The sequence below is a fragment of the Ramlibacter montanisoli genome (assembly GCF_013087525.1).
Taxonomy (GTDB): domain Bacteria; phylum Pseudomonadota; class Gammaproteobacteria; order Burkholderiales; family Burkholderiaceae_C; genus Ramlibacter; species Ramlibacter montanisoli.
Genome location: NZ_JABFCS010000002.1, coordinates 223800 through 278526, shown reverse-complemented (window position 1 = coordinate 278526; position 54727 = coordinate 223800). Strand labels below are relative to the sequence as shown.

General features: G+C 69.1%; 54 protein-coding genes and 11 pseudogenes (1 of these 65 running past the window's edge). 31 read left to right on the top strand and 34 right to left on the bottom strand.

Annotation, left to right across the window (positions count from 1 at the left end):
- Positions 1-135: 135 nt before the first annotated feature.
- Positions 136-342 carry a DUF2158 domain-containing protein gene (locus HK415_RS23615; protein ID WP_171563809.1) on the top strand — a complete coding sequence of 69 codons (207 nt, stop codon included), beginning with the start codon at positions 136-138 and terminating at the stop codon, positions 340-342.
- Between the two features lies 1 nt (position 343).
- Here HK415_RS23615 and HK415_RS25985 read toward each other — a convergent pair whose 3' ends face one another.
- Genes HK415_RS25985 through HK415_RS23605 form a run of 3 tightly spaced genes read right to left on the bottom strand, consistent with a single transcriptional unit; the run spans position 344 to position 1262 of the window.
- Positions 344-472: a hypothetical protein gene (locus HK415_RS25985; protein WP_256373132.1), complete on the bottom strand. Its 129-nt coding sequence runs from the start codon at positions 470-472 to the stop codon at positions 344-346.
- A 23-nt stretch (positions 473-495) separates the two neighbouring features.
- Positions 496-747 (bottom strand): response regulator, encoded by a 252-nt coding sequence (locus HK415_RS23610; RefSeq protein ID WP_171563808.1) that lies wholly within the window; start codon positions 745-747, stop codon positions 496-498.
- Complete coding sequence (locus HK415_RS23605; RefSeq protein WP_171563807.1) at positions 744-1262, bottom strand: hypothetical protein; 519 nt, start codon at positions 1260-1262, stop codon at positions 744-746. The genes HK415_RS23610 and HK415_RS23605 overlap by 4 nt, the downstream gene beginning before the upstream one ends.
- 65 nt (positions 1263-1327) lie before the next feature.
- Between HK415_RS23605 and HK415_RS26740 the strand changes: the two genes are divergently transcribed.
- The 4 genes and pseudogenes from HK415_RS26740 to HK415_RS25785 all read left to right on the top strand — a co-directional run bounded on the left by HK415_RS26740 (position 1328) and on the right by HK415_RS25785 (position 4209).
- A complete protein-coding gene (locus HK415_RS26740) occupies positions 1328-2329 on the top strand; it encodes a response regulator (protein ID WP_309246887.1) in 1002 nt (333 codons plus the stop codon).
- The gene (locus tag HK415_RS23595) at positions 2329-3123 is read left to right on the top strand and encodes an alpha/beta fold hydrolase (RefSeq protein ID WP_171563805.1); all 795 of its coding nucleotides are present in this window, start codon (positions 2329-2331) and stop codon (positions 3121-3123) included. The genes HK415_RS26740 and HK415_RS23595 overlap by 1 nt, the downstream gene beginning before the upstream one ends.
- Positions 3123-3443: pseudogene (locus HK415_RS27385) on the top strand (PAS domain-containing protein); the annotation flags it as partial. The gene HK415_RS23595 and the pseudogene HK415_RS27385, both read left to right, overlap by 1 nt.
- 115 nt (positions 3444-3558) lie before the next feature.
- The gene (locus HK415_RS25785) at positions 3559-4209 is read left to right on the top strand and encodes a sensor histidine kinase (protein WP_253262389.1); all 651 of its coding nucleotides are present in this window, start codon (positions 3559-3561) and stop codon (positions 4207-4209) included.
- Positions 4210-4266: 57 nt separating this feature from the next.
- On the opposite strand, the gene HK415_RS25980 is transcribed toward HK415_RS25785, so the two are convergent.
- Entirely contained in the window at positions 4267-4485 is a 219-nt protein-coding gene (locus tag HK415_RS25980; RefSeq protein ID WP_171563802.1) for a DUF2158 domain-containing protein, read from the bottom strand.
- A 189-nt stretch (positions 4486-4674) separates the two neighbouring features.
- On the opposite strand from HK415_RS25980, the gene HK415_RS23575 reads away from it, so the two are divergent.
- Positions 4675-4863, top strand: coding sequence for a hypothetical protein (locus tag HK415_RS23575; protein ID WP_171563801.1), 189 nt, complete (start codon positions 4675-4677; stop codon positions 4861-4863).
- A gap of 66 nt (positions 4864-4929) precedes the next feature.
- Here the strand turns inward: HK415_RS23575 and HK415_RS23570 are convergent, their stop codons facing one another.
- The 9 genes and pseudogenes from HK415_RS23570 to HK415_RS23525 all read right to left on the bottom strand — a co-directional run bounded on the left by HK415_RS23570 (position 4930) and on the right by HK415_RS23525 (position 9935).
- On the bottom strand, positions 4930-5136 hold the full coding sequence (locus tag HK415_RS23570; protein ID WP_171563800.1) for a hypothetical protein: 207 nt from the start codon (positions 5134-5136) through the stop codon (positions 4930-4932).
- A complete protein-coding gene (locus HK415_RS23565; protein ID WP_171563799.1) occupies positions 5123-5476 on the bottom strand; it encodes a hypothetical protein in 354 nt (117 codons plus the stop codon). Before HK415_RS23565 ends, HK415_RS23570 begins: the two co-directional genes overlap by 14 nt.
- Before the next feature lie 88 nt (positions 5477-5564).
- Positions 5565-6211, bottom strand: a pseudogene (gene ureG / locus HK415_RS23560) (urease accessory protein UreG).
- A pseudogene (locus tag HK415_RS24145) lies at positions 6208-6919 on the bottom strand (urease accessory protein UreF). The pseudogenes ureG and HK415_RS24145 overlap by 4 nt, the downstream one beginning before the upstream one ends.
- A pseudogene (gene ureE, locus HK415_RS23545) lies at positions 6903-7412 on the bottom strand (urease accessory protein UreE); the annotation flags it as partial. The pseudogenes HK415_RS24145 and ureE, both read right to left, overlap by 17 nt.
- Before the next feature lie 7 nt (positions 7413-7419).
- Positions 7420-9139: pseudogene (ureC, locus tag HK415_RS23540) on the bottom strand (urease subunit alpha).
- On the bottom strand, positions 9139-9444 hold the full coding sequence (locus HK415_RS23535; protein WP_171563797.1) for an urease subunit beta: 306 nt from the start codon (positions 9442-9444) through the stop codon (positions 9139-9141). Before HK415_RS23535 ends, ureC begins: the two are co-directional and overlap by 1 nt.
- 2 nt (positions 9445-9446) lie before the next feature.
- Complete coding sequence (locus HK415_RS23530; RefSeq protein ID WP_171563796.1) at positions 9447-9623, bottom strand: hypothetical protein; 177 nt, start codon at positions 9621-9623, stop codon at positions 9447-9449.
- A 9-nt stretch (positions 9624-9632) separates the two neighbouring features.
- Positions 9633-9935 carry an urease subunit gamma gene (locus tag HK415_RS23525; RefSeq protein WP_171563795.1) on the bottom strand — a complete coding sequence of 101 codons (303 nt, stop codon included), beginning with the start codon at positions 9933-9935 and terminating at the stop codon, positions 9633-9635.
- A gap of 90 nt (positions 9936-10025) precedes the next feature.
- Between HK415_RS23525 and HK415_RS23520 the strand changes: the two are divergent.
- Positions 10026-13478 (top strand): annotated as a pseudogene (locus HK415_RS23520) (hybrid sensor histidine kinase/response regulator).
- Positions 13475-14422, top strand: a complete 948-nt coding sequence (locus HK415_RS23515; RefSeq protein ID WP_171563794.1) for a response regulator transcription factor — start codon at positions 13475-13477, stop codon at positions 14420-14422. The pseudogene HK415_RS23520 and the gene HK415_RS23515 overlap by 4 nt, the downstream one beginning before the upstream one ends.
- Before the next feature lie 29 nt (positions 14423-14451).
- Here HK415_RS23515 and HK415_RS23510 read toward each other — a convergent pair whose 3' ends face one another.
- The 4 genes from HK415_RS23510 to HK415_RS23500 form a co-directional block, all read right to left on the bottom strand.
- A complete protein-coding gene (locus HK415_RS23510) occupies positions 14452-14931 on the bottom strand; it encodes a hypothetical protein (RefSeq protein WP_171563793.1) in 480 nt (159 codons plus the stop codon).
- A 170-nt stretch (positions 14932-15101) separates the two neighbouring features.
- A complete protein-coding gene (locus HK415_RS25780; RefSeq protein ID WP_253262388.1) occupies positions 15102-15716 on the bottom strand; it encodes a 4-hydroxythreonine-4-phosphate dehydrogenase PdxA in 615 nt (204 codons plus the stop codon).
- 17 nt (positions 15717-15733) lie between these two features.
- Positions 15734-16114 (bottom strand): 4-hydroxythreonine-4-phosphate dehydrogenase PdxA, encoded by a 381-nt coding sequence (locus tag HK415_RS25775; RefSeq protein ID WP_253262387.1) that lies wholly within the window; start codon positions 16112-16114, stop codon positions 15734-15736.
- Positions 16111-17097, bottom strand: a complete 987-nt coding sequence (locus tag HK415_RS23500) for a Bug family tripartite tricarboxylate transporter substrate binding protein (RefSeq protein ID WP_171563792.1) — start codon at positions 17095-17097, stop codon at positions 16111-16113. The genes HK415_RS25775 and HK415_RS23500 overlap by 4 nt, the downstream gene beginning before the upstream one ends.
- A gap of 115 nt (positions 17098-17212) precedes the next feature.
- On the opposite strand from HK415_RS23500, the gene HK415_RS23495 reads away from it, so the two are divergent.
- The gene (locus HK415_RS23495) at positions 17213-18142 is read left to right on the top strand and encodes a LysR family transcriptional regulator (protein WP_171563791.1); all 930 of its coding nucleotides are present in this window, start codon (positions 17213-17215) and stop codon (positions 18140-18142) included.
- Between the two features lie 109 nt (positions 18143-18251).
- On the opposite strand, the gene HK415_RS23490 is transcribed toward HK415_RS23495, so the two are convergent.
- Entirely contained in the window at positions 18252-19625 is a 1374-nt protein-coding gene (locus HK415_RS23490) for a dicarboxylate/amino acid:cation symporter (protein ID WP_171563790.1), read from the bottom strand.
- 98 nt (positions 19626-19723) lie between these two features.
- On the bottom strand, positions 19724-20305 hold the full coding sequence (locus HK415_RS23485) for a hemerythrin domain-containing protein (RefSeq protein ID WP_171563834.1): 582 nt from the start codon (positions 20303-20305) through the stop codon (positions 19724-19726).
- 267 nt (positions 20306-20572) lie between these two features.
- Between HK415_RS23485 and urtA the strand changes: the two are divergent.
- The 5 genes and pseudogenes from urtA to urtE all read left to right on the top strand — a co-directional run bounded on the left by urtA (position 20573) and on the right by urtE (position 26307).
- Positions 20573-21848: pseudogene (gene urtA, locus HK415_RS23480) on the top strand (urea ABC transporter substrate-binding protein).
- 111 nt (positions 21849-21959) lie between these two features.
- A complete protein-coding gene (gene urtB / locus HK415_RS23475) occupies positions 21960-23528 on the top strand; it encodes an urea ABC transporter permease subunit UrtB (RefSeq protein ID WP_171563789.1) in 1569 nt (522 codons plus the stop codon).
- 124 nt (positions 23529-23652) lie between these two features.
- Positions 23653-24741 (top strand): urea ABC transporter permease subunit UrtC, encoded by a 1089-nt coding sequence (gene urtC, locus HK415_RS23470; protein ID WP_171563788.1) that lies wholly within the window; start codon positions 23653-23655, stop codon positions 24739-24741.
- Positions 24738-25613 carry an urea ABC transporter ATP-binding protein UrtD gene (gene urtD / locus HK415_RS23465; protein ID WP_171563787.1) on the top strand — a complete coding sequence of 292 codons (876 nt, stop codon included), beginning with the start codon at positions 24738-24740 and terminating at the stop codon, positions 25611-25613. Before urtC ends, urtD begins: the two co-directional genes overlap by 4 nt.
- Before the next feature lies 1 nt (position 25614).
- Positions 25615-26307 carry an urea ABC transporter ATP-binding subunit UrtE gene (gene urtE, locus HK415_RS23460; protein WP_171563786.1) on the top strand — a complete coding sequence of 231 codons (693 nt, stop codon included), beginning with the start codon at positions 25615-25617 and terminating at the stop codon, positions 26305-26307.
- Here urtE and HK415_RS23455 read toward each other — a convergent pair.
- The 6 genes from HK415_RS23455 to HK415_RS23430 all read right to left on the bottom strand — a co-directional run bounded on the left by HK415_RS23455 (position 26304) and on the right by HK415_RS23430 (position 30660).
- Positions 26304-26531: a hypothetical protein gene (locus HK415_RS23455; protein ID WP_171563785.1), complete on the bottom strand. Its 228-nt coding sequence runs from the start codon at positions 26529-26531 to the stop codon at positions 26304-26306. The two genes, urtE and HK415_RS23455, sit on opposite strands and share 4 nt — an antisense overlap.
- Before the next feature lie 3 nt (positions 26532-26534).
- A complete protein-coding gene (locus HK415_RS23450) occupies positions 26535-27029 on the bottom strand; it encodes a hypothetical protein (RefSeq protein ID WP_171563784.1) in 495 nt (164 codons plus the stop codon).
- A 155-nt stretch (positions 27030-27184) separates the two neighbouring features.
- Positions 27185-28015: an urease accessory protein UreD gene (locus HK415_RS23445; RefSeq protein ID WP_171563783.1), complete on the bottom strand. Its 831-nt coding sequence runs from the start codon at positions 28013-28015 to the stop codon at positions 27185-27187.
- Between the two features lie 4 nt (positions 28016-28019).
- Positions 28020-28787, bottom strand: coding sequence for an ABC transporter permease (locus HK415_RS23440; RefSeq protein ID WP_171563782.1), 768 nt, complete (start codon positions 28785-28787; stop codon positions 28020-28022).
- The gene (locus HK415_RS23435) at positions 28784-29629 is read right to left on the bottom strand and encodes an ABC transporter ATP-binding protein (protein ID WP_171563781.1); all 846 of its coding nucleotides are present in this window, start codon (positions 29627-29629) and stop codon (positions 28784-28786) included. Before HK415_RS23435 ends, HK415_RS23440 begins: the two co-directional genes overlap by 4 nt.
- Complete coding sequence (locus HK415_RS23430; RefSeq protein WP_171563780.1) at positions 29626-30660, bottom strand: ABC transporter substrate-binding protein; 1035 nt, start codon at positions 30658-30660, stop codon at positions 29626-29628. Before HK415_RS23430 ends, HK415_RS23435 begins: the two co-directional genes overlap by 4 nt.
- Positions 30661-30993: 333 nt before the next feature.
- On the opposite strand from HK415_RS23430, the gene HK415_RS23425 reads away from it, so the two are divergent.
- A complete protein-coding gene (locus tag HK415_RS23425) occupies positions 30994-31260 on the top strand; it encodes a GlsB/YeaQ/YmgE family stress response membrane protein (protein WP_171563779.1) in 267 nt (88 codons plus the stop codon).
- Positions 31261-31353: 93 nt separating this feature from the next.
- Here the strand turns inward: HK415_RS23425 and HK415_RS23420 are convergent.
- The 4 genes and pseudogenes from HK415_RS23420 to gcl form a co-directional block, all read right to left on the bottom strand.
- Positions 31354-33645: pseudogene (locus tag HK415_RS23420) on the bottom strand (NADP-dependent malic enzyme).
- 97 nt (positions 33646-33742) lie between these two features.
- Positions 33743-34642 (bottom strand): 2-hydroxy-3-oxopropionate reductase, encoded by a 900-nt coding sequence (locus HK415_RS23415; protein ID WP_171563778.1) that lies wholly within the window; start codon positions 34640-34642, stop codon positions 33743-33745.
- Entirely contained in the window at positions 34639-35418 is a 780-nt protein-coding gene (gene hyi, locus HK415_RS23410) for a hydroxypyruvate isomerase (RefSeq protein ID WP_171563833.1), read from the bottom strand. The genes HK415_RS23415 and hyi overlap by 4 nt, the downstream gene beginning before the upstream one ends.
- Positions 35418-37162, bottom strand: a pseudogene (gene gcl / locus HK415_RS23405) (glyoxylate carboligase). Before gcl ends, hyi begins: the two are co-directional and overlap by 1 nt.
- 352 nt (positions 37163-37514) lie before the next feature.
- Here gcl and HK415_RS23400 point away from each other — a divergent pair.
- From HK415_RS23400 to HK415_RS23390, 3 genes are all read left to right on the top strand, one after another.
- Positions 37515-38108 carry a response regulator transcription factor gene (locus HK415_RS23400; protein ID WP_253262386.1) on the top strand — a complete coding sequence of 198 codons (594 nt, stop codon included), beginning with the start codon at positions 37515-37517 and terminating at the stop codon, positions 38106-38108.
- Positions 38109-38133: 25 nt separating this feature from the next.
- A complete protein-coding gene (locus HK415_RS23395) occupies positions 38134-39048 on the top strand; it encodes a LysR family transcriptional regulator (protein ID WP_171563777.1) in 915 nt (304 codons plus the stop codon).
- 124 nt (positions 39049-39172) lie between these two features.
- Positions 39173-39514 carry a DUF2917 domain-containing protein gene (locus HK415_RS23390; RefSeq protein WP_171563776.1) on the top strand — a complete coding sequence of 114 codons (342 nt, stop codon included), beginning with the start codon at positions 39173-39175 and terminating at the stop codon, positions 39512-39514.
- 12 nt (positions 39515-39526) lie between these two features.
- Here HK415_RS23390 and HK415_RS23385 read toward each other — a convergent pair whose 3' ends face one another.
- Both HK415_RS23385 and HK415_RS23380 read right to left on the bottom strand, forming a co-directional pair.
- Positions 39527-40483 carry a 2-hydroxyacid dehydrogenase gene (locus HK415_RS23385; protein WP_171563775.1) on the bottom strand — a complete coding sequence of 319 codons (957 nt, stop codon included), beginning with the start codon at positions 40481-40483 and terminating at the stop codon, positions 39527-39529.
- A gap of 2 nt (positions 40484-40485) precedes the next feature.
- Positions 40486-41445: a Bug family tripartite tricarboxylate transporter substrate binding protein gene (locus HK415_RS23380; protein WP_171563774.1), complete on the bottom strand. Its 960-nt coding sequence runs from the start codon at positions 41443-41445 to the stop codon at positions 40486-40488.
- Between the two features lie 89 nt (positions 41446-41534).
- Here HK415_RS23380 and HK415_RS26735 point away from each other — a divergent pair.
- Together HK415_RS26735 and HK415_RS26730 are read left to right on the top strand one after the other, a co-directional pair.
- Positions 41535-41660 (top strand): annotated as a pseudogene (locus tag HK415_RS26735) (LysR family transcriptional regulator); the annotation flags it as partial.
- A 254-nt stretch (positions 41661-41914) separates the two neighbouring features.
- Positions 41915-42442, top strand: coding sequence for a LysR substrate-binding domain-containing protein (locus HK415_RS26730; RefSeq protein ID WP_309246884.1), 528 nt, complete (start codon positions 41915-41917; stop codon positions 42440-42442).
- On the opposite strand, the gene HK415_RS23370 is transcribed toward HK415_RS26730, so the two are convergent.
- The 3 genes from HK415_RS23370 to HK415_RS23360 all read right to left on the bottom strand — a co-directional run bounded on the left by HK415_RS23370 (position 42399) and on the right by HK415_RS23360 (position 45562).
- Positions 42399-43544: a YeeE/YedE family protein gene (locus HK415_RS23370; RefSeq protein ID WP_171563773.1), complete on the bottom strand. Its 1146-nt coding sequence runs from the start codon at positions 43542-43544 to the stop codon at positions 42399-42401. The genes HK415_RS26730 and HK415_RS23370 overlap by 44 nt on opposite strands.
- A gap of 77 nt (positions 43545-43621) precedes the next feature.
- Positions 43622-44683, bottom strand: a complete 1062-nt coding sequence (locus HK415_RS23365; protein ID WP_171563772.1) for a YeeE/YedE family protein — start codon at positions 44681-44683, stop codon at positions 43622-43624.
- Positions 44684-44929: 246 nt separating this feature from the next.
- A complete protein-coding gene (locus HK415_RS23360; protein WP_216370086.1) occupies positions 44930-45562 on the bottom strand; it encodes a phosphate/phosphite/phosphonate ABC transporter substrate-binding protein in 633 nt (210 codons plus the stop codon).
- Positions 45563-45704: 142 nt separating this feature from the next.
- Here HK415_RS23360 and HK415_RS23355 point away from each other — a divergent pair, with 142 nt between their 5' ends.
- The 11 genes and pseudogenes from HK415_RS23355 to HK415_RS23305 all read left to right on the top strand — a co-directional run.
- Positions 45705-46133: a DsrE family protein gene (locus HK415_RS23355; protein WP_171563771.1), complete on the top strand. Its 429-nt coding sequence runs from the start codon at positions 45705-45707 to the stop codon at positions 46131-46133.
- A gap of 67 nt (positions 46134-46200) precedes the next feature.
- Positions 46201-46548, top strand: coding sequence for an ArsR/SmtB family transcription factor (locus tag HK415_RS23350; RefSeq protein ID WP_171563770.1), 348 nt, complete (start codon positions 46201-46203; stop codon positions 46546-46548).
- Between the two features lie 3 nt (positions 46549-46551).
- Entirely contained in the window at positions 46552-47505 is a 954-nt protein-coding gene (locus tag HK415_RS23345; protein WP_171563769.1) for an MBL fold metallo-hydrolase, read from the top strand.
- Between the two features lie 126 nt (positions 47506-47631).
- The gene (gene soxC / locus HK415_RS23340) at positions 47632-48978 is read left to right on the top strand and encodes a sulfite dehydrogenase (RefSeq protein WP_171563832.1); all 1347 of its coding nucleotides are present in this window, start codon (positions 47632-47634) and stop codon (positions 48976-48978) included.
- Positions 48962-50014 carry a c-type cytochrome gene (locus HK415_RS23335; RefSeq protein WP_171563768.1) on the top strand — a complete coding sequence of 351 codons (1053 nt, stop codon included), beginning with the start codon at positions 48962-48964 and terminating at the stop codon, positions 50012-50014. The genes soxC and HK415_RS23335 overlap by 17 nt, the downstream gene beginning before the upstream one ends.
- Before the next feature lie 68 nt (positions 50015-50082).
- The gene (gene soxY, locus HK415_RS23330; protein ID WP_171563767.1) at positions 50083-50538 is read left to right on the top strand and encodes a thiosulfate oxidation carrier protein SoxY; all 456 of its coding nucleotides are present in this window, start codon (positions 50083-50085) and stop codon (positions 50536-50538) included.
- Between the two features lie 42 nt (positions 50539-50580).
- Positions 50581-50892, top strand: coding sequence for a thiosulfate oxidation carrier complex protein SoxZ (gene soxZ / locus HK415_RS23325; protein ID WP_171563766.1), 312 nt, complete (start codon positions 50581-50583; stop codon positions 50890-50892).
- Between the two features lie 39 nt (positions 50893-50931).
- On the top strand, positions 50932-51732 hold the full coding sequence (gene soxA / locus HK415_RS23320; protein WP_171563765.1) for a sulfur oxidation c-type cytochrome SoxA: 801 nt from the start codon (positions 50932-50934) through the stop codon (positions 51730-51732).
- 13 nt (positions 51733-51745) lie between these two features.
- Positions 51746-52408: a sulfur oxidation c-type cytochrome SoxX gene (gene soxX / locus HK415_RS23315; RefSeq protein WP_171563764.1), complete on the top strand. Its 663-nt coding sequence runs from the start codon at positions 51746-51748 to the stop codon at positions 52406-52408.
- Positions 52405-54143 (top strand): annotated as a pseudogene (gene soxB, locus HK415_RS23310) (thiosulfohydrolase SoxB). The gene soxX and the pseudogene soxB overlap by 4 nt, the downstream one beginning before the upstream one ends.
- A gap of 30 nt (positions 54144-54173) precedes the next feature.
- Positions 54174-54727: the 5' portion of a YeeE/YedE family protein gene (locus tag HK415_RS23305; RefSeq protein ID WP_171563763.1), read on the top strand. The gene runs 565 nt beyond the window's last position; 554 of the gene's 1119 nt are visible here — the first part of the coding sequence; its start codon is at positions 54174-54176; the stop codon falls past the right edge of the window.

The window sequence follows — 54727 nt, the reverse complement described above, 5'->3', positions numbered from 1 at the left end:
GGCCGCCCCCAGCGCCCGAAGGTGTGCCTGCAACCCGGTGAGCCGCAGCATCTGCCGGCGAGCGACTCGCCCAAAACCAACGGAACCGCGGTAACAGCTCACTTCCGGCAACCAGCGCACATAGCATGTGCTTCGATGTGCGATCAGGACAACAAGGCACTCGGTTCAGGCATGACCGTGGTGCTCAGGAGTGGGGGTCCCCGGATGGTGATCCGGGCGGTTTCGGGCGACCAGGCCTACTGCGAATGGCTGTCGGGCGACGTTCGCCGACAGGGAACCTTTGCCTTGTCGACGCTGGTTCCCGCCGAAGCAGAGAAGAATGAAGCCGAGGGCAGGCCGTAGCTCAGGAAGCGCCGCCGGCCTGCTGCCGCTCGTTCCATTCCTTCGAATACTTGTCCAGCCAGGCAATGAACGCCTGCGTGTCGGCCTTGTCGAAGACGGCGGCGACGCCGTTGGCCCGCAGATGATTCACGATCCCCGGTGAACCATAGGCACTCAGCACGACGACAGCCCCGTCCTTGCGCCGCAGGCGCGCGCGCGCACCACACCGAGCCCGCTGCCCTCGGCCAGGATCAGGTCGACGATGAGAAGGTCCCATTTGCGCGGGAACTCGTCGATCCACAGGTTCGCCTCGGCTTCCGTGGATGAAGTTCCGACGACCTGGTAGTTGCCGATCGAGGTGAAAAGATCGACCAGCAGTTCCCTCATGGCCGGCAGGTCCTCGACCAGGAAGACGCGGATCGTCATCTCTTCGCTCCGAACCGATGAGGACCTGCGTCGTCCGTCGCTCCCGGCTCCCTCTCCTGGGTGAGCGTGATCAGCAGCGGTCGCAGATCCGACTGTGCGCCCAAGTCGTTCACGCGGTCGGTCGCGTGCAGCCATGTGCCGGCGAAATGACTGACCTCCGCAACCCAGTGCGCCTGCAGCGTGCGCCGGATCTTTCGCTCCAGCAGCGGCAGGCCAAGCAGGAGGCGAAGGCCGGGCCTGCGTTCCCACGACACGATGCGGACGGCGGCCACGTAGACTTTTCGCCCGTCCTTCCTCTCGCCCATCTGGTGCACATCGACTTCGGCGCAGCCCTCCGTCACGCCCCAGCTGCGAAGCACGTTCAAGACGACGCGCGCGTACTCGTTCGCGACGCTCTCGTCGGCGCGACTCGGGATGTCCAGGCTCCGGTAGTCCGTGCGCGGCTCGTCCAGCCAGAGTGGCACGCGGCGGCCGAACAGCCGCCGGAGAAAACTCGAAGTGGCTTGCACGATCACGCGGACATGAAATTGCGGGGCGTCACGACAGGGCCAATGGTCATACCTCAGGACCTCGGCGCGCCATGTTAATGGCATGTGCGCGACGGGTGGCCCCTCCAGGGCCGCTGGCCGGCACGGCCGATGCAGGCACGCAACGGCCGGGAAGAGGGCGAAGTGTGAGAAATGTCCGACGCGGCACCAGGACACAAGCCGACAGCCAGCTCTTGCATGGCGCCGTAGCGTGCGCGAGTGAACAGCAGCCGCAGCGATCACCAGCCACAGGAAGGGTCCCCGTCGATGGGCGAGATCGCGGGGCGTTGGACGGACGAGTCGTTGCCACTCCACGTGCGCCAAGACCTCCTTCGCAGGGACATCGAGCTGCAACGTCGCCGCCCCACCGACACTCCTGCGGAAAGCACACGCAAGGGCGAGCGTCCCGCCTGACCCGCGCAGCCGCGCCCTTCCTGAAAGTCCTTGCCTTTCTCCATGCCCTCGTGGACTGCGGAGAATGCCGCATTACAGCCACGCGGTCGCACGCAGGCTGTAGGACGCGTGCGCATGAAGCCGCAGTCGGAAAAGTCGGAGGCCTCCTACACGCAGGCCGGCCGGCATCAGACAGAATGCGCCGCTTCCTTCCTTCACTGTGGCCGACATGCCGCAGCGGTTGGTGCTCGCGGTTTCCGGAGGTCCTGATGGCAGTACGCGTATTCCTGGTCGAAGATGTGAGGTCCATGCAGGACCTCATGCGCGACGTTCTCGCATCGGTCGGCGGCTTCGAGCTGGTCGGCACGGCCGCCACCGAGACCGCGGCCACCGACTGGCTGATGCGCCACAAGGGCGAGTGGGACCTCGCGATCATGGACCTGCTGCTGGGCGAGGGCTCGGGCTTCACCCTGGTGAGCCGCTGCCACCGCGAGCCCACGGCCGGATCGGTGCTGGTGTTCAGCGACTTCGTGACGCCGGTGGTGCGCGAGCGCTGCCTGCGCCTGGGTGCGGACCGCGTGATCTCCAAGGCGGAATTCGGTGAACTGCGGGCCTACCTGCAGGCCTTCCCCGGGCGCGTGCAGGAAGCCGAGCCCGCCTGATGTCTGTCCTCGCCCGCAACAACGTGCAAGTCAGCGGCAAGGGGCCGCCGATGGTGTTCGTGCACGGCTTCGGCTGCGACCAGTCGATGTGGCGCTTCCTCGCCCCGCATTTCGCCGAGAGCCATACCTGCATCCTGATGGACCTGGTGGGCAGCGGCCGCTCGGACCTGGCCGCCTACGACCGCCAGAAGTACGCCACGCTGGATGGCTATGCCGCCGACCTGTGCGAGGTGCTGGCGGAGGTGACCCAAGCGCCGGCGATCTGCGTGGGCCACTCGGTGAGCGCGATGATCGGCATGCTGGCCAACCTGCGTTCGCCGGACCACTTCCTCGCGCAGGTGATGGTCGGGCCCTCTCCCTGCTACATCAACGACGGCGACTACGTGGGCGGCTTCGAGCGCGCCGACATCGATTCGCTGCTGGAAACGCTGGAGAGCAACTACCTGGGCTGGTCCAGCAACATGGCGCCCGCGATCATGGGCGCGCCCGGGCAGCCGGAGCTGGCGCAGGAGCTGACCAACAGCTTCTGCCGCACCGACCCCGAGATCGCCAAGCAGTTCGCCCGCGTCACCTTCCTGTCCGACCACCGCGCGGACCTGCCCAGGCTGCAGGCGCCGACCCTCGTCCTGCAATGCAGCGAGGACCTGATCGCGCCGCTGGCGGTGGGCGAGTACATGCGCAGGACGGTACCGAACTGCACCTTGCACGTGATCGAGAACGTGGGGCACTGTCCGCACCTGAGCGCGCCGAGCGCCAGCGTCGCCGCGATCGAACAGTTCCTCCACGGCCTCTAGTGGCCGCCGCCCCGCTGCCGGCGGCGGATGCGCTGTACGAAGAGGCGCCCTGCGGGCTGCTGCTGGCCGCGGCCGACGGCCGCATCCTCCAGGCCAATGCCACGCTGTGCCGCCTGCTCGGGTTCGATTGCGACGACCTGGTCGGCAAGCTGCGGCTGCACGAGCTGCTGACCATGGGCGGGCGCATCTTCTGGCAGACCCACCTGCAGCCGCTGCTGCGCCTGCAGTCCTCGGTGGCGGAAGTGAAGCTGGAGCTGCGCCGCCACGACGGCGGCACGATCCCGGTGATGGTGAACATCGCCGAGCGGCCCTGGCAGGACGCCACGCTGCTGCACATGGCCGTGTTCTTCGCCGAGGACCGCCACAAGTACGAGCGCGAGCTCCTGCTGCAGCGCCAGCGCCTGGAGCAGCTGGCCGCGGAGAACGCGCGCGCAGATGGAGCTGGACGCCGCCCGCAGCGAGGCGGAGGACCGTGCGCAGTTCGCCGAGCAGCTGGTGGGGATGGTCAGCCACGACATCCGCAACCCGCTGTCGGTGATCCACATGAGCACCATGCTGCTGGAACGCGGGGTGCCGCCGGAGCAGCAGAAGGCCGTGGTCGCGCGCGTGGGCCGCGCGGTGCAGCGCGTGCAGCACCTGATCGCCGACCTGCTCGATTTCACCCAGGCGCGCCTGGGCGCGGGCCTGAGCGTGCGCAAGGAGAGCGTGGACCTGCACCAGGCGATCGCCGACGGCGTGGCGGAACTCGCGGTGGCCTTTGGCGACCACACGCTGCGGCATGAGCGCATGGGCGACAGCAGCTGCATGGCCGACGCCAACCGCATCGTGCAGGCGATCGGCAACCTGGTCGCCAACGCCGCCACCCACGGCGCGCGCGAGCTGCCGATCACCGTGCGCAGCGAATGCGACGGCGAGCGCTTCCGCATCACCGTGCACAACGGGGGCAAGCCGATCCCGCCCGAACTGCTGCCGCGGCTGTTCGAACCGATGGTGCGGGGCAGCGAGGCGGGTGCGGTGCAGGGCGTGGGGCTGGGGCTCTACATCGTGCGCGAGATCGTGCGCGCGCACGGGGGCGGGTGGAGGTGAGCTCCAGCGCCGAGGCGGGCACGGCCTTCACGCTGGACCTGCCGGGCCGCTAGCGATTCAGCCGCAGGAGACGCCGTCGTCGGCGACGCCGGGTCTGGCGCCGCCGCCGTCCTCCACCAGCCGCAGGCTTCCCACGTCGAAGGTGCCGTAGTGGACGCGGCCGTCCCGGTTCCAGGCGCAGTAGGCAAGGTTCTGCGACCGCGCCTGCACGGACATGGTCGGCCCGCCGGTACGCAGCGAAACCAGGTCGCCGATCTTGATGCCTTGTTCTGTCACGGCGCGATTATCATCGCATGTGCGTCGCTCCCGTTGCTCAGCCATGGGCGGACACAAATTTCCGGGTGCGAAGTTTTCCCGCGGTGTCCAGGGGGACTCAGCCTGTTCTCATAGCCGATGCTGGAACCGTCCTACAGATGACTAGACCGGCCCGCCGGATCATTGCGCCAAGTATTTTGAAGGCAAGCGATGTCCCAGCAGCAAGAACAGTTGTTGCCCGAGGATGGCCAGCCGTTGAACGACGGCAGCATCCAGCAGCAGCAACCTCAGGAAGGCCACGCCGGGCAGGGCTCGGAGTCCGCCATGAAGCAGATGCGTGAGTGGGAGCAGCGCCGCGCGAGCAATTCCGGCGGCAAGCGCCGCACCGGCCCGAACTGAGCCCGTCCCCGCGCAACGCAGAAAGCGGCCCGCGGGCCGCTTTTTTCTTTCCTGCTCCTGCGCGGCTCAGCCGGCCGAGGCGCTGGGGTGCTCCTGCCCCGGTGCTTGCTGTTCGTCGTGGGCCCCGGCTTCGCTCGTGTCGTGGGCGCTGGCGGGCCTGGCCTGGAGCGACCGGCTCAGGTAGGGCAGCACGCTGCCCGCGCCGGCCCCCCAGCGGCTGCCCGGCGGCGGCAGCTCGCCCTCCTGCTCCAGCCCGGGACTAGCGTTCGGCATGTGCGGTCCCGGCCGGCCACAACTCGACGGCCGGCTTGCGGATGAAGGAGGGGTCGTCGTCCTGCACGGCGGGGTCTGCCGGGTGCGAGAACAGCATGTCGCAGCCGAACATCTCGTCGTCGCCGCCCAGCAGGTGCTCGCGCCAGCCCAGCTCGCGCAGGTGCTCGGAGAGGAAGGAGACCTGGCGGCTGCCGTCCAGCCGGCAGCGCGCGAACAGCACGCCGTCGTACACCAGGCCGATCTGCACGCCCAGCTGGTGCGTCGTTGGCAAGAGCTGCGCCATGGCGAAGGCCTTGGCGATGGCCTCGTAGCCGGGCGGCGCATCTTTCAGCAGTTCCATGGGCTGCGAAAGTACGGCGAACCGGCTGGCGCGGCTGTAGGACGGCGCCCCGTTGACGTTACATCTGCTGACTACCCCCCACACCCATTCAGGGCCGTTGCAGCATGCCCCGGGTCTCGATGAAGTCCACCACTTCCTGCAGGCCGTCCTGCGTCTTCAGGTTGGTCATGACGTAGCGCTTGTCGCGGCGCATGCGGCGGGTGTCCGCTTCCATCACGCCCAGGTCGGCGCCCACGTAGGGGCCAGGTCGGTCTTGTTGATGACGAACAGGTCGCTCTTGGTGATGCCGGGGCCGCCCTTGCGCGGGATCTTCTCGCCGGCAGCCACGTCGATCACGTAGATCGTCAGGTCCGACAGCTCCGGGCTGAAGGTGGCCGCGAGGTTGTCGCCGCCGGACTCCACGAACACCACGTCGGCATCGGGGAAGTCCTCCAGCATGCGGTCGATCGCCTCCAGGTTGATCGAGGCATCCTCGCGGATCGCGGTGTGCGGGCAGCCGCCGGTCTCCACGCCCATGATGCGTTCGGCCGGCAGCGCGCCGCTGACGGTCAGCAGCCGCTGGTCTTCCTTGGTGTAGATGTCGTTGGTGATGGCGACCAGGTCGTAGCGGTCCCGCATGGCCTTGCACAGCATCTCCAGCAGCGTCGTCTTGCCCGAACCCACGGGGCCGCCGATGCCCACGCGCAGGGGCGGCAGTTTCTTCGTTCGGCCGGGAATGTGGTGCAGGTTGCTCATGATCGGAACAGGCGGGAGTACTGGGTTTCGTGCTGCGCCGACAGGATGGCCAGCATGGGCGTGAAGGACTGGCGCGTGTCGTCGTCGAGCGCGAGCGCGTGGTCGACGGCCGCCGGAATGTCGGCGGCGAGGCGGGCGAGGATGCGCTGGCCGGAGGACTGGCCCAGCGGCACGGCCTTGATGGCGGCCTGGACCATGTTCTCGGACCAGGAGAAGGCGTAGGTGAGGGCGATTTCGCGGGGGTGGCGGTGGTCGTGGAAGCAGCGAGCGCGAAGGAGACAGGGTACGTAGGCTGGTGGTGAGCCGCCAGGCGAACCCCAGCGCTGCCGCGCAACGCGGGGTTCCTTCGTCACCCCAGCCTACGGAACGCATCCACTCGAACAGCGACCGTCCCATCTGCTCCACCTGCTGCCGCAGCTCGCTGCTCTCCCGCGTCCGCCGCACCCACTGGTCGAGCTGCTGCACGCGCTCGCCATTCCCGTCACGCTCGGCCTCCACCGCCGCCGCCACCACCGCCAGGTCCGCCCTTGCCAGGCTCGCATGCAGCTGCTGCACCAGCCAGTCGCCTGCGCTCTGCTCGTCGTGCACGAGCCGGGCCTCCACCGCCGCCTCCAGACCCTCCGAATAGGAGAAGCCGCCCACCGGCAGGGCGGGCGAAGCCAGCCACATCAGCTGCAGCAGCGCCGTGTCAGTGCCCGTGGTGCTCATGGCCGTGGTGCGCGTGGCCGTGGTGCGCGTGCGAGGCCTGCGCGCCGTAGGCACCGCCTTCGGGTTCGAAGGCTTCCTGCGCCTCGCGCACGGTCAGGTGCATGGCGCGCAGCATGTCGGCCAGCACGTGGTCGGGTTCGATCTTCAGGTGGTCGGGCTTCAGCTCGATCGCGACGTGCCGGTTGCCCAGGTGGTAGGCCGCGCGCATCAGGTCGAAGGCGCTGCCGTGCGCGCTGCAATGCGTGACCACCAGCACCGGCTGCGGCGCCGCCAGCACGCGCACCATGGAGCCGTCCTCGGCCACCAGCACGTCGCCGCCGCGCACCACGATGCCGCGCGGCAGGAACACGCCGAGCTGGCGGCCGTGCGAATCGGTGGCCTCGAAGCGGCTCTTCTGGCGCACGTCCCAGTCCAGTTCGACGGTGGCGGCGCGCTTGAGGAGGGCGGGGGCCAGCCCCTGCCCGCCCGGCAGGATCTTGGAGACGTTGAGCATCCGGGAATTAAAACAGGAAGTAGCGCTGCGCCATCGGCAGCACCGTCGCCGGGTCGCAGGTGAGGAGCTGCCCGTCCGCGCGCACGGCGTAGGTCTGCGGGTCGATCTCCATCTTCGGCAGGTAGTCGTTGTGCACCCAGGTGCTGCTTGCGGATGCGCCGGATGTCCTTCACGGCGCTCACGGTCTTCTGCAGGCCGAACTTCTCCTTCACGCCCGCGGCCATGCCCGCCTGGGAGAGGAAGGTGATGGAGCTGCGGTGCAGCGCGCCGCCGTAGCTGCCGAACATCGGCCGGTAGTGCACCGGCTGCGGGGTCGGGATCGAGGCGTTGGCGTCGCCCATGGCCGCCATGGCGATGAAGCCGCCCTTGAGGATCAGCGCCGGCTTGACGCCGAAGAAGGCGGGCTTCCACACCACCAGGTCGGCCCACTTGCCGGGGGCGATGCTGCCCACTTCGTGGCTGATGCCATGCGCGATGGCCGGATTGATGGTGAGCTTGGCGATGTAGCGCTTGGCGCGGAAGTTGTCGTGGCGCTCGCTGTCGCCGGGCAGCTTGCCCCGCTGCAGCTTCATCTTGTGGGCGGTCTGCCAGCAGCGCAGGATCACCTCGCCCACCCGGCCCATGGCCTGCGAGTCGGAGGAGAACATGCTGATCGCGCCCAGGTCGTGCAGGATGTCCTCGGCGGCGATCGTCTCCTTGCGGATGCGGCTCTCGGCGAAGGCCAGGTCCTCGGGGATGGCGGGGTCCAGGTGGTGGCACACCATCAGCATGTCGACGTGCTCGTCGAGCGTGTTGACCGTGTAGGGCATCGTCGGGTTGGTCGACGAGGGCAGGAAGTTCGCCTCGCCCACCACCCGCAGGATGTCGGGCGCATGGCCGCCGCCGGCGCCTTCGGTGTGGAACGCGCACAAGCCTCGCCCCTTGGTGGCGGCGATGGTGTTCTCGACGAAGCCCGATTCGTTGAGCGTGTCGGAGTGGATCGCCACCTGGATGTCCAGCTGGTCGGCCACGTCCAGGCAGTTGCTGATGGCCGCGGGCGTGGTGCCCCAGTCCTCGTGCAGCTTCAGCCCGATCACGCCGGCCTCGACCTGCTCGTGCAGCGCCTGCGGCAGGCTCGCGTTGCCCTTGCCCATGAAGCCCAGGTTCATCGGGAAGGCGTCGGCCGCCTGCAGCATGCGCTCGATGTTCCAGGGACCGGGCGTGCAGGTGGTGGCGAAGGTGCCCGTGGCCGGGCCGGTGCCGCCGCCGAACATGGTGGTGACGCCGGAGGCCAGCGCCTCCTCGATCTGCTGCGGGCAGATGAAGTGGATGTGCGAGTCGATGCCGCCGGCGGTGACGATCGCGCCTTCGCAGCTGATGATCTCGGTGCCTGGGCCGATGACGATGTCGACGCCGGGCTGCGTGTCGGGGTTGCCGGCCTTGCCGATCGCCTCGATGCGCCCGCCCTTCAGGCCGATGTCGGCCTTGACGATGCCCCAGTGGTCGAGGATCAGCGCGTTGGTCAGCACGGTGTCCATGGCGCCCTGCGCGTTGGTGCGCTGCGACTGCGCCATGCCGTCGCGGATGGTCTTGCCGCCGCCGAACTTCGCTTCCTCGCCGTAGCCGCCGGCGCGCAGCGTGTAGTCGTCCTCGACCTCGATCACCAGCTCGGTGTCGGCCAGGCGCACGCGGTCGCCCTTGGTGGGGCCGAACATTTCCGCGTAGGCGCGGCGGGGGATGGTGGCCATCAGACCTTTCCTTGCACGAGGCCGCGGAAGCCGAACACCTTGCGGTCGCCCGCGTAGTCCACGAGTTCGACGGTGCGCTGCTGGCCGGGCTCGAAACGCACGGCGGTGCCCGAGGCGATGTTCAGCCGCATGCCCTGCGCCGCCTTGCGGTCGAACTGCAGCGCCCCGTTGGTTTCGGCGAAGTGGTAGTGCGAGCCGACCTGGATCGGGCGATCCGCGGTGTTCTGCACCACCACGACCAGCGTGCGCCGTCCCGCGTTGAGCGCGTGGTCGCCGGGATCGGTGAGCAGTTCGCCGGGCGTCATGCTCATTCGCCGCGCGACAGCCACAAGGCCAGGCCGGCCAGCACCACGACCATCAGGAAGCCGGAGGTGTCGGTGGCATGCCAGTGCCAGTCCTGCGCGGCGCCGTGGCCGGCATGCGCATGGGCGCCGGTGGCGAACGCGGAGAGCGAGGCGGCGAGGGCGGCGGGCAGCAGGCGCATGGGGTGTCCTCAGACGATGGGCTGGTGCACGGTCACGAGCTTCGTGCCGTCGGGAAAGGTGGCTTCCACCTGGATCTCGGGGATCATCTCGGCGATGCCGTCCATGACGTCGGCCCGGGTCAACACGCCGCGGCCTTCGCTCATCAGCTGCGCGACCGACTTGCCGTCGCGCGCGCCCTCCATCACGGCGGCGGAGATCAGCGCCATCGCTTCCGGGTAATTGAGCTTCAGGCCCCGCGCCTTGCGGCGCTCCGCCAGCAGGGCGGCGGTGAACAGCAGCAGCTTGTCCTTTTCGCGGGGCGTGAGTTCCATGGTCGGGGGATCTTATTGCAACCCTCGTGCCCGGCAGCGCCCCCACCCCAGCCCTCCCCGGAGGGGGAGGGAGGAAGACGGGCACGGAAGATGCACCTACGTGCCGTGGGCCCCACCATCCCCATCCTCCCCGCGCACCAGCACGACGCACCGCAACGCGTGGTGAAGGTGCGCCGCGACTACAACAACTGGGTGGCCAGCGAGACCATGGAGGACTACGCGCTGCGCTACACGCCGCAGCGCTTCCGCAAGTGGTCCACCTGGCGGGTGGCCAACACCGCCTTCGGCGCCGCATCCTTCCTGATCCTCGAGGCGGTGGGCGCGACGCTGCTGGTGCAGTACGGCTTCCTCAATGCCTTCTGGGCGATCCTGGCCACCGGGCTGATCATCTTCCTGGCCGGCCTGCCGATCAGCATCTACGCCGCCCGCTACGGCGTGGACATGGACCTGCTCACGCGCGGCGCCGGCTTCGGCTACATCGGCTCCACGCTCACCTCGCTGATCTACGCCTCCTTCACCTTCATCTTCTTCGCGCTGGAAGCGGCGGTGATGGCCTATGCGCTGGAGCTGGCGCTGGGCATCCCCCGAGCTGGGGCTACCTGGTGTGCGCGATCGTGGTGATCCCGCTGGTCACGCACGGCGTCTCCGCCATCAGCCGGCTGCAGGTCTGGACGCAACCGATCTGGCTGGTGATGCTGGTGGTGCCCTTCGTCTACGTGCTGGTGCGCGATCCTGGTGCGTTCGCCGGGGTCACGCACTATGCCGGTGAGAAGGCGCGCGGTGCGGGCTTCGACCTGCACTTGTTTGGTGCCGCGCTGACGGTAGGCATCGCGCTGATCACGCAGATGGGCGAACAGGCCGACTACCTGCGCTTCATGCCGGCACGCACCGCGCGCAACCGGGTCGCGTGGTGGGCGGGCGTGCTCGCGGGCGGTCCGGGCTGGGTCGTTCTGGGGTGGCCAAGATGCTGGGCGGCGCCCTGCTCGCCTACCTGGCCATCCGCCACATGGTGCCGGTGGACCGCGCGGTCGACCCGAACCAGATGTACCTGGCGGCCTACGAATACGTCTTCCCGAACTACGGGTGGGCGGTGGCCGCGACCGCGCTGTTCGTGGTGATCTCGCAGCTGAAGATCAACGTCACCAATGCCTATGCGGGCTCGCTGGCCTGGTCCAACTTCTTCTCGCGCCTGACGCACAGCCACCCGGGCCGCGTGGTGTGGGTGGTGTTCAACACGCTGATCGCCTTCATGCTGATGGAGATGAACGTGTTCCAGGCCCTGGGCGAGGTGCTGGGGCTGTACTCCAACATCGCGATCGCCTGGATGATGGCGGTGGTGGCCGACCTGGTGGTGAACAAGCCGCTGGGCCTGTCGCCCAAGGGCATCGAGTTCAAGCGGGCCTATCTGTACGACATCAACCCGGTGGGCGTGGGCGCGATGGCGCTGGCCTCCGCGCTCTCGATCTCCGCCTACCTGGGTGTGTTCGGCGCCACCGCGCAGGCCTTCTCCGCGCTGATCGCGATGGGCGTGGCCTTCGTCGCCGCGCCCCTGATCGCCTGGGGCACGCGTGGCCGCTACTACATCGCCCGCGCGCCCGAAGGCAGCTACCAGCGCCTGGCCGATCGCCGCTGCGTGATCTGCGAGCGGCAGTACGAAGGCCCGGACATGGCGCATTGCCCCGCCTACCAGGGGCCGATCTGTTCCCTGTGCTGCACGCTCGATGCGCGCTGCGGCGACCTGTGCAAGCCGCACGCCAGCCTGTCGGCGCAGTGGTCCGGCGCCCTGCGCGCGCTGCTGCCGCGCAAGGTGTGGCCCTACCTCGACACCGGCCTGGGCCACTTCCTGCTGCTGATGCTGGTGATCGCGCCGCTGCTGGCCGCGCTGTTCGGGCTGCTGTACCACCAGGAACTGCAGTCGGCGCAGCACGTCGCCGTGGACGCATTGCGCGCGACCTTCCTCAAGGCTTACCTGGCGCTGCTGCTGGTGGCCGGCATCGTGTCCTGGTGGCTGGTGCTGGCGCACAAGAGCCGGCAGGTGGCGCAGGAGGAATCGAACCGGCAGTCCCACCTGCTGCTGCGCGAGATCGAGTCGCACCGCCAGACCGACGAGGCGCTGCAGCAGGCCAGGCTGGCGGCGGAGCAGGCGCGCCATGCCGCCGAACAGGCCAACCACGCCAAGAGCCGCTACATCAGCGCGATCAGCCACGAGCTGCGCACGCCCCTGAACAGCATCCTGGGCTACGCGCAGCTGATGGGGAAGACGCCTCCATCCCCGCGCACCGCAAGCACGGCGTGCACGTGATCCGGCGCGGCGGCGAGCACCTGCTGTCGCTGATCGAGGGCACGCTGGACATCGCACGCATCGAGTCGGGCAAGCTGACGCTGAACGTGAAGCCCATGGCGTTCGCCGACTTCGTGCACGAACTCGCCAGCCTGTTCGAGCTGCAGGCGGCGGCCAAGGGCCTGGCCTTCCGCTTCGAGGCGGAGGGCAACCTGCCGGAGGTGGTGCGCGCCGACGAGCAGCGGGTGCGGCAGATCCTGATCAACCTGCTGGGCAACGCGATCAAGTTCACGTCCGCCGGGCAGGTGGTATTCCGCGTGAAGCACGCCCGCGAGATGGCGGTGGTGGAGGTGGAGGACACCGGCCCCGGCATGAGCGCGCAGGAACTGGCGCAGGTGTTCGAGCCCTTCGCGCGCGGCAACAGCGCCAGCCACTCCGCCCCCGGCGCGGGCCTGGGGCTCACCATCGCCAAGATGCTGACCGACCTGATGGGCGGCGAGCTGTGCGCGCGCAGCATGCCGGGCGCGGGCTCCGTGTTCAAGGTGCGCCTGTTCCTGCCCGAGGTGAATGGGGCCCTGCTGCCGGTGCAGCCGGTGCAGAAGCTGCGCCGCGGCTACGAAGGCCCGCGCCGCCGGATCCTGGTGGTGGACAACGAGGAAGCGGACCGCGAACTGCTGGTGGCACTGCTGGAGCCGCTGGGCTTCGAGCTGCGCACCGCCGCCAGCGGCCACGACGCGCTCGACCTGCTGGCCGCCGGCCTGCAGCCGGATGCGGTGCTGGTGGACCTGGCCATGCCCGGCATCGACGGCTGGGAAACGATCCGGCGCCTGCGCCGGCTGCCCCACCTGCGCGCGAAGGTGGCGGTGGTGTCGGCCAACGCCTTCGACAAGGGGCTGGACAACGATGCAGGCGTGCGGCCCGAGGACTTCATCCTCAAGCCGGTGCGGCACGGCGAACTGCTGGACTGGCTGGAGCGGCAGCTGGGGCTGAGCTGGCTGCAGGAGCCGCGGCCGCCGGCCGCGCCGGAAAAGGTCCCGGCCGCGCAATGGAGCTGGCCCGACCCCGAGCTGCTGGCGCCGCTGCGCAGCGCGGTGCAGCTCGGTTACTACCGCGGCATCCTCAACCAGCTGGACGCGATCGACGCCGCGCAGCCGGAGTGCGGTGCCTTCACGGCCGCGATGCGCGAGCTTGCGCGGCAGTTCCAGTTCGAGGCGATCAGCCGTGCGCTCGCGGGCGCGCAGCCGGAAGGAGCGATACGATGAAGACGATGCTGGACCGAAGCGAGAGCGACGTGGTGCTGGTGGTGGACGACGTGCCGGACAACCTGTCGGTGCTGCACGACGCGCTGGACGAATCCGGCTACACCGTGCTGGTGGCCACCAGCGGCGAGGCGGCGCTGCTGCGCGCGGCGCAGGCGGTGCCCGACATCGTGCTGCTCGACGCGATGATGCCGGGGCTGGACGGCTTCGAGGTCGCCAAGCGCCTGAAGGCGGAAGCGCAGACGGCGCACATCCCGATCATCTTCATGACCGGGCTCACGGAAACCGAGCACCTGGTCGCCGCGCTCGATGCCGGCGGCGTGGACTACGTGACCAAGCCGATCAAGCCCAAGGAAGTGCTGGCGCGCATGGGCGTGCATTTGCAGGGCGCGCGCCTCGCGCGCCAGACCCGCAACGCGCTGGACGCCTTCGGCTACGCCAGCATCGCGGTGCGCGCGAGCGACGGCCGCCTGATGTGGCAGACCCCGCTGGCGCGCGAGCTGCTACACACCTATTACGGCACCAGCGCACCGGACACGCCTCCGGCCATCCTGCAGTGGCTGCGCCGGCACCTGGCGGAGGCCGAGCGGCAGATCGAGCCGCCGCGCCTGTCGGCCGAACTCGGCGCCCGGCGCCTGTCGATCCGCCTGCACCGGCAGACCGGCGACGACGACTGGCTGATCGTGATGCGCGAGGTGTCCGACGCCGCCATCATCGAGTCCATGAGCCTGGCCTTCAAGCTCACCGCGCGCGAAGCCGAGGTGCTGTACTGGGTGGTCAAGGGAAAGATCAACCGCGACATCGCCGACATCCTGGGCGCCAGCCCGGCGACGGTGAAGAAGCACCTGGAGCGCATCTTCGTGAAGCTGGGGGTGGAGACGCGCACGGCGGCCGCCGGCATGGCGATGAACCGCATCCGGCAGCTGCATCCGCAGTTCGAGGGCTAGGGCACCGACGCGCAGCAGCGACGCTGCGCTCAGCCGACGGCCTTGGGCCGCGCCTCCAGGCCGGCCAGTTCGACCAGCCCGCGCAGCACGGCTTCCGTCGCCGCGATCAGGTGCGGATGCCGGTCCGGGCCGATGGAGGTGCACTCGTGCACGATCAGGTCGCGGTAGCGCGTGGCCACCTCGAACAGTTCCCAGGCGTCGCGGTCGAAATGCTCCAGGCCGGACTTCGCGCCGCGCAGCCGCAGCACTTCCTCCACCAGTTCCACCGGCCCGCTGGTGCGGAACTGGCGGTGGCGCATCTCCGCGGTGCTGGAAGGCCGCCCCGCTGAATGGACCACCAGCGAGCGCGCCAGCGCTTCCACCGCGGACACCACGGTCACGAGGCGGGTCGATCCCGTCTCGCCGTGCGTGCCGGCCAACCGCTGCTTGATCACGCGCAGCCGCGCCGCCGGTGTCGCCACCGCATGCATGCGCTGAAGTTCGTCCGGATGCTCGAGGAGCTCATTCATGCGGGCAGTGTAGGAAGCGGAACGCCCGGCGGCTGCGCACTTCCACACACTTGGCATGTAACGGTGACGCTTTGTCGCAGGCGCGTGACAACGCGAAGGTGCGGTGTCTCTGCGCAGCGACGAAACGGGGCGTACCGGGTTCCGCCGGCGCGCGGGTTCTGGTACGCGTGCTAAGTCGCGGGACCCTGCGAAGCGATGCGCACGCACAGGTCGAAGGCATGCTGCAGGCCGTCGATGCCCGCGACTCCCCGGCCGGCGATGTCAAAGGCGCTGCCGCTGGCCGAGGTCGCCACCGGCACCGGCAGGCCGCCGTGCAGCGTCACCCCGCGCTCGAACCCCATCAGCTTCATCGCGATCTGGCCCTGGTCGTGGTACATGGACACCACGGCGTCGAAGTCGCCGCGCCGCGCCGCGATGAACACGGTGTCGGGCGACCAGGGGCCGCTGGCCTCCAGCCCGTCGCGCTTGAGGCGCTCCACCGCCGGGGCGATGATCTCGATCTCCTCGCGGCCGATCGAGCCGCCGTCGCCGGCATGCGGGTTCAGGCCCGACACCGCGATGCGCGGCCGCACGACGCCCGAGCGGCGCAGCGCGCGGTCGATGATGTGCACGGCGTCGCTCACGGCCTCCTGCGTGATCAGGCCTGCAACTTCGCGCAGCGGCACGTGCGAAGTCACCCGCGAGGTCCAGAGATTGCCGGTGATGTTGAATTCGCAGGTGAAGCCGCGCACGTCGAACAGGCCCTGCATGAAGCGCAGCTCGTCCTCCTCGGTCATGCCCGCCATGCGCAGGGAATGCTTGTTCAGGGGGCGAACACGATGCCCTGAACGGCGCCATCGCGCGCCAGCGTGGTGGCCGTGGCCAGCGCGTGCAGCGCCGCCTGGCCCGCGGCCTCGCTGCATTCGCCCAGCGGCGGCACGCCGCCGGCCGGCTCGTCCTGCACGAGATAGGTGATGCGCCCCGGCTCGAAGCGCAGCGCATCGCGCGGGCCCAGGCGCAGCACGTCCAGCTTCGCCTTGGCGATGCGCTCGCCGCTGGCCACCACCGAAGGCGGCGCGATCAGCAGCAGGTCGGCGGCCGCCGCGTTCTGCGCGCGGGCCAGCAGCTTCACGCCCATCTCGGGGCCGACGCCCGCCGGGTCGCCGAGCAGCACGGCGATGCGGGGCCTGGATCCAGCGTTCATTGGCCGTCCGCCTTGATGTTGGCGTCCTTCACCAGCTTGCGGAAGCGCTCGAACTCCTGCCGGTTCATCTCGGCGAAGCCGTCGGCGGTGAGCGTGCCCACGTCGCCGCCCATGCCCTTGATGCGCGCCTGCACGTCGGGCAGCTTGAGCACCCGCACCAGTTCCGCCGTCAGCGCGTCCACCACCGGCCTGGGCGTGCCCGCGGTCACGTAGAGGCCGTACCAGGTCTGCACGTCGATGCCCTTCACGCCCGCTTCGGACATGGTCGGCACGTCGGGGATCTCGGCGGCGCGCCTGTCGGACATCACGGCCAGCGCGCGGAACTTGCCGCCCTTGATCTGGCCCATGGCGGAGGAGGTGGAGTCGAACATCATGGTGACGTCGCCGCCGATGATGTCCACGTGCGCCTGCGAGCTCCCCTTGTAGGGAACGTGGATCGCCTTGGTGTTGGTGGCCAGGTTGAAGGCTTCGCCCGCGACGTGCTGCGTGCTGCCGATGCCCGAGGAGGCGTACTTCAGCTGGCCCGGCTTGTCGGCCATCGCGGCCATCACGTCCTTCACCGACTTGTACGGTGAAGAGGAGGACACCACCAGCACGTTGGGCATCACGGCCACCAGGCCGATCGGCTGCAGGTCCTTGAGCGGGTCGAACTTCAGCTTCAGCAGGTGCGGCGCGATCGCCTGCGCGGTGTTCGTCGCCAGCAGCAGCGTGGTGCCGTCGGCCGTGGCCTTGGCGGTCATTTCCGCGGCGATGGTGTTGGAGGCGCCGGGCCGGTTCTCCACCACCACCGACTGCTTGAGGTCGGCGGCGAACTTCTCGGCCAGCATGCGCGCCAGGATGTCGGTGCCGCCGCCGGGCGAGGCCCCGACCATGATGCGCAGCGGCTTGTCCGGCCAGGCTTGCGCGAAGGCCGGTGCGGCGGCGAAGGCGAGGCCGAGTGCGGCCAGGCTGAGCGCCAGTCGGCGCCGGGTGGGGAATGCCATGGGATGTCTCCTGGGCCGGGTCGGATTGCCCGTCTGGAACCCAGGGTACGGGCTGCAGCCATTCCTCGCCAATGAAATTCGTGGAAGGAGCCATGCCATTTTGTATATTGCTCCCATGGCCAAAGCCCTTTCCGACGCCGCCCTGCTGATGCGGCTGCGCATCCGGCAACTCCTGCTGCTGGAGGCGCTGGGCCGCGAGCGCAACCTGGGGCGGGCCGCCGCCGGCCTGGGACTGAGCCAGCCGGCCGCCACCAAGCTGCTGCAGCAGGCGGAGGAGACGCTGGGGGTGGCGCTGTTCACGCGGCTGGCGCGCGGCATGGAGCCCACGCCCACCGGCGAGGTCCTGATCCGCTACGCGCGCCAGCAGCTGGTGGACTTCGGCTTCGCGCGCGAGCAGATGGCGGCGTTGCGCTCGGGGCTGCGCGGACGGCTGCGCCTGGGCACTGTGCCGGGCGGGCTGCCGCAGCTGCTGGCACCGGCGCTCGCCGCGTACAAGCGGCAGCATCCGCGCGTGGCGGTGTCGGTGCTGGTGGAGACCAGCGACGTGATGCTGGGACTGCTGGAACGCGGCGACGTGGACCTGGTGCTGGGTCGTCCGACCGAGGGGCACTTCGAGGACGAACTGCGGATCGAGCCGCTGCTGGCGGAGCCGCAGGTGGCGGTGGTGCGCGCGGGGCATCCGCTGCTGGAGAAATCCGATCTCGCGCTGGCCGACCTGGTGCGCTGGCCCTGGATCCTGCAGCCGCCCGGCTCGCCGCAGCGCAGCCGCTTCGAGTCGGCGCTGCGCGAGGCGGGGCTGCACGGCCGGCTGGACATCACCGAGACTGCGTCGACGGTGGCCACCACGGTGCTGCTGGAGGCGAGCGACATGGCGGCGATCATGCCGGCGTCGCTGGCGGCGCACTATGCGCGGCTGGGGGTGCTCGAGGTGCTGCCGCTGGAGCTGCCGCTGCAGGTGCCCTCGCTGCACCTGATCACGCGGCGGCACCGGGAGTTGTCGCCGGCGGCAGCGGGGTTCGTGGAGGCGCTGGCGGCGCTTTCGTGATCGCGCAACGCTGGGGTTCGGCGCTGCGCGCGCTCACCGCCAGCCTACGGCGGCACGGACTTCGTAGGCTGGGGTGAGCCCGAAGGCGAACCCCAGCGATGCGCGAACTTCAGGCCGAAACCTGCGGACGCACATGCATGTGCGCATCCACCGCCTCGTGCATCTCCTCCGGTTCGTCGGTCTCTTCGCGCGTCGGGTGGTCCAGGTGCGCCTTCAGCTGCGCCGTGTCCAGGTCGCCCGTCCACTTCGCCACCACCAGCGTCGCCACGCCGTTGCCGATCAGGTTGGTCAGCGCGCGCGCTTCCGACATGAAGCGGTCGATGCCCAGGATCAGCGCCAGGCCGGCCACCGGCACTTCGCCGACGGCGGACAGCGTGGCCGCCAGCACGATGAAGCCGCTGCCGGTGATGCCGGCGGCGCCCTTGGACGTGAGCAGCAGCACGGCCAGCAGCGTGAGCTGCTGCGTCAGCGACATGGGCGTGTTGGTGGCCTGCGCGATGAACACGGCGGCCATCGTCAGGTAGATCGAGGTGCCATCGAGGTTGAAGGAGTAGCCGGTGGGGATCACCAGGCCCACGGTGCTCTTCTTGGCGCCGAGGTTCTCCATCTTCTCCATCATGCGCGGCAGCACGGTCTCGGACGAGGAGGTGCCCAGCACCACCAGCAGTTCCTCCTTGATGTACTTGATCAGCTTCCACACGGAAAAGCCGTGCACGCGGGCGATGGTGCCCAGCACCACGAAGATGAACAGCAGGCAGGTCAGGTAGAAGGACCCCATCAGCTTGCCCAGCGAGAACAGCGAGCCCAGGCCGTACTTGCCGATGGTGAAGGCCATCGCGCCGAAGGCGCCGATCGGGGCCACCTTCATGATGAAGCCCACGATCGTGAACAGCACGTGCGAGGTCTTCTCGATCATGTCGAACACCATCGTGCCGCGGCCGCCGAAGCGGTGCAGCGCGAAGCCGAAGAACACCGAGATCAGCAGCACCTGCAGGATGTCGCCCTTGGCGAAGGCGTCGATGATGGTGCCGGGGATCACGCCCATCAGGAAGTCGGTCGTGCTGCCCATCTTGCCGGGCGCCGTGTACGCGGCGATGCCCTTGGTGTCCAGCGAGGCCGGGTTCACGTTCATGCCCGCGCCGGGCTCCAGCACGTTCACCACCACCAGGCCGATCACCAGCGCCAGGGTGCTGACGACCTCGAAGTACAGGAGCGCCAGGCCGCCGGTCTTGCCGACCTTCTTCATGTCCTCCATGCCGGCGATGCCCACCACCACGGTGCAGAAGATGATCGGGGCGATCATCATCTTGATCAGCTTGATGAAGGCATCGCCCAGCGGCTTCATGTCCGCGCCGAGGGCCGGGTAGAAGTGTCCGAGCAGGACGCCCGCCATCACGGCGGCGAGGACCTGCACGTAGAGCGAGCGGTACAGGGGGCGGCGGCTGGCCTTCGTCAGGGTGCCGGGAGCGGGCGGTGCGAGCATGGTGCTTGGAGGGTCAGGGAAAACCCTGAATTGTCCAAGCCGACCCCCACCGCCGTCGTCGCGGTTATTACGTACTCACTTGCAATGTTTGACGCGGATCAGACGGCTCGTGAGAAGCGCTTGCGCGCCGCCGCCAGGCGGTCCCCGGGGCCGCGCCGCGTCAGCAGGTAGGCTCCGGCCAGCATCGCGCTGCCGATGCCCACCAGGGTGCCGCCGCTCATGGAACGGGCCATGCTGCTGGCCAGTTCGGGCGCGCGCGGGCCGGCCAGTTCCAGCCGGCGCTTGGTCATCTGCGCGCCCAGTTCGGACAGCTGGTCGGGCAGCAGGCGCTCGGCGGCCGGCAGCAGCAGGGTCTCCTCGTCGGCCACGTGGTGCATCACGTGGCGCATCAGCTCGAAGAAGGTGTCGTCGAAGGCGGGATCGGCGACCGGCATGTTGCGCAGGCGCGAGATCAGGCCGCGCATCTCGTCGTGCTCGGGCGTGCTCTTGCGCAGCATCTCGGTGTCCGCCACGACGCGCAGGGCCGGATAGAAGATCTCTTCCTCCAGCTGCGCGTGGATCTCGATGGCCAGGCAGACGTTGTCCACCAGGCCCTTGCGCAGGCGTTCCGACGAGCCCAGCTCGTACTGGTGGAAGGCCGTCAGCACGTGGGTGTGGTCCAGCCGGATCAGGTTGGTGATGCTGGGGAGAACTGGGACATCAGGGACATCGTCGCGCCTCGCTTACATGGCATGCATTGCGCCTATTGGGCCGTGCCGGCCGCACCCGGTGTGTCGGACGCGGACGGCGGGCGCTGTCGGCAGGGGGCCCGGCTGCCCCTTTGTAGCGGCCGGCGCGCGAACACCGGGCAAGCACTTGTGACGCCCCGTACGCCATGTGTCGTATGGCCCCGCGGGCAGCCCATCCCTAGCATGGCCTGGCGTTTCCCACTTCCCTCTGGAGCCCACATGCAACGTCGTTTCACCCTCCAAGCCCTCACCGCCGCCCTCGCCCTGGCGGCCACGGGCGTGGCTTTCGCCCAGTCCAAGGACCCGATCAAGGTCGGCATCCTCCACAGCCTGTCCGGCACCATGGCCATCTCCGAGACGGTCCTGAAGGACACCGCGCTGATGGCGATCGAGGAGATCAACGCCAAGGGCGGCGTCCTCGGCCGCAAGCTCGAGCCGGTGGTGGTCGATCCTGCCTCCAACTGGCCGCTGTTCGCGGAGAAGACCAAGCAACTGTTGACGCAGGACAAGGTCGCCGTGATCTTCGGCTGCTGGACCTCGGTGAGCCGCAAGTCGGTGCTGCCGGTGGTGGAGGAGCTCAACGGCCTGCTGTTCTACCCGGTGCAGTACGAGGGCGAGGAGCTTGTCCAAGAACGTGTTCTACACGGGCGCGGCGCCCAACCAGCAGGCCATCCCGGCCGTCGAATACCTCATGAGCAAGGACGGCGGCGGCGCCAAGCGCTTCGTCCTGCTGGGCACCGACTACGTGTACCCGCGCACCACCAACAAGATCCTGCGCGCCTTCCTGAAGTCCAAGGGCGTCGCCGACGCGGACATCATGGAGGAGTACACCCCCTTCGGCCACAGCGACTACCAGACCATCATCGCCAAGGTGAAGAAGTTCTCCGGCGAAGGCAAGAAGACGGCGGTGATCTCCACCATCAACGGCGACTCCAACGTGCCCTTCTACAAGGAACTGGGCAACGCCGGCCTGAAGGCCAAGGACGTGCCGGTGGTGGCGTTCTCGGTGGGCGAGGAGGAACTGCGCGGCGTGGACACCAAGCCGCTGGTGGGCCACCTGGCCGCCTGGAACTACTTCATGTCCGTGAAGAACCCGACCAACACCGAGTTCACCAAGAAGTGGGGCGGCTACGCCAAGACCAAGAACATCGCTGGCCACAAGGACAAGCCGCTGACCAACGACCCGATGGAAGCCACCTACATCGGCGTGCACATGTGGGCGCAGGCGGTGGAGAAGGCCAAGTCCACCGACACCGACAAGGTGATCGCGGCAATGGCCGGCCAGACCTTCAAGGCGCCCTCGGGCTTCACCGCCACCATGGACATGAAGAACCACCACCTGCACAAGCCGGTGTTCATCGGCGAAGTGAAGGCCGACGGCCAGTTCAACGTCGTGTGGAAGACGCCAGGCCCGGTCAAGGCCAAGCCCTGGTCGCCCTTCATCGAGGGCAACGACAAGAAGAAGGACGAGCCGGACGGCAAGTCGAAGATGTAGGACGCCCCCGAAGCGGCCTGCGGCCGCCTCCCCCACTGGGGGGCGGCGCGGCCGCTGGGGGCGGCCCGGCGCGGCGCGCCCCCGCGCACACCCGAGCACACGCAGGAACCCATGCTCCGACTATTTCTTCTTCTGCTGGCGCTCTCTTCCAATCCTGCTTCGGCCCTCACCGCCGACGAAGCCCGCGCCATCGCCCTCGGCGAAACCGACGCCCGCATCGAAGCCCTCAACAAGGCCGTGGCCGCCGCCGACGACAGGACGGCGGCCTTCATCCAGGCGCTGGCCGACGATGCGGTGAAGACTGCCGGCACGGCCGTGTTCGTCGTGCGCGACGACAAGGCGAGCGACCCCGTCACCGGCGCCGCAGCGACGCTGCCGGCCGACGCCGAGGACGTCATCAACAACAACCGCATGCGCGGCGAGCTCGACTCCGCGCTGGCGGCGCTGAAGCTCTTCTCGCCCGACGCCAAGCTGCGCGCGGCGGCGGTCGCCGAACTGCAGAAGGAGCCGAGCGAATCCAAGCTGCCGCTGATCGAGAAGGCCTATGCGGCGGAACAGGACGCTGCGATCAAGGAGCAGCTGGCGCTGGTGCGCGCCGCGGCGCTGCTTTCCAGCAGCGACAAGCAGCGGCGGCTGGAAGCCGCGCAGCTGCTGTCCGCCAGCCGCAGCTCCGCCACCCGCAGCCTGCTGCTCGCGCGGGTGAAGGAAGAGGCCGACCCGGACGTGAAGTCGGCGCTGCAGTCCTCGCTGCGCAGTATGCAGTCCTCGCTGGTGTGGGGCGAGCGCGCGGCGGCGGTCTTCTCCGGCATCAGCCTCGGCTCCATCCTGCTGCTGGTGGCGCTGGGCCTGGCCATCACCTACGGCCTGATGGGCGTCATCAACATGGCGCACGGCGAGCTGATGATGATCGGCGCCTATGCCACCTACGTGGTGCAGGGCCTGTTCCAGAAATACCTGCCCGGCGCCTTCGACTGGTACCTGCTGGCGGCGGTGCCGGTGTCCTTCCTCGCCTCCGCGCTCATGGGCGCGGTGCTGGAGCGCGGCGTGATCCGCTTCCTCTACGGCCGGCCGCTGGAGACGCTGCTGGCCACCTGGGGCATCAGCCTGATGCTGATGCAGCTGGTGCGCTCGGTGTTCGGCGCGCAGAACGTCGGCGTGGAGAACCCCAGCTGGATGAGCGGCGGCCTGGCGATCACCGCCAACCTGCAGCTGCCCTGGAACCGCATCGTGATCGTCGGCTTCGCCTTCGCGGTGCTGGCCGGCATGGCGCTGCTGATCTCGCGCACGCGCCTCGGCCTGTTCGTGCGCGGCGTGACGCAGAACCGGCCGATCGCCTCCTGCATGGGCGTGAACACGGCGCGCGTGGACACCTACGCCTTCGCGCTCGGTTCCGGCATCGCCGGCCTCGCGGGTTGTGCCTTGAGCCAGGTCGGCAACGTCGGGCCTGACCTGGGGCAGGCCTACATCGTCGATTCCTTCATGGTGGTGGTGCTCGGTGGCGTGGGCCAGCTGGCGGGCACGGTGTACGCCGCGCTGGGACTGGGCGTGCTGAACAAGTTCATCGAAGGCTGGGCCGGTGCGGTGCTGGCCAAGATCGCCGTGCTGGTGCTGATCGTGGTGTTCATCCAGAAGCGGCCGCAAGGGCTGTTCGCGGTGAAGGGAAGGAGCGCGGAGGCATGAGTGCGGTTCTTCCGGTCTTGGAACCCTCCCCCCGGGGGAGGGCAGGGTGGGGGCGCTGCGGGTGCCAACGCTGGTGCGCCGGCGAGCGCCCCCACCCCAACCCTCCCCCAGGGGGGAGGAGGACATGCTGCCCAGGCGCCAGCCGCTGCTCACGAAAACCGGCTGGACCGCCTTCCTCTTCGCCCTCGTCGCCGTCTGCGCCCTTGCGCCCATCCTCAACCTCGTCGTCCCCGCCAGCAGCCCCTTCCACCTGAGCGACTACGCCGTCGCGCTGGTCGGCAAGATCATGTGCTACGCGATCGCGGCGCTGGCCATGGACCTGATCTGGGGCTACACCGGCATCCTGTCGCTGGGACACGGCCTGTTCTTCGCGCTCGGCGGCTATGCCATGGGCATGTACCTGATGCGCCAGATCGGGCGCGACGGCAACTACAAGAGCGAGCTGCCGGACTTCATGGTGTTCCTGGACTGGAAGGAGCTGCCCTGGCACTGGGCCTTCTCGGACAGCTTCCTCGCCACGCTGGTTCTGATCGTCGCGGTGCCGGGCGTGATCGCCTTCGTGTTCGGCTACTTCGCCTTCCGCTCGCGCATCAAGGGCGTGTACTTCTCCATCATCACGCAGGCGCTGACCTTCGCGGCCATGCTGCTGTTCTTCCGCAACGAGACCGGCTTCGGCGGCAACAACGGCTTCACCGACTTCAAGCGCATCCTCGGCATGGCGATCGCCACGCCGCAGATGCGCATGACGCTGTTCGTGCTCACGGGGCTCACGCTGCTGGCCTTCTTCCTGTTCGCGCGCTTCCTGGTGGCCAGCAAGTTCGGCCGCGTGCTGCAGGCGATCCGCGACGCCGAATCGCGCGTGATGTTCTCGGGCTACAACCCGATCGGCTACAAGCTCACCATCTGGACCATCAGCGCCATCATGTGCGGCGTGGCCGGCGCGCTTTACGTGCCCCAGGTGGGCATCATCAACCCGGGCGAGATGAGCCCGGCCAACTCGATCGAGATCGCCGTGTGGGCGGCGGTCGGCGGGCGCGCCTCGCTGGTCGGCCCCATCATCGGCGCCTTCCTGGTCAACGGCGCCAAGAGCTGGCTGACGGTGAGCGCGCCGGAGTTCTGGCTGTACTTCCTGGGCGCGCTGTTCATCGCCGTCACCCTGTTCCTGCCCAACGGCGTGGTGGGCCTGGTGAAGCAGTGGAGGTCCAAGGCATGACGCCCGACCTGATGGAAGAGGGCGCGCGCCGGGTCTCGGCCTATGCGCAGCTCGCCACGCGCAACCGCACGGAGTCCGGTGGCCGCGCCGCCGGCTTCGGCCGGCCCGTCGTGCCGGGCGAAGTGGACACCGCGCACGGCCGCATCCTGTACCTGGAGGACGTCAGCGTCAGCTTCGACGGCTTCAAGGCGATCAACAAGCTCTCGCTGGACATCGCGCCGGGCGAACTGCGCTGCATCATCGGCCCCAACGGCGCCGGCAAGACCACGATGATGGACATCATCACCGGCAAGACCCGGCCCGACCACGGCACCGTCTTCTTCGGCAGCACCATCGACCTGCTGCGCTACAAGGAAGCCGAGATCGCGCAGATGGGCATAGGCCGCAAGTTCCAGAAGCCGACGGTGTTCGAGCAGCTCACGGTGTACGAGAACCTGGAGCTGGCGCTCAAGACCGACAAGGGCGTCAAGGCCTCGATGTTCTTCCGCCCCGATTCGGCCGACAGCGACCGGCTGGCCGAAGTGCTGCGCACCATCCACCTGGCCGACAGCGTGAACCGGCTCGCCGGCACGCTCAGCCACGGGCAGAAGCAGTGGCTGGAGATCGGCATGCTGCTGATGCAGGACCCCAAATTGCTGCTGCTGGACGAACCGGTGGCCGGCATGACCGACGAAGAAACCGCGCGCACGGCCGAACTGTTCCTGTCGCTCAAGGGCCAGCACTCGCTGATGGTGGTGGAGCACGACATGAGCTTCATCAGGACGATCTCCGAGAAGGTCACGGTGCTGCACGAAGGCGCGGTGCTGGCGGAAGGCACGCTGGAACAGGTGCAGGGGGACGAGCGGGTGATCGAGGTCTACCTGGGACGCTGACATGCTCGCCATCCGCAACATCAACCAGTACTACGGCGGCTCGCACATCCTGCGCGACGTCAGCGTCGAGGCCAGGCCGGGGCAGGTGACCGTGGTCCTCGGGCGCAACGGCGTCGGCAAGACCACGCTGCTCAAGTCGCTGATGGGCCTGGTCCCCATCAAGACCGGCAGCATCGAGTTCGACGGCCGTGCGATCCACCAGTCCACGCCCTACCAGCGCGCCCGCGCCGGCATCGGCTTCGTGCCGCAGGGCCGCGAGATCTTCGCGCGGCTGTCGGTGGAGGAGAACCTGCGCATGGGCCTGGCCACGCGGCCCGGCGGCACGCCGGTCCCGCAGGAGCTGTTCGAGTTGTTCCCGGTCTTGAAGCAGATGCTGCACCGGCGCGGCGGCGACCTCTCCGGCGGCCAGCAGCAGCAGTTGGCGATCGCCCGCGCGCTGGCGGCCAAGCCGAAGCTGCTGGTGCTGGACGAACCGACCGAAGGCATCCAGCCCAGCATCATCAAGGACATCGGCCGCGTGATCCGCATGCTGGCCGACCGCGGCGACATGGCGATCCTGCTGGTGGAGCAGTACTACGACTTCGCGCAGGAGCTCGCCGACAGCTACGTGGTGATGGAGCGCGGCGAGGTGGTCGCGCAAGGACCGGGCAAGGACATGGAGGCCCGGGGCGTGCGGCAGCTCGTGGCCATCTAGGGCCTGCGCTTGACTTCTTCCAGGTCCCGCAGGTTGCGGCCCGCGGTGTCCCCCGCATTGCCGCCCTCGAATTCCCCAGCGGCCGCCGGGCCCAGTTCTTCTTCCTGGTTGGTGTAGGGCTGGCGGCCCTGGCCGCCGTCCCAGCTCACTTCGCTGCGGTAGCCGTGCTGCGCCTTGCCGTCGCCCTCGGCTTCGCCCGGCCCCTTGCGTTCGTTCGAATCCATTGCTCAGCGGTTGCCCATGGTGCGGGTCTCGGGGACCAGCACGATCGGGCCCGCGTCGGTCTGCGGGTTCACGGTGATCGAGGCCTGGCCTTCGGGCATCACCACGGTCTCGACTTCACGCAGCAGGCCACCGCCGGCGACGCTGCCTTCGACATCGCCCATGCCCATCACGCGGGCGCGGCAGGCGGCGCGGTCTTCACCGGTCGTGTGCACTTCGCAGCGGGCGGCGGCGTTGGCGCTGTAGCTCTCCAGGCGGCCGCGCTGCTTCTCGGCAGCGGCGTTGCGCGCTTCCTTCAGGCAGTCGGCACGGTCCTGCTGGGTCTTGCCCGTGTTGCAGGCGTTCACTTCCGACTGGAAGCTGCCCGTGGAGTCGATGATCGCGGTGCCGGGGAAGCTGGCATCGGAGGTGGCGACCTGGGCGGTGGCGGCACCGACCGCAAGCAGGGCGGCAGCGCCGAAGGACATCATGCTCTTGAGCGACCGGTCCGTCTTTTTCATGGGGAACTCCTTCAATTCAGTCAATGGAGCCAGTGTGGGCGACGGACCGGCCGCAGGCTGCCGGAAAGGGGCTCCCATGCCGGGGGAAGCCGGCCCATGGTCGGGTAGGACGCTGCCTTGCAGGCGGCGACTGACGTTGGAAGCCGCCCAGGCTTCTAGAGGATCCAGCCGCGAGGCTCTGCGGCCGGCAGCTGCCAGAGCAGCGGGCGCCAGGCCCGCCGCACCGCCTTGAGCAGCTGCAAGGCGGGCTCCACCAGGGGCGCCAGCACGCGGACCACCACCACGCGCGGGCCGGGCGCGGTGGCGCCGGCGCTGGCCACCAGCGCATGCGGCTCGATCACGGCACGGGCCGCATCGAGCAGCATGTCGCGCCGCGGCCGGGGCAGGTCTTCGCCGGCTACGAGGAAGAGGCTGGCCAGGCAGCGGTGCCCCGCCAGGCCCAGCGGTCCGTCCATGAGGCGCGCGTCGTCGGCGGCGATGCGTCCGCGCTCCAGCCAGGCACCCTGCAGCTCCAGGTGCTGGAGCACGCTGCCACGCACGAAGGGTTGTTCGGCCTGCGGCAGGCCCAGGGCCGCGATGTCCCACCCGAGCAGTTCCGCGCCCGGCGCCAGGTCCATGCGCAGCCGGTTCTCGGCGCGGCAGCCGCTGTAATAGAGCGCCTCCAGCGGCAGCCATTCGAGGCGTGCCCCGGCGTCCATGCGGATGCGCACGTCCTGCACCGCGGCCTCGCCCTCGCTGCGGTAGAAGCGCGAGGCCCCGGGCGTGGTGACGAGGCCGTGGCTGCCCGGCGCCGCGCTCACCTCCACCTGCAGCGTGTCGCCGCCCACCAGCCCGCCGGGCGGGTGCACCAGCACGCTGTGGCAGACCGCATCGCCTTCAGGCCACATGCTCTGCAGGATGCGCAGCGGCCCGTCGTGGGCGAAGCGCGCAACGCTGCGGCTGCCCTCGCGGGCGTAGTCCAGCCGCAGCGACGCATGCCAGCTCATGGCCTCACGCGGCCTGGGAACCGCGGTGCGCCCAGGCGGTGGTGTGCTTCTCGATCGCGCTGAACAGCTCGTACATCGCCATCGCCATCACGCTGATGGTGACCAGCCCGGCGAAGGCCAGCGGCATGCGCTGCTGGCTGCCCGCGGTCTGGATCAGGTTGCCGATGCCGCTGTCGCCCGCCGTCATCTCCGCCAGCACGGTGCCCACGAAGGCCAGCGTGATCGCGATCTTCAGCGAGCCGTAGAAGTAGGGCATGGCGCGCGGCAGGCCCACCTTCACCAGCACGTCCCAGCGGCGCGCGCCCAGCACGCGCAGCACGTCCTCCAGCTCCGGCTCCAGCGTGGCCAGGCCGGTGGCGATGTTCACCATGATGGGGAAGAAGGAGATCAGGAAGGCAGTCAGGATGCCGGGACCGATGCCGATGCCGAACCACACCACCAGGATCGGCACGATCGCCGCCTTGGGCACCGCGTTGAAGCCCACCATCAGCGGATAGAGCGCGGCGTACGCCAGGCGCGAGGACCCGATCAGGAAACCGAGCATCACGCCGACCACGATGGCCAGGCCGAAGCCCACCATGGTGACCCAGAAGGTGCTCCAGGCCGCGGCCAGCAGCGGGCCCTTGAACTCCACCATCTGCCTGGTGATCTCCCAGGGCGAGGGGAACAGGTATTCGGGAATCGCGAAGCCCTGCACCACCACCTGCCAGAGGATCAGCACCGCCGCCACCAGCAGCCAGGGCGCCCATTTCTCGAAGGCGCGGTTCCTCATGGCGCCACCTCCGTGGTCTTGCGGATCGCGCCGATGTGCCCGCGCAGCTCGTGCACGATGTCGGTGAACTCCCTGGTGTAGGTGATCTCCAGGTCGCGCGGCCGCGGCAGCTCGATCTGCCGCTGCACCACGAAGCGGCCGGGGCTGCGGCTCATCACGTACACCGTGTCGGCCAGGAACACCGATTCGCGCAGGTCGTGCGTGACCAGCACCACGTTGAAGCGCTGCTCGGTCCACAGGTCGCGCAGGATGCACCAAAGCTCCTCGCGCGTGAAGGCGTCGAGCGCGCCGAAGGGCTCGTCGAGCAGCAGCATCTTGGGCTCGTGGATCAGCGCGCGGCAGATGCTCGCGCGCTGCTGCATGCCGCCCGAGAGCTGCCAGGGGAACTTGTCCTCGTAGCCGGCCAGGCCCACCTTGCGCAGCAGGGCGCGGGCGCGTTCCACGTATTCCGGCCTCTTGCGCTTGAACTGGCTGCGGTAGGGCTCCACGATCTCCAGCGGCAGCAGCACGTTGTCCACCGTGGTGCGCCAGGGGAGCAGCGACGGTGCCTGGAAGGCCATGCCGGAGATCTTCAGCGGCCCGGTCACCGGCTGGCCGTCGATCACGACCCGGCCGCGCGAGGGCGGCCGCAGGCCGGTGGCCAGCTTCATGAAGGTGGACTTGCCGCAGCCGGAAGGCCCGACGATGGCGATGAATTCGCCCTGCCGCACCTTCAGGTCGATCGCCTCCACGGCGAAGTGGCCGGCCTGCTCCAGTTCCTCGTTGTAGGCGAGCCAGACGTCCGAGAAGCGGATGAAAAAGTCGCCGCCCGCGGCGGCGACGTCCTGCGCCTGCCCCGTCACTTGCGCGCGGGCGGCAGCACGTTCAGCTCCGCCTTCGAAGGCAGGAAGGAGCCATTCCAGACGGTGTCCGCGTTGACGCGGGTCTTGGTGTTGAAGGCGTCGGACACCTGCGAGGCCATCAGCGACAGGCGCGCGGGAACGACCTGGCCGAAGCCTTCGGCGCGGGCGTCGGGGCTGGCGATCACGTCGTTGATCGCCATGCGGAAGCGGCGCTTCTCCATGTCGATGTTGGCGATGCCGTCGCGCGCCTTGATCGTCTCGGCGGCGGCGTCCGGGTTGGCCATCGCCTCCTTGGCGCCCTTGGCGAAGGCGGCCAGGAAGGCCTTGATCGCCTGCGGGTTCTCGCGGATCAGCTTGGGGCTGGCGATGATCACGTTGCCATAGAGCTTCACGCCGTACTGCGGGTAGGGCAGCGTCACCACGTCCTCCAGCTTCACGCCGCGCGCTTCCAGGTTCAGCAGCGAGGTGAAGGTGAAGCCGGTGATGGCGTCGACCTCGCCGCGCGCCAGCATGGTCTCGCGCAGCGGCGGGTCCATGGACACCCAGGTCACGTTCTGGATCGCGTTGGCCTTCTGGAAGATCGGGAAGCCGCGGCGGCCGGCGTCGAACACCGGCGCGCCCAGCTTCTTGCCGGTGAGGTCGGCCGGCGACTTGATGCCGGACTTCTTCAGCGCCATCACGGCGGCCGGCGTGTTGTTGTAGACCATCATCACGCCCACCGGCTTGTTCGGCGCGTCCGGGTTGTTGGCGTGGAACTCCATCAGGGCCGCCATGTCGGCGAAGCCCATGTCGTAGGTGCCGCTGGCCACGCGCTGGACCGCAGCGCCGGAGCCGGTGCCGGCGTCGATGGTCACGTCCAGCTTGGCATCCTTGAAGTAGCCCTTGGCGGCGGGGACCAGGAACAGCGCGGCCGGACCCTCGAAGCGCCAGTCGAGCTGGAACTTGATCGGCGTGACGGCTTGCGCCTGGACGGCCGAGGTGGTGGCGAGCGCGACGGCGCCCATGGCGTGGAGAAATACCCTCTTGTGCATGAATCGGCTCCGGAATGCCTTGATATGTGGACCCACGGGTAAAAGCAAGATCGATGCCGTCGAGCTGTACCCGCGCGGCCGTATTGTCAGGCCTGCGCTTATTCCCGCCTGACCGGGCTTACCCGTGAAAAATGGCTCGGTTACGGTACGACTAGTCCGACGTACCCACGCGCTAGCCCCGCACTCCGGGACCACTCCCCGCCTACGCCCGCGCTTTACTGGCGCAACCATAGTGAGCAGCACCGGCCCTCCCCGGGCAGGTGGACCGTGGCCCCCAAAAGGCCATGGCCCGACCATCAACAACACGCCGTTCGCGGCTAAAGGAGTGCGACTATGGGTTTTCTGATTTGGTTGATCATTGGCGGTATCGTCGGCTGGCTGGCCAGCCTCGTGATGCGCACTGACGGTCAGCAGGGCATCCTGCTGAACGTCGTGGTGGGTATCGTCGGCGCCTTCCTGGGCGGCTGGCTCATCTCCCCGCTGGTGGGCGTGGGCACCATCAACCAGGGCATCAGCATCGGCTCGGTGGTCGTGTCGCTGATCGGCGCCGTCATCCTGCTGGCGATCGTGAACCTGTTCCGCCGCGGCCGCGTCCGCTAAGCGGAAACGAATAAGAAACGAAGTACCCCACGCGGGTCTGCGCCCGCGTCATGGAGCGCCTGGCCGGGCGCTCTATTTTTTTGTGCCGCCCGATCAGGCACGGACCGCGGCCGCGGAGACCAGCGCCGTCATGTTCACCACGCGCCGCACCGTCGCCGAGGGCGTGAGCACGTGCACCGGCGCCTTGGCGCCCAGCAGGATGGGGCCCACGGTCACGCCGTGGCCGCCGGTCATCTTGAGCACGTTGAACAGGATGTTGGCCGCGTCCAGCGTGGGGCAGATCAGCAGGTTGGCCTCGCCGGACAGGGTGCTGTCCATCAGGCTGTCGCGCCGCACCTTTTCCGACAGGGCGGCGTCGCCCTGCAGTTCGCCGTCGCACTCCACGTCCGGTGCCAGCCGGGTGAACAGCTCGCGCGCCTGCCGCATCTTCATCGCCGAGCCGCGCCGCGACGAGCCGTAGTTGCTGTGCGAGAGGAAGGCCACCTTGGGCGGCAGCCCGAAGCGGCGCACCTCGGTGGCAGCCATCACGGCGATGCGGGCCAGCAACTCAGCGTCCGGCTCCTCGTTGACGTAGGTGTCGGCGATGAACAGCGTGCGTTCCGGCAGCATGAGCGCGTTGAGCGTGGCGAAGCCTTCGCCTTCACGGCAGCCGATCACGTCGCGCACGTGCTCCAGGTGGTGCTCGAAGCGGCCCACCATGCCGCACAGCATGGCGTCGGCATCGCCGAGGTACACCGACAGGGCGCCGATCAGCGTGTTGGAGCGCCGCACCGCTGCCTTGGCCGCCTCCGGCGTGATGCCGTCGCGGCCCATCAGCCGGTGGTAGGTCTCCCAGTACTGGCGAAAGCGCGTGTCGCTCTCCGGATTGACGACCGTGACGTCCTGGCCCAGCTTCAACCGCAGACCCGCCTTGGCGATGCGCGCCTCGATCACCGCCGGCCGGCCGATCAGGATCGGTTGCGCCAGCTTCTCGTCCACCGCCAGCTGCGCGGCCCGCAGCACGCGCTCGTCCTCCCCCCCCTCGGCATAGGCCACGCGCTTGGCGTTCGACTGCTTGGCCGCCACGAACACCGGCCGCATGATCATCCCGGTCTGGTAGACGAAGCGCGTGAGGCTCTGCGTGTAGGCGTCGAAGTCCGTGATCGGCCGGGTGGCCACGCCGGATTCCGCCGCGGCCCGCGCCACCGCCGGCGCAATGCGCAGGATCAGGCGCGAGTCGAAGGGCGTGGGGATGATGTAGTCGGGCCCGAAGGACAGCTCCTTGCCCGCATAGGCATTGGCCACCTCCTCGCTGATGTCGGCCTTGGCCAGCTGCGCGATCTCGCGCACGCAGGCGAGCTTCATCGACTCGGTGATCTTGGTGGCGCCGCAGTCCAGCGCGCCGCGGAAGATGTAGGGAAAGCACAGGACGTTGTTCACCTGGTTCGGGTAGTCCGAACGGCCCGTGGCGATGATGCAGTCCGGCCGCGCCTCCCGGGCCAGCTCGGGGCGGATCTCGGGTTCCGGATTGGCGAGCGCCAGGATGATCGGCTTGTCGCCCATCGTCTTGACCATCGCCGGCGTCAGCACGCCGGCGGTGGAGCAGCCCAGGAACACGTCGGCGTTCTTCACCACGTCGGCGAGCGTGCGGGCCGAAGTGTCCTGCGCGTACTTCGCCTTCGACTCGTCGTAGCCGCCCGGGCGGCCCTGGAAGATCACCCCTTGGAGTCGACCACGAAGATGTTCCGGGGCTCAGGCCCAGCCCCACCATGAGGTCCAGGCATGCGATGGCGGCCGCGCCGGCACCGAGGACACCAGCTTCACCTCGCCGATCTTCTTGCCCACCAGTTCCAGGCCGTTGAGCAGTGCCGCGCCCGAGATGATGGCGGTGCCGTGCTGGTCGTCGTGGAACACCGGGATGTTCAGGCGCTCGCGCAGCTTCTTCTCGATGTAGAAGCATTCCGGCGCCTTGATGTCCTCCAGGTTGATGCCGCCCAGCGTCGGCTCCAGCGCCGCGACGATGTCGACCAGCTTGTCCGGGTCGCGCTCGGCCAGCTCGATGTCGAACACGTCGATGCCGGCGAACTTCTTGAACAGGCAGCCCTTGCCTTCCATCACCGGCTTGCCGGCCAGCGCGCCGATGTCGCCCAGGCCCAGCACCGCGGTGCCGTTGGTGATGACGCCCACCAGGTTGCCGCGCGAGGTGTACTCGTAGGCCAGCGAGGGATCGGCCTGGATGTCCAGGCAGGGATAGGCGACGCCGGGCGAGTAGGCCAGCGACAGGTCACGCTGGTTGGACAGCGGCTTGGTCGGCGTGATGGAGATCTTGCCCTTGGTCGGCGTGCGGTGGTATTCGCGCGCCGCGTCGCGCAGCGCCAGTTCGGCCTGGGTGGTGGGTTCGTTCATGGGTGTGCCTTCTGTTCTTCTGTGCACCCCACCCTACGCCCGTTCGCCCACCCCCTTCTGAGTAGAAATACGCGGATTCAAGGCCACTTGCGCTGGCTCAAGGGTTCGCCACGGCATGCTGCGCCATCGCTTCCAGCGCCTGCACCACGGCCGAGTGGTCGGACTGCGACAGCCCCAGCGCCGCGCACGCCTGCATGAGCTGGGCCGCGATCGCAGTCTGCGGCAGCGCGAGGCCCAGCGCGCGCGCGCCCTGCAGCGCCAGGTTCAGGTCCTTCTGGTGCAGCGCGATCCGGAAGCCCGGCGCGAAGGTGCGCTTGATCATCCGTTCGCCGTGCACCTCCAGCACGCGCGAGGACGCGAAGCCGCCCAGGAGGGCCTGCCGCACCTTGGCCGGATCGGCGCCGGCCTTGGATGCGAACACCAGCGCCTCGGCCACCGCCGCGATGTTGAGGGCGACCACGATCTGGTTGGCGACCTTGCAGACCTGGCCGTCGCCGACCGCGCCGACGTGCGTGATGTTCTTCCCCATCAGCGCCAGCAGCGGCTGCGCGCGCGCGAACGCCGCTTCGCTGCCGCCGGCCATGATGCTCAGGCTGGCGGCCCTCGCGCCCACTTCGCCGCCCGACACCGGCGCATCCACGTACTCGCATCCCCGTTCGCGGATGCGCGCGGCGAATGCGCGGGTGGCGATCGGGTCGATCGAGCTGCAATCCACCACCAGCTTGCCGCGCGCCAGGCCGCCCGCGACGCCGTATTCGCCGAACAGAACCTGCTCCACGTCCGGCGTGTCCGGCAGCATGAGGAACACGATGTCCGCGCGTTCCGCGACGCCGCGGGCGTTGATGCATTGGGTGGCGCCGCTGTCGGCCAGTGCGGGCGGCACCTTGCTGCGGGTGTGCAGGTACAGCTGGTGGCCGGCGGCGACCAGGTGCCCCGCCATCGGCGTGCCCATCACGCCCAGGCCGATGAAGCCGATCTTCAATGGGTCGGAAGTCATCGCGCGATCCCCGTGATCCAGCCCAGGCCTTCCAGCGTCGTCGTGCGCGGCCGGTACTCGCAGCCCACGTGGCCGCGCCAGCCCAGCGCATCGAGGTGCCGGAACAGGAATGCGTAGTTGATCTCGCCGGTGCCGGGCTCGTTGCGGCCCGGGTTGTCGGCCACCTGGATGTGCGCGATCTGCGGCAGGTAGCGCTGCAGCGTGGCGGCGAGCTCGCCTTCCATGCGCTGCGCGTGGTACACGTCGTACTGCAGGTACAGGTTGTCGGACGCCACTTCCTCCAGGATCGCGATCGCCTGCTCGGTGCGGGTGAGGAAGAAGCCGGGGATGTCCCAGCTGTTGATCGGCTCGATCAACAGGCGGATGCCTTCGGGGCGCAGGGTCGCCGCCGCGTACTTCAGGTTGGCGACGAAGGTGGCATGCGCCTGCTCGCGCGTCACGCCGCCGGGCAGCTTGCCGGCCAGGCAATTGAGCTGGCCGCAGTCCAGCGCATGGGCGTAGAGGATCGCCCGGTCCACGCCGGCGCGGAATTCATCGACGCGGCCGGGATGGCAGGCGATGCCGCGCTCGCCCGCCGCCCAGTCGCCGGCCGGCAGGTTGTGCAGCACCTGCTTCAGCCCGTTCGCGCGCAGGCGCGCAGCGAGTTCCTCCTTGGGAAATTCGTAGGGGAACAGGTATTCGACGGCGCCGAAGCCGGCCGCGCGGGCGGCGGCGAAGCGCTCCAGGAAGGGCAGCTCGGTGAAGAGCATGCTCAGGTTGGCGGCCAGGCGGGGCATCACGCGGTCTCCTCTTCGAATTCCATGATCTTGTCGATCTCGGCGCCCATGGCGATGTTGGTCACGCGCTCGAGGATCACCTCCACCACCACCGGCACCTGGAACTCCTTCATCCAGGTTTCGGCCTGCGCGATCGCCGGGGCGAGCTGCTCGGGCCGGTGCACGCGGATCGCCTTGCAGCCCAGGCCTTCCACCACCTTCACGTGGTCCACGCCGTAGCCGTGTTCCGGCACGTCGGGCGGCAGGTTGATGTTGTCGAAGGCGAGCTGCACGCAGTAGTCCATGTCGAAGTTGCGCTGCGCCTGTCGGATGAGGCCCAGGTAGGAGTTGTTCACCACCATGTGGATGTAGGGCAGCTTGAATTGCGCGCCCACCGCCAGCTCCTCCAGCATGAACTGGAAGTCGTAGTCGCCGGACAGCGCCACGATGCGGCGCGTGGGGTCGGCCGCGCGCACCCCCAGCGCCGCGGGCACGGTCCAGCCCAGCGGCCCGGCCTGGCCGCAGTTGATCCAGTTGCGGGCCTTGTAGACATGCAGGAATTGCGCGCCCGCGATCTGCGACAGGCCGATGGTGCTGACGTAGCAGGTCTCCGGGCCGAAGGCCTCGTTCATGCCCTGGTAGACGCGCTGCGGCTTCATGGGCACGTCGTCGTAGTCGGAGCGGCGGTGCAGGGTCTGCTTGCGCTCCAGGCAATCGGCGGCCCAGGAGGTGCGGTCCTGCAGGCGGCCCGCCGCCTTGAGCTCGCGCGCGACCTCGATGAACAGGCGCAGCGCCGCGCCCGCATCGGACACGATGCCGTAGTCCGGCGAGAACACGCGGCCGATCTGCGTGGGCTCGATGTCCACGTGCACGAACTTGCGGCCCTTGGTGTAGACCTCCACCGATCCCGTGTGCCGGTTGGCCCAGCGGTTGCCGATGCCCAGCACGAAGTCGCTGGCCAGCATGGTGGCGTTGCCGTAGCGGTGGCTGGTCTGCAGGCCGCACATGCCCGCCATCAGCGGATGGTCGTCGGGGATCGCGCCCCAGGCCATGAGCGTGGGGATCACGGGCACGCCGGTCAGCTCGGCGAACTCCACCAGCAGGTCCGCCGCGTCGGCATTGATGATCCCGCCGCCGGCGACGATCAGCGGCGCTGCGCCTGCTGCAGCATGGCGATCGCCTTTTCCGCCTGGGCGCGCGTGGCGAAAGGCTTGTACACCGGCAGCGGCGAATAGGTGTCGGGGTCGAACTCGATCTCCGCCATCTGCACGTCCACCGGCAGGTCCACCAGCACCGGGCCGGGGCGGCCCGAGCGCATCAGGTGGAAGGCCTGCTGCAATGCGCGCGGCACCTGCGCCGGCTCGCGCACGGTCACCGCCCACTTGGTGACCGGCTTGGCGATGGACTCGATGTCCACGGCCTGGAAGTCCTCCTTGTACAGGCGGGCCCGCGGCGCCTGGCCGGTGATGCACAGGATGGGGATCGAGTCGGCCTGCGCCGAGTACAGGCCGGTGATCATGTCGGTGCCGGCCGGCCCCGAGGTGCCGATGCACACGCCGATGTTGCCGGCGGCCGCGCGCGTGTAGCCCTCGGCCATGTGCGAGGCGCCCTCGACGTGGCGCGCCAGGATGTGACCGATGGTCCCCTGCTTGCGCAGCGCGGCGTAGAAGGGGTTGATGGCGGCCCCCGGCACGCCGAAGGCCTGCGTCACGCCTTCCTTTTCCAGCACCCAGGCAGCGGCCTGGGCAGCGGTCATCTTGGTCATGGATCGTCTCCTGTGATGGACCGACTCTAGGCAGGGTCCCTCCGTGCCGGAAGGCGGCGGCGGGCCATAAGACCTATTCCATGGCGGCATGGGCGGCGCCGATCTGACCGGCCCGGCTTGCTTCCCATCCATGGCGGAGGCACACTCGGCGCATGCATCCGAACGACGTCTACGCACTCACGTCCCTGGGCCAGGCGCAGCTGCGCAGCAAGGCGACCACGCTGTCGGCGGCGGAACTGGACCTGCTGGTGCGCTTCGATGGCGTGCTCAAGCTGGAGGAGGTGCTCCAGAAGCGCCGCCGGAGGCCGCGGCCTCGTTCGCCACCACTTTCACCAGGCTGCGCAACGCGCACATGGTGGACGTCGTCGAAGAGGATCCGCTCACGCTCACCTGGAACGCGGACCTGCGCAGCCTGCAGCGCTCGGTCGGCAAGGCCGAGGCCGATGCGGGCCTGAACTCCCTGCAGCGCAGCGGCTTCTACGTGCAGATCGCGCGCGAGCGGCCGCCGGCGCAGCCGCCGCAGCCGGGCCAGCGCCTGACGGCGGTGGTGGTGGAGGACGAACCGACGCTCGCCAAGTTCACCACCACGCTGCTCACGCTCTCCGGCTTCGAGGTGCGGCAGGCGGGCAATCGCGCCGAGGTCGTCGAGCAGATCCGGCGCCCGCCGGTGCCCGACCTGATCCTGCTGGACGTGATGCTGCCCGACGCCGACGGCTTCGACATCCTGCAGCGCGTGCGCCAGCACCCGGTGCTCAAGGACGTGCCGGTGATCATGCTGACCGGCAAGGCCACGCGCGAGGCCGTGATCAAGGGCATCGGCCTCGGCGCGGACGGCTACATCACCAAGCCCTGCGCGCCCGAAGCGGTGCTGAGCGTGGTGCGCACGGTGCTCGGGCTGCCGCAGGACACCGACCTGCGCGCCTGGAACGAGCACACCCCGCGCTGAGCGGGCGGCCGCGAGAAGCCCACGGATGGACCGGCTGCAGGCCATGGAGATGTTCGTGCGGGTCGTCGAGACCGGCAGCTTCTCGAAAGCCGCGCGCGAGTTCGCCACCACCCAGCCCACCGTCACCAAGCAGGTGGCCGCGACCGAGGCCCGCCTGAAGGTGCGCCTGCTCAATCGCAACACGCGCGGCGTGAGCCTCACCGAGGCGGGCGCGCTGTACTACGAGAAGTGCAAGATCATCGTGCGCGAGGCCGAGGAGGCCGACAACGTCGTGCGCATGCGGCAGACGCAGGCGCAGGGGCTGCTGCGCGTGGGCAGCTCGGTGGCCTTCGGCCGCCGCGTGATCGTGCCGCTGGCGCTGGACTTCATGCGCGAGCACCCGCAGCTGCAGGTGGACCTGAGCTTCGAGGACCGCTACACCGACCTGGTGGCCCAGGGCATCGACGTGGCGATCCGCATGGGCAAGCTCGCGGATTCGGCGCTGGGCGCGCGCTTCCTCGGGACCAATCCGTGGCTGATGGCGGCGTCGCCCAAGTACCTGCGCAAGGCGGGCACGCCCAAGCGGCCGCAGGACCTGAGCGGGCACGAGACGCTGATCTACAGCAGCGTGCAGGGCAGCGACGTCTGGCGCGTGCTGCCGCCGCGCGGCGAGGCGGTGACCGTGCCGGTGACGGCGCGCCTGCGCTCCAACAACCTGTCGGCGGTGCTCGCGGCCGCGCGCTCGCACATGGGCATCGCCGCACTGCCTTGGTACGTGGCGGCGGACTCGCTGGCCTCCGGCACGATCGTCGAAGTGCTGAAGGGCCACAGCCTGCCGGAGCAGGAAATCCACGCGGTCTATCCCTCGCCCAAGCTGGTGCCGCAGAAGGTGAGCGCCTTCATTGCCTTCCTGCAGGGGCGCTTCGGCGAGCGCTGGTGGGAAGGCCTGCCGCGCGGCTGAGCCTTGCGAACGGCTCAGGAGGCTGCCCTGACCGCCGCGCAGGCAGGCGTCCGACGCCTGCTGCCGGACCCTGAGGGCGGGCATTCGCACACCCTTGCGGCACCATGCCTGCAAGGAGTGACAGATGAACAAAGAGGACTCACTGCAGTTCGTGCAGGAACGGCTGCGGCACAACCATTCCATCCTGGGACGCGAGCTGCGCATGCGTGAACCGCCCCGCGTGACCCGCAGGTTCGCGGTGGAGATCGAAAAGGGCGAGCACTACATCTTCGAGCGCGTGGACGCGAGCGTGGCGCTGCGCTGCGCGAACGGCAGCATGTGGATCACCCACGACGGCGACCCCAAGGACATCATCCTGTGTGCCGGGGAGGAATACCGCGCGCAGCGCGAAGACGCGATGCACGTGTTCGCGCTGCAGCCCTGCGTCCTGGAGATTCAGTTCGAGGACGAGGTGATGCAGCACTAGGCTGCGTGCAGCCTACGCCGCGGCGCTGGGCAGCGGCTGGCCGGCGAAGAAGGCCGCCAGGTTGTCCATGACACGCTTGGCCATGGCCTCGCGCGTCTGCACCGTGGCGCTCGCGATGTGCGGCACCATCACCACGTTGTCCAGCGCGAACAGCTCGCGCGGCACCTGCGGCTCGCGCTCGAACACGTCGAGGCCGGCGCCGCCGATGCGCTTGTCCTGCAACGCCTTCACCAGCGCGGCTTCGTCGATGACCGTGCCGCGCGACACGTTGACCAGGAAGCCCTGCGGCCCCAGCGCATCCAGCACCTTGGCGTCGATCAGGTGGCGCGTCTCGGCGCCGCCGGCGGTGATTACCACCAGGAAGTCGGCCCACTTCGCGAGTTCCAGCAGGCTGGGCTCGTAGGTCCAGGCCACGCCTTCCACGGCGCGGCGGCTGTGGTATCGCACGTCCATCTCGAAGCCGCTCGCGCGCCTGGCGATCGTGCGGCCGATGCGGCCCAGGCCGACGATGCCCAGGTTGGCGCCGCTCACCTGGCATCCGAGCGGGAAGGGCGCCGCGGGCTTCTGCTCCCAGCGGCCGGCGCGCACGAAGCGGTCGCCCTCGGGGATGCGGCGGCCGGTCGCCAGCACGAGGCCGAAGGCGAGGTCGGCCACGCAGTCGTTCAGCACGTCGGGCGTGTAGCCCACCGGGATGCCGCGTCTTGTGGCCGCGGCCACGTCGAGCTGGTCGAGCCCGACGCCGAAGCTGGAGATCACGCGCAGTTTCGGCAGCGCGTTGATCAGCTTCGCGTCGGCACCACCCGCCGCGGACGTGACCAGCGCATCGAACTCGCCGCCGCGCGCGACCAGGAAGGCGTCGCGCTCCGCGCCGGCCGGCGGCAGGCGGTGCACGGTGTAGGTTTCGTTCAGCTGCCGCTCCAGCGAGGGCAGCAGGGACAGGGCTTGCAGGACGACGGGGCGGGTGCTCATGGTCAGTTGATGGTGATCTTGCGATCCTTGATGATCTGCGTGTAGCGCTTCCTGTCATTGTCGATCAAGGCGGAGAACTGTGCCGGCGTGTTGGCCGCCGGCACCGCGCCCAGCTGCACCAGCTTGTCCCGCACCTCCTCGCGCCCCACCACCTCGCGCACGTCGGCGGAGATGCGCTCCACTGTTTCCTTGGGCGTGCCCGCGGGCGCCAGCAGCCCGATCCACGAGATGCTGTTGAAGCCCGGCACCGCGGCCTCCGCCAGCGTCGGCACGTCGGCCAGCGCGCTCACGCGTTTCTCGCTGGTCACGGCCAGGGCGCGCAGCTTGCCGGCCTTGATGTGGCCGCTGGCCTCCAGCACCGTCATGAAGGACAACTGCACGTGGCCGGCCAGAAGGTCGGCGATGGCGGGACCGCCGCCGCGGTAGGGCACGTGCAGGATGAAGCTGCCGGTCGCGTCCTTGAACATCTCCGCCGCCAGGTGCGGCCCGCCGCCGGCGCCCGAGCTGCTGTAGCTCAGCTTGCCCGGTTGCGACTTGGCCAGCGCGACGAACTCCTTCACGGTCTTCGCCGGCACGGACGGATTGACCATCATCGCCAACGGCAGTTCCGCCACCAGCGCCACCGGCGCGAAGGCCTTGTCGGGGTCGTAGGGCATCTTCGCGTACAGCGCGGGATTGATCGCCTGCGTGCCGATGTTGCCCATGAGGAGGGTGTAGCCGTCGGGCCGCGACTTGGCGACGATGTCGGCGCCGATCTGGCCGGCGGCGCCGCCCTTGTTGTCCACCAGCACGGGCTGGCCCCACTTCTTTCCGAGCTGCTCGGCGACGATGCGCGCGCCGGTGTCGGTGCCGCCGCCCGGCGGGAAGGGCACGACGATGGTCACGGGGCGGGTGGGCCAGGCCTGCGCGAACGCGCCGGCGGCGGCGAGCGACAGCAGCGTCGCGGTCAGCATCTTCTTCATCGTGTGTCTCCTGGAAGGCGGAAGTGTAGGCAGTCGATCGATCGCCGTCCAAGCCAGAATGTGGATCGATCGATGCAGAATGTGGATCGATGCTCGACCTGTTCCAGCTCCGCTGCTTCGCCGCCGTCGCCGAGGAACTGCACTTCGGCCGCGCCGCCGCGCGCCTGCACATGACGCAGCCGCCGCTGTCGCGGCAGATCCAGCTGCTGGAACAGGGCGTCGGCGTGCAGCTGCTGGAACGCACCAGCCGCAGCGTGAAGCTCACGGCGGCCGGCTCGGTGCTCTATCGCCACGCCACGACCCTGCTGCGGCTGGCGCGCCAGGCCGAGGAGGCCGCGGCGCGCACCGGCAAGGGCCAGGCGGGCCGCGTGGTGGTGGGCTACACCGCCGTCTCGGGCTATGCGCTGATCCCCGGGCTGCTGGCGGCCGCGGGCCAGGCCTTCCCGAGATCGAGATCGTTCTCGAGGAGATGGTGTCGTCGGAACAGCTGCGGGCGCTGGAGGAGGAGCGCATCGACCTGGGCTTCGTGCGGCCCACGCATGCCTCCGGCCCTCTGCACTACCACCGCGTGGCGCGCGAGCCGATGCTGCTGGCGCTGCCCGCGCGGCATCCGCTGGCGGCCAGGCCGCGCGTGCGCCTGCAGGACATGGAGGGCCAGCCGCTGATCATGTATTCGGAGCGCGAGGGCCGCTATTTCCACGAGCGCATCGCCGCGCTGTTCACCGCGCGCGGCAGCCAGCCGCGCTACGTCCACCACATCGGCCAGACCCACACGATCATGGCGCTGGTGCGCGCCGGCATCGGCCTGGCGATCGTGCCGGCGTCGGCGCAGCACCTGCGCTTCGAGGACGTGGTGTTCCGCCCGCTCTGGCGCAAGGACGTGTTCGCGGAGATCTACCTCGCCTGGCGCGAGGACGGACGCAATCCGGCGCTCGCGATGCTGCGCGACTTCTTCATCCGGCAGCTCGCGGCGAAGCCAGCGCATCCGGCGCCGTAGCGCGCCAGGCGCCGCGCGCGATCGCCAGGCGCGAGCCGATGCAGATGCCCACGACCGCGACGACGGCACCGGCGGACAGCATGGACAGCCCCGTGATGCCGTTGCCGGTGGAGCAGCCCAGCGCGGTGATGCCGCCGAAGCCCATGAGCAGGGCGCCGGCGCTGTGCGCACCCAATTCGCCGGGTGTGCGGAAGGATTCGAGGCGGAAGTCGCCGCGCAGCCTGGCCGTGACGAAGCTTCCCAGCAGCGCGCCGAGCGACACGGTCACGCCGAAGGTGGCGACGGTGGCCTTGTCCGACCACAGCGTGAGCAGGTCCAGCGCGTGCGCCAGCGGGGCCGAGAAGGACAGGCCTTCGGGCCGCTTCGACTGCGTGCCCAGCCAGGCCGCTTCCAGGGTCTCGGGATGCTCGGGCACGAAGCCAAGGCTGCCGGTGAGGAAGAAGGCCGTCGCCACCAGCAGGCCGACCACGATGCCGCCGATCCAGTGCGCGGGCTGCAGCTGCCGGCGCACGCGCCAGGCGATGGCGAGCACGGCCGCCGTGAAGGCCAGCGCGATCGCCCAGCGCAGCAGGCCCGGTGCGACCGACAGCGTGCGACCGAGCAGGCCGCCCAGGTCCTGCGAGCCGCCCAGGGACACGGCGAAGCTGTCCAGGCCGCTCACGCGCAGGCCGGCGAAGGCGCCGCGCAGCGTCATCAGCGACACGATGGCGATCAGCACCAGCGTGAGCAGCGCCTTCAGGTTGCCTTGCCCCGCCTTCACCAGGCAGCGCTGCGGGCAGCCGCCGGCCAGGATCATCCCGTAGCCGAAGAGGACGCCGCCCACCAGGTAGGACAGCCAGGGGAAGCGCTCGGCCCAGTAGATGGTGCGGCTGCCATCGAGGGCGCCGGCGGACAGCAGGAACTGCACGCCGATCGCCGCGACCGCGATCGCGAGCAGCCAGGACACCAGCCGGCCCGGGCTGCGGAAGCGCACCCAGTCGTCGATGCCGCCGCGGATGCAGAAGCGCGTGGCCTGGCCGACCGCGCCGAGGACGAGGCCGATGACGAGTCCTCCCCAGACGACGATGAGGGAGAGGGTGTTCGGATCGAGGGCAGGGCGCATGGAAAGGGTACGGCTGAAGGGCGCGGCGAAGCCGCGAAGTGTACCGGCCGCGCGGAAACCCGCTGCCGCGCCGGGTCTCAGGGCCCGTGGCGCGGCTCGCGGTCCACGAGGCGATCGGTCACTGCGGCTCCGGCCCACATGGAGGCCAGCGCCAGCCAGGCGGTGAGCGAGAAGATGGCGCCGCCGCTCACGCCCGCGCCGACCGCGCAGCCACCGGCCAGCATGGCGCCGAAGCCCATGGCCACCGCGCCGGCGATGTAGCGCCGCATGCTGTAGCCATCCTTGAAGCCTTCGAGCTTCAGCTCTCCGCCCGCGAAGGCCGCGAGGAAGGAACCGGCGAACACGGCCGGCAGCAGGCCGAAGTCGAAGCCGATCGCCGGGGACGGGTTCGACACCACGCGCATCAGCCACTCCGCCGACGGGCCGCTGAAGGTCACGCCCTGCACCGGTACCACCTGGAAGGAACTGGCCGCGACGTGCGCCGTGAACATCCACGCCAGTGCCACGGCGATGCCCGCGCCCAGCCCGCCGATCCACTTCCAGTGCCCGCGCCGGCTGCGCCAGGCATACCAGAGCGCCGCGCCCATCCAGAGCACGCCGAAGGCGAGTCCCGCCCACCGGTTCACGTGCGCCACCGCAAGCAGGTCGCGCGCGCTGCCACCTTCCACCGTCCACCAGCTGCTGATGGCGATGCGCAGCGGCGACAGCACCCCGGCCAGCGCCGCTTGCGCGGTCACCGCGAAGATCAGTCCGGACAGCAGCGCGCGCAGGTTGCCGGTGGCCGACAGCACCAGCAGGCGGCTCGCGCAGCCGCGCGTGAGGATCATGCCGGCACCGAACAGCAGCCCGCCGACCAGCGCGCCCGAGAGGCTGCCGCGCGCGGCCAGCTGGCGGGTGCCGCTGATGTCCACCCAGCCGGCCAGCAGGGCCACCTGCAGGGTCACCACCGCCGCGGAGAACGCGAGCAGCCACACCGCGAGCTTCTCTCCCGGCGTGCCGCGCGCGAACTCGATGACGGCCGCGCGCAGGCAGAAGCTGGAGCGCTGCGCGAAGAACCCGAACAGAAGGCCCACGCCCGCGCCGCCGGCGGCCAGCAGCGCCGGTTCGCCGAGCCGTTCGACCAGGGGAAGCAGGTCCATGGGCGCCCTAATTAAGTGACGCCTTATGTTCCGCGCGGGCCCCCGGCGGCGGCTTGACGTGGGTCAAGCAGGGCTCAGGGAGCGCCCAGCCAGTCCAGCAGGGCGGCCAGCCGCGCTTCCGAACCCGTGTCGAAGGCATCGATGCCGATGGTCTTGAGCACGGCCTGGTCGGCGGGGACTGGGTCATCGCCGCCAGCGCCTTGCGGATCTCCGCGCGCTGGGCTTCGTTGATGCCTGGGCCGGCGATCAGCGGGAAGTAGGGTTGCGCCCGGCTCCTGTGCACCACCGGCTGGCCGTCCTTGATCCACTTCTTGCCGACGCCCGAATAGGAAGCGACGCCGCCGGCGTCCGCCAGCTTGTGCTCGAGGTAGAAGGTGACCGCACCCTGCTCGCGCACGTACTGCACCTTCTCCTTCGCCAGGTCGATGCCCTGCTCGCGCAGCTCGCCCGGCAGAACTTCGTCATGTAGGCCGCCGCTTCCGGTAGCACGATGCGCCTGCCCTTGAGGTCGGCCACCTTCTGGATGCCGGAGTCCTTGCCCGCGATGATCAGGCAGTGGCCGTCGGGTTTCGCGCTGGCCAGGAAGCGGTAGCCATGGAGCTGGACGCCGCGCGCCGGATAGTCGCTGGGGCGCGCGATCACGAAGTCGAAGCGGTGGGTCTTCATGCCCTCCTCGAGCTGGCTGAACTCGCGCGCGAACACCACGTTGACCTTGCGCCGGATGCTGCGTCCCACCACGTCCGCCAGGCCCTGGTACTTGGTGATCACCTGTGCGTGGTCCAGCCCGCCCGAGGTGCCCTCGCTCACGGCCATCACCAGGTCCTGCGCCCAGGCGGGCGCGCCGATGGCCAGCGCCACCGCCAGCAGCAGTCTTCTCATGTCTCCCCTCCCAACGTTGGTGCGGCTAGCATCCGCATCCATCGAAAAAGAAGCAAGTAGTGATATTCCTGAGGGAGGCTTAGGGGAGCTGCGTTATCGTGGCGTCCTGGCCGGATGCCGGCTGCCCCAACCGGAGTCCTGCATGTTCAAGTCCGCGCGGCTGCTCGCCGCCTTCGCCGTCCTGTGCTTCCTGGCCCTGTCCGCGTTCGCGCAGGACAAGGTGGTCTACCACATCGACAACGCCGAGGCCCAGGCCACCAAGGGCCTGCGCAACATCCGCAACCACCTCGACGTGGCGCCCGACACGAAGATCATGGTCGTCACCCACGCCGACGGCGTGGACTTCCTGCTGGAAGGGGCCAAGGACAGGAAGAACCCGAACATCGACTACGCCTCGCTGGTCAGCGCGCTCAAGGCGCGCGGCGTGCGCTTCGAGGTGTGCGAGATCACCTTGCGCAACCGCAACCTGCGCAAGGACCAGTTCACCATGGACGCCGAGTTCACGCCTTCCGGCGTGGCGCGCATCGGCCAGTTGCAGCAGCGGGAAAAGTTCGCCTACATCAAGCCTTGAGTCATTCGCGGAGCGCGAATCCATCAGGGCTTGCTAACATACGGAAGCAGTGAACAAGGGGGCCGGCATGGCAAGGCGACAGGCAGCGACGGTGGCGGCGGACGCCGGCGGGATCGAATCCGACGAGGTGTTCGAGCTCGCCGCCGAGGTGTTCCGCGTGATGTCCGCGCCCATGCGGCTGAAGATCATCAGCTGCCTGTGCAACGGCGAGAAGAACGTCACGCAGCTGCTGGAGGAAATCGACACCACCCAGCCCAACATGTCGCAGCACCTCAACACGCTGTACCACGCGGGGGTGATCGGCAAGCGGCGCGAGGGCGTGCAGATCTTCTACCGCATCATCAACGACCGCGTCGTCACGCTCTGCCGCGCCGTCTGCACGCAGATCGCCATCGAGGCGGACGTCAAGGGCTGAACCTTGGCGCAAGCATCGTCCTGGAAGAGGGCCGCCGCCGCGCTCGCGGTGTGCTTTCTTGCCGCAACTGCCAGCGCGCAGACGGCCACGCGCAAGGTCGAGCCGCAGCGGGTCTCGCCGTCCGCCTGGCTGGTGCAGGGCGATGCGGCGCTGGGCACCTCCGCCAACCGCAACTTCATCTCCAACGCCGGCTTCGTGGTGACGCCCGCGGGCGTGGTCGTGATCGACGCGCTCGGCTCGCCGCAGCTGGCGCGCGAGCTGCTGGAGGCGATCGCGCGCATCACGCCGCAGCCGGTGACGCACGTGGTGGTCACGCACTACCACGCCGACCACATCTACGGACTGCAGGAATTCCGCGGGCGCGGCGCGAAGATCGTCGCGCACCGCGCCGCGCTCGAGTACATCCACTCGGACACGGCGGCCACGCGGCTGCAGGCTTCGCGGGCGGAGCTGGGGCCGTGGATCGACGCGCGGACCGAGCTCGTCACGCCCGACCAGTGGCTGGACGGCCCGGGTGAACTGGTGGTCGGCGGCACGCGGCTCGTCTTGCAGCCGGTCGGCCCGGCGCACACGCCGGAAGACCTGGTCGTGTTCCTGCCCGGCGAGCGCGTGCTGTTCGCGGGCGACCTCGTGTTCCGCGGCCGCATTCCCTTCGTCGGGCAGGCCGACAGCCGCCAGTGGATCGCCGCGCTGGACACGCTGGTGAAGATGGATGCGCTGGTGGTCGTGCCCGGCCACGGCGCGCTGTCGACGTCGGCCCGCGCAGACATGGAGCTCACGCGTGACTACCTTGCCTTCCTGCGCCAGGCCATGGGCGCGGCGGCGCGCGACATGGAGCCCTTCGAGGAGGCCTATGCCCGCACCGACTGGTCGCGTTTCGAAAAGCTGCCGCTGTTCCGCGCGGCCAACCGCATGAACGCCTACAACACCTACCTGCTGATGGAGCGGCAGCGCTGAAGGCTTGCTGCGGTGCACGAGCGGGTTTGTCCCGATCCCGGCGCGGGGCGATACACCAATAAATTCGCTTATCCTTATATTCGACATTGACGATTTATCTGGGACGTCGAGGAGGAGCGTGAGTTGATCTTCAACCGAGCATCGGGACGGCTGGTCAAGGCACCGGAACATTTCATCGGGGCGGACGGCGTGCGCCAGGTGTTCGCGGAGGCCAGGGAAGGCCGCCGCGATTTCCTGCGCAGCGCCTTCGCCGCCGCGGCCGGCGTGGCTGCCGCCGGCGCGTCCGCGGCCACGGCGCCGGCCGATGGCGACCCCAACATCCTGAACCTGCCCGAGCACTCGAAGGGCCTGGGCAACCCGGTCGTCACCGACGGCTACGGCACGCCCTCGAAGTTCGAGCGCAACGTGCAGCGCCGCCAGAGCCCGGGCCTCACGCAGACCCGGCAGGCCTCGGTGTCCTTCGCGCCGCTGCAGTCCCTGTTCGGCATCGTCACGCCCAGCGGCCTGCACTTCGAGCGGCACCACCAGGGCTGGTGGGACATCGATCCTTCGAAGCACCGCTTCATGGTCAACGGCATGGTGAAGGCGCCCAAGGTCTTCACGATGGACGAGATCATGCGGCTGCCCTCGGTGTCGCGCTTCCACTTCATCGAATGCGGCGCCAACACCGGCATGGAGTGGGGCAACGTCGCGGTGCCCACCTGCCAGTACACGCACGGCATGCTCTCGTGCAGCGAGTTCACCGGCGTGCCCCTGATCACGCTGCTGCAGATGGCGGGGGCGGACCTGAAGAAGGGCCGCTTCCTGCTGGCCGAAGGCGCCGATGGTTCCTCGATGACGCGCACCATCCCCATGAGCCTGATCGAGTCGGGCGAGGTGCTGGTGGCCTACGGCCAGAACGGCGAGATGCTGCGGCCCGAGAATGGCTATCCGCTGCGCCTGGTGGTGCCGGGCGTGCAGGGCGTGAGCTGGGTGAAGTACCTGCGGCGCGTGGAGGTGGGCGACCAGCCCTGGGCCACCAAGGACGAGACGGTGCACTACGTGGACCTGATGCCCGACGGCCAGCACCGCCAGTACACCAGCATCCAGGAGTGCAAGAGCGTGGTGACCACGCCCTCGGGCGGCCAGGTGCTGCTGGACAAGGGCTTCTACAGCATCACGGGCCTGGCCTGGTCGGGCCGGGGCAAGGTCAAGCGGGTCGATGTCTCGGTGGACGGCGGGCGCAACTGGCGCAGCGCGCGCCTGCAGGAGCCGGTGATGAGCAAGTGCCTCACGCGCTTCAGCCTCGACTGGGTGTGGGACGGCAAGCCCGCGATCATCCAGAGCCGCGCGACCGACGAGACCGGCTACGTGCAGCCCACGCAGCGCCAGTTGCGCGGCGTGCGCGGCACGCGCTCGATCTACCACAACAACGCGATCCAGTCCTGGCTGGTGCAGGAAAGCGGCGAGGTGAAGAATGTCCACGTCGCCTAGGCTGCTGCTGCTCGCCGGCCTGCTGGCCGCCGCCCTCGCCGCGCAGGCGCAGGAGCGCTTTCCCGGCGTCGGCCGCGCGGCGACGCCGGCCGAAGTGAAGGCCTGGGACATCGACGTGCGCGCCGACTTCCGCGGCCTGCCCGCGGGCTCCGGCTCCGTCGCCAAGGGGCAGGAGGTCTGGGAAGGCAAGTGCGCCAGCTGCCACGGCGTGTTCGGCGAATCGAACGAGGTGTTCAACCCGCTGGTGGGCGGCACCACCGAGGACGACATCCGCAGCGGCCGCGTCGCCAACCTGATGCGCCCCGATTTCCCCGGACGCACGACGCTGATGAAGCTGTCCACCGTCTCGACGCTGTGGGACTACATCAACCGCGCCATGCCCTGGAACCAGCCCAAGTCGCTGTCGGTGGAAGAGGTGTACGCGGTGACCGCGTACATGCTGAACCTCGGGCGCATCGTGCCGGACGACTTCGTGCTGAGCGACCGCAACATCGCCGAGGTGCAGCAGCGGCTGCCGAACCGCAAGGGCATGACGAGCGCCCATGCGCTCTGGCCCGGCAAGGAATTCCAGGCCGCGGCCAAGCCGGACGTGCGGGCGACCGCATGCATGGCCAATTGCCCCGTCGAGGCCAAGGTCACTTCGGCCTTGCCCGACTTCGCGCGCAACGCCCATGGCAACCTCGCGGAGCAGAACCGGCTGGTGGGCGCCCAGCGCGGCGCCGAAACGGCCAGCCGAGGAGCGGGCGAACCGGCACGCCAGTCGGCGCAGGGAGCCACCGCGGCGGCGGGGACAATGCCCGTCGAACTGCTGCAGAAGAACAGCTGCACCGCCTGCCACGCGGCCGACCGCCAGCTGGTCGGGCCGAGCTGGGCGGATGTAGCGAAGAAGCATGCAGGCAAGGGCGACTACCTGGCGGACAAGATCCGCACGGGCGGCACCGGCGCCTGGGGCAGCATCCCCATGCCACCGCAGGCGATCAGCGCGCAGGATGCCGCGCGCATCGCGCAGTGGCTGGCGGGCGGCGCGGCGCGCTAGGCAGGAATGCCCCAAGGCGCGCGGGCGAACACATTAGGATCGGCTTAAGTATTTTCAGGAGAGCAGCAATGCAGAATCGACGGGAGACCCTCAAGCAATCGCTCGCGGTTGCGGGCCTGCTGGGCGCCACGGGACTGTTCCCGCAGCACGCCTTCGCCTTCAACCGCGCGGCCTTCGAGGCCAAGAGCGTGGCGGATGCGGTCAAGGCCTATGGCGGCGGCGCGCCGGTGGAGAGCAAGGACGTGACGCTGACCGCGCCGGACATCGCCGAGAACGGCGCGGTGGTGCCGATGGCGGTGGCGTCCACGCTGCCCAACCTCAAGCACCTGCTGGTGATGGTGGAAAAGAACCCGAACAGCCTGGTGGCCAAGTTCGACGTGAGCGACGCGGTGGAGGCGAACTTCTCCACCCGCGCCAAGATGGGCCAGACCTCCGACGTGTACGCGGTGGCGATCACCAAGGACAACAAGGCCTTCTTCACCAAGAAGGAAGTCAAGGTCACCCTCGGCGGCTGCGGCGGCTGAGGCCACGCATCCTCCACGCACGAACCGAATCAGGAGAATTCCATGGCAGACCCGATGCGCATCCGCGCCCAGGCGCAAGGCGACAAGGCCGTCGTCCGCGTCCTCATGAGCCACGAGATGGAAACCGGCCAGCGCAAGGACAGCGCCGGCAAGGTGATCCCCGCCTGGCATATCAGCGACGTCGTCGCCACGCACAACGGCAAGCAGGTGCTCAGCGCCGAGTGGGGCCCCGCCGTCGCGAAGAATCCCTTCCTGCAGTTCACCATCAAGGGCGCCAAGGCCGGCGACAAGGTGGCGATCACCTGGAAGGACAACCGCGGCGAGACGCGCACCGACGAAGCGACCGTCAGCTGAAGACGGCGCCGGCAGTACACAACGAAGGAGACTGAAGCGATGCGGACCATGGTGTGGTTGGGAGCGTTGGCCCTGGCGGGTGTCGCCGCAGGCGCCGCCGCGCAGAAGAGCCCCTCGCAGGCGATCGACGAATACCGTGCCATGCTGGCCGACGGCAACCCCGCGGAGTTGTTCGAGGCCAAGGGCGAGGCCTTGTGGAAGCAGAAGCGCGGGCCGAAGAACGCGTCGCTGGAAGCCTGCGACCTGGGCAAGGGCCCGGGCGTGGTGAAGGGCGCCTTCGTCGAGCTGCCGCGTTACTTCCCGGACACCGGCAAGGTGCAGGACCTGGAGAGCCGCCTCGTGTCGTGCATGGAGCGGCTGCAGGGCTTCGATGCCGTGGCCGTGGCCAAGACGCCGTTCGGCCGCGGCGAGATGGCCAACGTCACCGCGCTGGCAACCTGGGTGGCGGCGGAATCCAAGGGCCTGCCCTTCAACCTGCCGCAGTCGCATCCCCAGGAAAAGCTGTTCTACGAAGCCGGCAAGCGCATCTTCTTCATGCGCGGCGGCACCCACGACTTCTCGTGCGCGTCCTGCCACGCCGAGGACGGCAAGCGCATCCGCCTGCAGGACCTGCCCAACCTGACCAGGAACCCGGGCGACGGCATCGGCTTCGCGGCCTGGCCCGCGTACCGCGTGTCCAACGGCCAGATGTGGAGCATGCAGCTGCGCCTGAACGACTGCTACCGCCAGCAGCGCTTCCCCTACCCGGAGTTCGGCAGCGACGCGCTGACGGCGCTGTCCACCTACCTGGGCGTGAACACCAAGGGCGCGAAGTCCGCGGCGCCCACCATCAAGCGCTGAGCGAGGAGCAGGCATGAAGAAGACTCCCATCACCATCGCCCTGTCGCTGCTGGCCGCAGCCGCCGTCGTCGGCTGCGCCTCCATGGCCGGCGGCGGCAACGCGAACGCCGACAAGGTCGCCTCCGACATGGTCCGCACCGCCTTCCGCACCGAGGGCATCGCGAAGGTCGAACGCATCACGGCGATCGACGAGACGCTGCTGGCTTGCAACGCGGCCGACGTCGCCGGCAAGCCGCTCGATGCGGCGACGGCCAAGCGCCTGGAAGAAGCGAACCTGAAGACCGTGAAGTGGCCCAGCGACGGCAAGTTCCTGGGCGACTGGAAGCAGGGCGAGCAGATCGCGCAGAGCGGCCGCGGCCAGACCTGGACGGACAGCGCCACGGCGGCCAACGGCGGCAACTGCTACAACTGCCACCAGATCAGCAAGGAGGAGATCTCCTTCGGCACGATCGGGCCCAGCCTCTACAACTACGGCAAGCTGCGCGGCGTGAGCGACCCGGCCAGCCCCGCGGCCAAGCCGATCGTGGAATACACCTGGGGCAAGATCTGGAACGCCAAGGCCTACAACGCCTGTTCCAACATGCCGCGCTCCGGCCACATGGGCAACCTGAACGAACAGCAGATCCGCCACATCATGGCGCTGCTGCTCGACCCCGCCTCGCCGGTCAACAAGTGAACCTCGGCAAACGCGAGTTCCTCCAGGTGCTGGGGGCGGCTTCGGTCGCCGGCATGGGCCTGGGCCGCTGGGCGAACGCCGATGCGCAGACCGCCGCCAACGCGCTGTACGACGTGCCGCGCTTCGGCAACGGTCGCTGCTGCTGCACATGACGGACTGCCACGCGCAGCTCAAGCCGATCTACTTCCGCGAGCCGAGCGTGAACCTCGGCATCGGCGACATGCAGGGGCGCCTGCCGCACCTGGTCGGCGAGCAGCTGCTGAAGGTGGCGAAGGTGCCGGCGGGCACGCCGGCCGCGCACGCGCTCACCTACCTCGACTTCGAGCAGGCGGCGCGCCGCTACGGCAAGGTGGGCGGCTTCGCGCACCTGGCCACGCTGGTCAAGCGCCTGAAGGCCAGCCGCCCGGGCGCGCTGCTGCTCGATGGCGGCGACACCTGGCAGGGGTCGGCCACATCGCTGTGGACCAAGGGCCAGGACATGGTCGACGCCGCCAAGCTGCTGGGCGTGGAGGTGATGACCGGCCACTGGGAATTCACGCTGGGCATGGACCGCGTGAAGGAGATCGTGGAGAAGGACTTCGCCGGCAAGGTGGACTTCCTCGCGCAGAACATCAAGACCACCGACTTCGGCGACCCGGTGTTCAAGCCCTACGTGATCCGCGAGATCAACGGCGTGCCGGTCGCCATCGTCGGCCAGGCCTTCCCCTACACGCCGATCGCCAACCCGCGCTACCTGGTGTCCGAATGGGAGTTCGGCATCCAGGACCAGAACATGCAGAAGGTGGTGGACGAGGCGCGGGCCAAGGGCGCGCACGCCGTGGTCCTCCTCAGCCACAACGGCATGGACGTGGACCTGAAGATGGCCAGCCGCGTGAGCGGCATCGACGCCATCCTCGGTGGCCACACGCACGACGGCATGCCGGTGGCCACGATCGTCGCCAACAAGGGCGGCAAGACCATCGTCACCAACGCCGGCTCCAACGGCAAGTTCCTTGGCGTGCTGGACTTCGACGTGAAGAACAGGCAGGTCATGGACTTCCGCTACCGCCTGCTGCCGGTGTTCGCCAACATGCTGCCGGCCGACCCGCAGATGGACGCGCTGATCCAGCGCATCCGCGCGCCCTACGAGGCGAAGCTGGGCGAGAAGCTGGCCGTGACCGAAGGCACGCTGTACCGCCGCGGCAACTTCAACGGCTCGGGCGACCAGCTGCTGCTGGACGCGCTGATGGACGTGCAGGGCGCGGAGATCGCGTTCTCGCCGGGCTTCCGTTGGGGCACCTCGCTGCTGGCCGGCCAGGCCATCACGCGCGAGTGGCTGATGGACATGACGGCGACCACCTACTCGTACGCCACCGTCAGCAACCTGTCCGGCGAGATGATCAAGACCATCCTCGAGGACATCGCCGACAACCTGTTCAACCCCGACCCCTACTACCAGCAGGGCGGCGACATGGTGCGCGTGGGCGGGCTGCAGTACACCTGCAATCCGACCGCGGGCATGGGCAAGCGGATCGAGGACATGCGCCTGAACGGCAAGCTGATCGAAGCCTCGCGCACCTACAAGGTGGCGGGCTGGGCGCCGGTGGCGGAAGAGGCCGCGCGCGCCGGCAACAAGCCGGTGTGGGAGCTGGTGGAGCAGTGGCTGCAGGCCCGCGGCGGCAAGGTCGCGGCGCGCCAGGTGAACGTGCCGAAGCTCACCGGCGCGATGCCCAACCCGGGCTACGCGCACGCCTGATGCCCGGCAGGGGATCCTAGAATCCCCGCCATGACGCCCGCCGAACTCTCGACGCTGAACGCGCAGGTCCTGTGGGCCGCGTTCGGCATCGCCGCGGCCTTCGGCGCGCTGGTGCAGCGCACCGGCTTCTGCACCATGGGGGCGGTGAGCGATGCGGTGGCCATCGGCGACTGGACGCGGCTGCGGCAATGGGCCCTCGCTGCCGCGGTCGCCACGCTCGGCTTCGCCGCGCTCTCCGCCGCCGGCGTGCTGCGGCCGCCGCAGACGCTCTATGCATCGACGCGCTGGCTGTGGCTGTCCGCGCTGGCGGGCGGCGCGGTGTTCGGCTTCGGCATGGTGCTGTCCTCCGGCTGCGTGAGCAAGACGCTGGTGCGCGTGGGCGGCGGCAGCCTGAAGTCGCTGGTGGTCACTCTGGTCACGGGCATCACCGCCTTCGCCACGCTCAAGGGGCTCACCGCGGTGTGGCGCGTGGGCACGGTCGATCGCGTGGCCGTGGACCTCGGTGCGAATGCCGATGCGGCAACGCTGCTCGCGCGCGCGAGCGGCATGCCCTTTGCGACGGCGGCGCTGCTGGCGGGCGCGGT

Coding starts and splice junctions, on each gene's coding strand:
- HK415_RS26740 (WP_309246887.1), top strand. CDS start 1,328: ATGTTAATGGCATGTGCGCGACGGGTGGCCCCTCCAGGGCCGCTGGCC.
- HK415_RS23385 (WP_171563775.1), bottom strand. CDS start 40,483: ATGAGCACCCGCCCCGTCGTCCTGCAAGCCCTGTCCCTGCTGCCCTCG.
- soxA (WP_171563765.1), top strand. CDS start 50,932: ATGCGGACCATGGTGTGGTTGGGAGCGTTGGCCCTGGCGGGTGTCGCC.
- HK415_RS23360 (WP_216370086.1), bottom strand. CDS start 45,562: ATGAGAAGACTGCTGCTGGCGGTGGCGCTGGCCATCGGCGCGCCCGCC.
- HK415_RS23525 (WP_171563795.1), bottom strand. CDS start 9,935: ATGGAACTCACGCCCCGCGAAAAGGACAAGCTGCTGCTGTTCACCGCC.
- urtC (WP_171563788.1), top strand. CDS start 23,653: ATGCTGCCCAGGCGCCAGCCGCTGCTCACGAAAACCGGCTGGACCGCC.
- HK415_RS23575 (WP_171563801.1), top strand. CDS start 4,675: ATGTCCCAGCAGCAAGAACAGTTGTTGCCCGAGGATGGCCAGCCGTTG.
- urtE (WP_171563786.1), top strand. CDS start 25,615: ATGCTCGCCATCCGCAACATCAACCAGTACTACGGCGGCTCGCACATC.
- HK415_RS23615 (WP_171563809.1), top strand. CDS start 136: ATGTGCGATCAGGACAACAAGGCACTCGGTTCAGGCATGACCGTGGTG.
- HK415_RS23335 (WP_171563768.1), top strand. CDS start 48,962: ATGTCCACGTCGCCTAGGCTGCTGCTGCTCGCCGGCCTGCTGGCCGCC.
- HK415_RS23445 (WP_171563783.1), bottom strand. CDS start 28,015: ATGAGCTGGCATGCGTCGCTGCGGCTGGACTACGCCCGCGAGGGCAGC.
- HK415_RS25780 (WP_253262388.1), bottom strand. CDS start 15,716: ATGGCGGGCATGACCGAGGAGGACGAGCTGCGCTTCATGCAGGGCCTG.
- HK415_RS23365 (WP_171563772.1), bottom strand. CDS start 44,683: ATGGACCTGCTTCCCCTGGTCGAACGGCTCGGCGAACCGGCGCTGCTG.
- HK415_RS23570 (WP_171563800.1), bottom strand. CDS start 5,136: ATGCCGAACGCTAGTCCCGGGCTGGAGCAGGAGGGCGAGCTGCCGCCG.
- HK415_RS23490 (WP_171563790.1), bottom strand. CDS start 19,625: ATGCTCGCACCGCCCGCTCCCGGCACCCTGACGAAGGCCAGCCGCCGC.
- soxX (WP_171563764.1), top strand. CDS start 51,746: ATGAAGAAGACTCCCATCACCATCGCCCTGTCGCTGCTGGCCGCAGCC.
- HK415_RS23510 (WP_171563793.1), bottom strand. CDS start 14,931: ATGAATGAGCTCCTCGAGCATCCGGACGAACTTCAGCGCATGCATGCG.
- urtD (WP_171563787.1), top strand. CDS start 24,738: ATGACGCCCGACCTGATGGAAGAGGGCGCGCGCCGGGTCTCGGCCTAT.
- HK415_RS23450 (WP_171563784.1), bottom strand. CDS start 27,029: ATGAAAAAGACGGACCGGTCGCTCAAGAGCATGATGTCCTTCGGCGCT.
- hyi (WP_171563833.1), bottom strand. CDS start 35,418: ATGCCCCGCCTGGCCGCCAACCTGAGCATGCTCTTCACCGAGCTGCCC.
- HK415_RS23515 (WP_171563794.1), top strand. CDS start 13,475: ATGAAGACGATGCTGGACCGAAGCGAGAGCGACGTGGTGCTGGTGGTG.
- HK415_RS23440 (WP_171563782.1), bottom strand. CDS start 28,787: ATGAGGAACCGCGCCTTCGAGAAATGGGCGCCCTGGCTGCTGGTGGCG.
- HK415_RS25785 (WP_253262389.1), top strand. CDS start 3,559: ATGGAGCTGGACGCCGCCCGCAGCGAGGCGGAGGACCGTGCGCAGTTC.
- soxY (WP_171563767.1), top strand. CDS start 50,083: ATGCAGAATCGACGGGAGACCCTCAAGCAATCGCTCGCGGTTGCGGGC.
- HK415_RS23535 (WP_171563797.1), bottom strand. CDS start 9,444: ATGACGCCCGGCGAACTGCTCACCGATCCCGGCGACCACGCGCTCAAC.
- HK415_RS23350 (WP_171563770.1), top strand. CDS start 46,201: ATGGCAAGGCGACAGGCAGCGACGGTGGCGGCGGACGCCGGCGGGATC.
- HK415_RS23595 (WP_171563805.1), top strand. CDS start 2,329: ATGTCTGTCCTCGCCCGCAACAACGTGCAAGTCAGCGGCAAGGGGCCG.
- HK415_RS23530 (WP_171563796.1), bottom strand. CDS start 9,623: ATGCGCCTGCTGCCCGCCGCCCTCGCCGCCTCGCTCTCCGCGTTCGCC.
- urtB (WP_171563789.1), top strand. CDS start 21,960: ATGCTCCGACTATTTCTTCTTCTGCTGGCGCTCTCTTCCAATCCTGCT.
- HK415_RS23430 (WP_171563780.1), bottom strand. CDS start 30,660: ATGCACAAGAGGGTATTTCTCCACGCCATGGGCGCCGTCGCGCTCGCC.
- HK415_RS23380 (WP_171563774.1), bottom strand. CDS start 41,445: ATGAAGAAGATGCTGACCGCGACGCTGCTGTCGCTCGCCGCCGCCGGC.
- HK415_RS23370 (WP_171563773.1), bottom strand. CDS start 43,544: ATGCGCCCTGCCCTCGATCCGAACACCCTCTCCCTCATCGTCGTCTGG.
- HK415_RS23455 (WP_171563785.1), bottom strand. CDS start 26,531: ATGGATTCGAACGAACGCAAGGGGCCGGGCGAAGCCGAGGGCGACGGC.
- HK415_RS23425 (WP_171563779.1), top strand. CDS start 30,994: ATGGGTTTTCTGATTTGGTTGATCATTGGCGGTATCGTCGGCTGGCTG.
- HK415_RS26730 (WP_309246884.1), top strand. CDS start 41,915: ATGGTGTCGTCGGAACAGCTGCGGGCGCTGGAGGAGGAGCGCATCGAC.
- HK415_RS23495 (WP_171563791.1), top strand. CDS start 17,213: ATGGCCAAAGCCCTTTCCGACGCCGCCCTGCTGATGCGGCTGCGCATC.
- HK415_RS23500 (WP_171563792.1), bottom strand. CDS start 17,097: ATGGCATTCCCCACCCGGCGCCGACTGGCGCTCAGCCTGGCCGCACTC.
- HK415_RS23355 (WP_171563771.1), top strand. CDS start 45,705: ATGTTCAAGTCCGCGCGGCTGCTCGCCGCCTTCGCCGTCCTGTGCTTC.
- soxZ (WP_171563766.1), top strand. CDS start 50,581: ATGGCAGACCCGATGCGCATCCGCGCCCAGGCGCAAGGCGACAAGGCC.
- HK415_RS25775 (WP_253262387.1), bottom strand. CDS start 16,114: ATGAACGCTGGATCCAGGCCCCGCATCGCCGTGCTGCTCGGCGACCCG.
- HK415_RS23565 (WP_171563799.1), bottom strand. CDS start 5,476: ATGGAACTGCTGAAAGATGCGCCGCCCGGCTACGAGGCCATCGCCAAG.
- HK415_RS23390 (WP_171563776.1), top strand. CDS start 39,173: ATGAACAAAGAGGACTCACTGCAGTTCGTGCAGGAACGGCTGCGGCAC.
- HK415_RS23610 (WP_171563808.1), bottom strand. CDS start 747: ATGACGATCCGCGTCTTCCTGGTCGAGGACCTGCCGGCCATGAGGGAA.
- HK415_RS23400 (WP_253262386.1), top strand. CDS start 37,515: ATGGTGGACGTCGTCGAAGAGGATCCGCTCACGCTCACCTGGAACGCG.
- HK415_RS23395 (WP_171563777.1), top strand. CDS start 38,134: ATGGACCGGCTGCAGGCCATGGAGATGTTCGTGCGGGTCGTCGAGACC.
- HK415_RS23415 (WP_171563778.1), bottom strand. CDS start 34,642: ATGACTTCCGACCCATTGAAGATCGGCTTCATCGGCCTGGGCGTGATG.